Below are 57,671 nucleotides of genomic sequence, written 5' to 3' on the forward strand. Positions count from 1 at the left end.
GGACAGAATGGCTTGATTGTTTGGCATGCTCTCAGGATACCCGTTTAGCCAGGAAACACCGGTAGGCTTGCTACTATGCGAGCAGCCGACGCACGGGTAGAGGGAATTCCCACCACAGTCCCTCGCACTCCACCCGCACACGCCCTGGGAACCGTCACCCGCGGTACCACCGGGGTCAATCGGCTCCGCAAATGCGACCGCTGGATGTGCCACCACCCCGCCATCCGCAGTGCGCTCCGTAACGCCGTCTGCAACACCGTCCCCTCCGTATCTGCCGACACCTGTGCCAACACTTGTACCGATGCATGCACCGATGCAGCAACAGGCGCCCCGCTCGCTATCGATCTGGGATACGGCGCCGCCCCCTGGACCACTGTTGAGATGGCTACGCGTCTCCGCACACATGTCTGCCCCACCCTTGAGGTCGTCGGGCTAGAAATTGATCCCTCCCGCCTCTTCCCTCCCCAAAACGGTGTGCGGTTTGAACTCGGTGGCTTCGAGCTGAGCCACTACCACCCCTCCCTCGTCCGTGCCTTCAATGTTCTCCGGCAATACAGTGAAGCAGAAGTAGGGAATGCCTGGCGCATTATGCAATCGCGTCTTGCCCCCGGCGGACTCATCGTCGAAGGCACCTGCAATGAGGTGGGACAGCGCGCCGCCTGGATCCTGCTGGATAACGAGCGCCCCCGCAGCCTCACCCTCGCTTGGTCCCCTACCGCCGTCACCACCCCGTCCGATGTTGCCGAACGACTCCCCAAAGCACTCATTCACCGCAACGTTCCCGGCGAAAAAATCTATGACCTTCTGCAGGCCGCCGACGCAGCCTGGGACGCCACCGCCGGATATGCCACCTTCGGCCCCATCGACCGCTGGCGACGCGCTAAAAACCTCCTGCGGGAAAACGGCTGGCCCGTCGATAGGCAGCGCCGTAAACTGCAAGACTGCATTCTTACCGTGCCGTGGGAAGCCGTCGCCCCCGCAGACAATGTTCTCGGCTATTAAACCCGCAATTGGCAATGGAAAGGGCACGGACACATCTCTCAACAGAGCCCCGTGGAGCTTCAGCGAAGAATGCGGTGCACCTACAGTAACGCTTGTGATGGCACATACAGTGGCGAATGAACCAGCACACCTGGAACAATAAAAGCATGACTGAACCTGGAACCCCGCAAGGACAGCTCCCCAGCCGCCATCGCGCTGCCATCCCCCTCATCCTTATTGCTCTTTTCACCATTGTGCTGATTTGTCTCGGCATTGAGCTCTACACTCGCCACAGCATCGGCTCCCAGGTTGCCGACTCCATCTCCGCCGACATCAACAAAAACTGCACCGACAACCCCAACGATGAGGAAAGCTGCCGCAATATCGGTGTGCCCGTTCACACTGCCTTCGGTTCCAAACCCATCCTTTTCGGTCTCTCCTCCAAGACCCTGCCGCAGATCAATGTCACTATCGGCCCCATGCCACCTGCTGATATGCGTGCTGGCACACTTGTAGAATTCGACGCCAAGGGCATCAACTACGCCGACAAAAATAACCTGCACTTTGACAGCGCCCACGCCACGCTGACCATTCCCCCCGCAACACTCAAAAACGTCATCAACAATGAGTTGAAAAAGCAGGGAGGACTACTCGCTGATTCCGCTACCGTCACCGCCGTCAACTATCAGCCCACATCCAGCAGCGTTGATCTCATCTTCAATGACGGCTTCGCGAAATTCAGCATCATCCCCACCGTCCGCGACGGCAACTTCTCGTTTGAGCTCAAAGACGTCGCCATCGCCGGCTTCCACAACAACACTCTCGTAGATGCCCTCCGCGCTATCCTCCCCGAATTGTCTGGAGAATACGTTAAGCTCCTCCCCGCTAATTTCACCGCCGAATCAGTCACTATTAAAGACAACTCCATTGTGGTGGAGCTGAACGGTAAAGACTTCACCAGCCAGGACCTTATCCACGCCAGTGCAGTAGACCGCAAATAGCTCACGGGCTAAAGGCCGGGTCACAGCGCTGGCATACCAGCCAGAACGGCCTCCACCTCTGTTTCCGTACAGCCTAACTGCGTGGCCCCTGCCGCCATCGCTGCAAGTGCACACTCCGCTGAATCCACCCCACCCATTGCTTTAATACCGAGTTTTCCGCCGACGGTCTCCGCCATAATCTGCACTGCGGGCACAAGCTGCGCACTCTTCGGCGACGCTCCACCAGCCATGTGTAGCCCGGTGGACGCCACCACCATATCCACGCCTACAGTCGCAGCGATCCGGCAACAGCGCGCCAGACGCTCTGCCCCATCCGGCAAGGTCAGCAAATATCTCGTATCCACCACAAACTGTAGTATGACCGGGGACGGCACAGCCTCCCGCACCGTCACCATATCCGCCATAAGAGCATTCCAATCCCCCGCCACAATCGTTCCCAGATGGGACACCGCACAAATCTCGCTGGCCCCCTGATCCACCGCTAGGCGAGCCGCAAACGCCTTCGCAAGGCTGCAGTCCGTCCCCCACGGATAATTCACTAGCGCCCCCACCGGTACTTGTGCCTGCGGCTGCGGCACACAACTAGATGGCACATAGCAGGCGTTCAGCCCCCACTCGTCTGCCCGTGCAACCACATCCCGCACTTCATCTGCAGTGCGTTCTGGCGAGGTCACCATCAGATCAATAAAAGCCGCTAGTTCAACACGGTTGACGGGTAAATCAACACCATGATTAACAGATGCTGTGTCATCAAGAAATGTCATAGCTCCAGGCTACCCGCTAAAATATGGCACATGATTGTGAACGACCAGAAGCCCGCCATGTCCGGCAATGAACACCGCTACGTTCTTACCCTGGACTGCCCCGACCGCGTCGGCATCGTCGCCGAAATCTCCAAGTTTCTCGCGGACGTAGGCGGCTGGATTCTGGAAGCTGCCTACCATGCAGACCCTGTCTCCGGCTGGTTCCACACTCGTCAAGCTGTTCTTGCCAGCTCCGTCGACATGAGCTACGACGAACTTAAAAAACGCTGGATAGAAATGGCACAGCAAATCGGCCCCGACGCCCACGCCCAGGTAACTGACACCGCCATCTTGAAACGCGGCGTCATCCTCGTCTCCAAGCAGGGTCACTGCCTCCACGACCTCATGGGCCGTATTCACCACGGCGACTACCCCATGGACGTGGCCTGCATCGTCTCCAACCACCCCGACATGGAACCCGTCGCCGACTACTACGGCATCCCCTACCACTACGTCCCCTTCGGACCCGGAGAACAGGGAAAAAGGGAAGCCTTCGACGTCATTGCCAACATTGTTGATGCGGAAGAACCCGACGTTATTGTGCTTGCACGATTCATGCAGATTCTTCCCCCCGACCTCTGCGAACGCTGGGAAGGACGCTGCATCAACATCCACCACAGTTTCCTCCCCTCCTTCATGGGAGCCCGCCCCTACGGCCAAGCCTATAAACGCGGTGTGAAACTAGTGGGTGCCACCTGCCATTTCGTTACCAGTGACCTGGACAATGGCCCCATCATTGAACAAGACGTGCAGCGTGTCAGCCATGCCGACACAGAAAAAGACATGGTGCGCAAAGGCCGCGATATTGAGCAGCTTGTGCTCGCCCGTGGCTTGCGCTGGTTCCTAGAAGACCGTGTACAGGTGCACAACCATCGCACGGTTATCTTCGGCTCATAAAGCATAAAGGCCGGCTCATAAGCTGTAAAACCACGTCTTAGCTGCTGCGCCGCCTAATACACTGGACTAGCTAATGCACTGAGCTAGTTTGTTCTAGCGAGTCCAGTTATTGCCGTAACCGTCCTGTGAAAAGTTCACCAGGTTATCCATTTCTTTCCGCTTTGACCCCCAATAGACGCCCACAATGACCCAGGCGATAATCACCAGGGTAATCATGCGGTAGCCCAAGGAAAGAGCATTCATCAGTAGCACGATGAGGGATGCCACGAGCATAGCTACCCAGCCAGTTTTGGATACTTTTCCAGTGAGTTCAAAAGCATCCGCTCGCATCCGGGAAGCATGCACAATAGAGCGAATCGCAAGAACACCACCGATGAGTGCCAATACAGCCACGACGAGCATTTCAATAGGCACACTCAGAACATAGGTTGTAAAAGACAAACTGATTACACCCCTAAGACGAAGAAAGCGATGGTGTAGATAAGGAGGCCGGCAAGCGAACCTACGATAGTGCCATTCATACGAATGAACTGCAGGTCTTTGCCCACTAGTACTTCGATTTTATCGGAGGCTTCCGCCGCATCCCAACGCTCCACGGTATCAGAGATAATGGCAGTAATTTCTGGGGCGTAGTTGGAGGCTAAATGCTTAGAGGCAGCCACTACTCGCTCAGTGATAACCGCTTGCACTTTCTCGCTTGTTGCCATCGCGCGTCCCATAGACACAACAGCTTGGCGTGCTTTACGCCGCAGCAGACTATTCGGGTCAGCACTTGTGCGGAGCAGCATTTCCTTCGTACTGATCCACGTTTTTTCTGCGATACCCGATGTAGCTTCCTTCGCAAGGATATTCCTCTTGATCTCCTCAACTTTTTCTATGGTCTTCTCATCGGTACGGAGATCATCTGCTAGCTCCTGGAGCCACCGCTTCGCCGCTAGACGTGCCTCATGCTCCGGATCGTGAGCAACTTTAACTGTCCATTCCATCAATTCACGGTGAATACGGGAACCCAAAAGATTCTGCAGAACTTGCGGCGCCCACACGGGGCTATCCTTGTCTACAATGCGCTCAATAGTAGGACCGGCCTTCACCGCCCACTGCGAGACCTTATCCGCCAAGAATTGGATAGCGGGCTCTTCCTTCCCGGAATCTAAAAGTTTTTGGAGATATTCGCCAAGCTCCGGGGCAAGAACACGATCATCTAACTGTCGATGCAGCGTGCGGTCGAATAGCTCCAGCATTTCCTGATCATCAATAACATCCAGGACACCTTTGACGGCTGTGCCAAGCTCCCCGGATACTTTGTCGGCATTCTCCGGCTTCTGCAGCCATTCGCCGAGGCGTTGGGGAACATGCGCCGATTCAATCTTCTCCCCCACTAATTCCGGGTTGAGGAAATTATCGGCGACAAACGTCGCCATACTGCTCCCCATCTTGTCTTTCTGCTCACTGATGATGGCAGTGTGCGGAATGGGGATCTTTAGGGGGTGGCGGAAAAGCGCTGTCACTGCGAACCAGTCTGCTAGACCACCAACCATGCCGGCTTCCGCAGCAGCGCGTAAGAATCCCAACCACACCCAGTCGTAATGACGTTGCAGAATATGGCAAACGATGAAAATAACAGCTGCCACCACCAGCATTGAGGTGGCAATTGTGCGCGTCTTTTTCAGCTCTGCCCGTTTAATACGCGCCTGTTCAGGCTCAATATCGGGAAGCGGCAGTGGGGTTTTCTTTACTGGAGAAGTCACACTTCGATTCTGCATCAAAAATAAAATTTTGGTAGCGCATATCTGTTAGCGCGTAGCTAGCTAGCCGTATGTGCGACTAATTTTTTCTACTTGACCTGCAAAAATAGCATTCAAACTAGCTGTCTGCTGCGCTGTTGGAAGAGCCTTTCGCGATCGCAAAATAGCGATAACACCCACTCCATGAACATTCCCATAAAGATAGGTGGAGGACACGGTACTGTCCTGCACAGTACCGTGTGCGCTGTTGTGACTGAGCGCAATACGTTCTTGATATGCGCGTGCCCCCGGTGTCTTATCGGGAACACTATAGGGTTTAACGCTGACACCCAGGGTAAGGCCGCTGCCCTGTCGTATATAGTGCTGGCACAGGTCGATATATCTATCAATATGCGTCAGCGAACCGGCAGGACGGACAAGCAGTAGGGCAACAACCACTTCAGCAGCCGGGTATTCCAGATACTCACCCGCTTGATTATCGGCAGAAGCAACGGAAAACCACTGTTTTGACGGTTCCCTGCACTCCGCGCGGGAAGGCTGTTGGGTGCCTTCCGTGGCACGGCTCAACTCATTCCCGCGAATAGGCGAGGAGGAAAAACCCTGCGGTAATTCCTTCTCCGCGACGAGAAAATCCTGCACTGGGACACTCTCAAAACGAGATTCGGAAGTACTACAGCCACTCACTCCCACTGCTCCCGCCATGCTGAGCGACAGGGAGAGAGCTAACGGTAGTAGCAGCGTGCCAGCAGATTTTCTCCTCATTAGCTGTTATTAGCCCTATGCTTGGTTTCCTTGTTCTGCAGCTTGACGCGCAGCTTCAGCAGCAGCATCCATAGCCTTCTGCCACTCTTCCGCCTCCGGTGTTCCCGGACGTGGAGGAACGGGAGCGTAGGAGACGACAAGATCCCACGGGTTCGTGCCCCACGATGCGGCAGCGACTGTGGCAATAGAGCCCTGTTCGGCAGGATCAGTACTGCTGTCTGCGGCAACGATAGTGGGTCCAGACACAGGCTTATCGACAGTATCCCAGAATTGTGCATCTTCAGGATGCGGGAATGTTTCAATAACGATCTGGTCCCCATCATCCTCATCAGTGTGGAAAATACCGAAGAGGACATAGTGATCAGGATGCTCCTGGCCAGCTGGTTTCTGGTCTAAATCGCTTGCTTTCTCAACAATGGCATACTGGCCACGTGTAGGGTTTTCAGAAGCGATACGACGAAGGAACGCTTCCACATCCTCCCACGGATTATCCTCAGTTTCTTCCGGGTCGCTGAGGTGGAAGGTGTGGGTACGCATGTATATATCCTCCCCTTCCGCATCTTTATCTCCCTGCATTGGCTGCGTCACATCAGGATGCCCGGACCAGCGGTCTTTGCTGGGGTCGTCGACAACTTCTTTGGAGACCCGCTCCGCAACCATAAGCGTGCCAGCGGCAGGAGTAAGGAGACCTATCTCGCGCAGGCCGGAGGCGGGGGTAAGAGTACGTGGAATGGAGTTACGTCCCATAATGTCGCTGAGGCGTTCGGGATCGTCGACGGTCCAGAGGCTACCACCGATCGCGCTAAAAATGCTCACCATATGGGCAGCAACCATACCGAGGACGACGGGCATGGGCTCATTCGGATTGAAGGGGAGTTCCGGCATTTCGCCGCGCTCCATCTTTTCCCGCATCGTTTTTACAGCTTCAGAGAGCTTGTCGTAAGTTTCCTGGTCAATTTCCCCACTGTTGTAGGCAGCTTCGATTTCCGCATAATTCTGGTCAAGGATTTCTAGAGCGGCATTAATATCTTCTTGACTAGGCGCTTCTGGCGTAGTTTGAGCACCATCTTGCCAGTTCATAGGGATATCAGTGGGGTTAGTCATGAAAAACCTTCTTTATGAGACGGTAATGCCCTTCCAGCCTACCGAGCTTACGCCGGCATGGCTGTTAACTGGGCAACCTAAAGGAAAAACTTATACCACATAGAAAACTGGGGCGTACCCCGGAGGGTACGCCCCAGTCACCGAACTGTAGCGGGGCCGGCCGCAACAGTTATAGGGAGGTAGTGTTTTTAGTCGTCCTTACCACGGAACATGCGGCGCAGACGCTCCCGGTTGATGGCAGCTACTGCGGTGATGGGGATGCCTGCCGGGCAGACCTCAGCGCACTCACCGTAGTAGGAGCAAGAACCGAAGTCCTGCTCGAGAACATCAACCATATCCTTGGCGCGGCGACCACGCTCGAGAGAGCTTAGTGGCTGCAGAGCCAGGTGCATGAGCTTAGCACCGGTGAACAGGTGGGCTGCACCGTTCGGGCAGGCTGCGACGCAGGCACCGCAACCGATGCATGCAGCGTAGTCGAGGGAACGCTCAGCCTGGGCGTGGTTGCTGTTAACAGCGTCAGCGTCGGGGGCAGTACCGGCGTTGATGGAGACCCAGCCACCTGCTTCAAGCACGCGGTCAAGCTTGCCGCGGTCGATGATGAGGTCCTTAACCACCGGGTACACCGCGGAGCGCATGGGCTCCAGGGTGATGGTGTCCCCATCCTTGAAGGAGGAGAGGTGCTGGTGGCAGGACGGGGTGTTCTTCTTCGGGCCGTGGGGACGTCCGTTGACGTTCATACCGCAGCAACCGCAGATGCCTTCACGGCAGTCGGACTCAAAAGCGATAGGCTCTTCGCCGGCTTCGATAAGGCGATCGTTAAGGCGGTCGAGCAGCTCAAGGAGGGTCATTGCCTCGTAAGCGTCATCGACGTCGTATTCACTGAACGCGCCCGGGGCGTCGGGGCCAGCCTGACGCCATACCTTCAGATGCAACTTCATTCTTTGTAGTTCCTTGTCATCAGCGGGACCTTGTCGAAGGTCAAAGGTTCAGCGTGGCGGATGAAGGAGCGTTCGCCGCCCTTCTCGCTACCAGTGGATTCCCAAGCGGAAACGAAGCACCACTTGTCGTCAACACGGTCGGCTTCGCCTTCTGGAGTCTGGTGGTCATCACGAACGTGTGCACCGCAGGACTCGTCGCGGTCCGCAGCATCAATTGCCATCAGTTCTGCAAGTTCGAGGTAGTCGGCAACACGGCCGGCACGCTCCAGCACCTGGTTAAGGTCGCCTTCCTGGCCGGTGATGTTGAGGTCAGACCAGAATTCCTTGCGGAGGGCACGAATGCTGTCGAGGGCGTTCATAAGGTCCGGTACGGTACGGAACACGCCAACGCCCTTGTACATGATTTCGCCGAGCTTGCGGTGGAAGTACTCGGGGCCGTGGTTGCCGTTGATCGACATGAAGGCGTCGATACGGTCCTGGGTCCGGGTGAGGGCTTCCTGTACGGCCGGGTCGCTCTGCTCCAAGGTAGGAGTGTTGAGCAGCTTGGCCAGGTAGTTCGGGACGGTGTAGGGGAGGGTGAACCAGCCGTCAACGCATGCGGACAGCAGGGAGTTAGCACCCAGGCGGTTAGCGCCGTGGTAGCCCCAGCCACACTCGCCGCCGACGAACAGGCCCGGAATGGAGGTCATCATGTTGTAGTCGCTCCACAGACCACCCATGGTGAAGTGGACGGTGGGGGCGATACGCATGGGAACCTCGTAGGGATCCTCGTTGGTGGCGTCCTTGTACATGTGGAAAAGGTTGCCGTAACGCTCGGCGATGGTGTCCTTGCCGAAACGCTGGATGGCGTCGCGGAAGTCCAGGTACACGGCGTTATGGAGAGGTCCAACACCGCGTCCAGCGTTGATTTCGCGGGAGAGGGCACGGGAGGCCACGTCACGCGGAACCAGGTTGCCGAAGGCGGGGTACTTACGCTCGAGGAAGTAGTCGCGTTCCTCTTCGGGGATCTCGTTACCGGGGCGGTCGTCGCCTTCCTTCTTCGGCACCCAAATGCGGCCATCGTTACGGAGAGACTCCGACATGAGGATGGTCTTGGACTGCCAGTAGGAGTTCTTCGGCAGGCCTGTTGGGTGGAACTGCACGAAGGACGGGGAGGCGAAGTAGGCGCCACGCTGGTGGGCACGCCAGGAAGCCGAGGCGTTGGAGTTCTTTGCCAGGGTGGAGTCGAAGTAGACGTTGCCGTAACCACCAGTGGCAAGAATGACGGCGTGTGCGGTGTGAGCGGTGATTTCGCCGGTCACCAGGTTACGCACAACCACGCCCTGGCAGCGGTTGTCCTTCACAATGAAGTCAAGAACTTCTGCGCGGGTGGTCAGTTTAACAGTGCCGCAGTGGATCTGGCGCTGCAGTGCCTGTGCGCCAGCCAGCTGAAGCTGCTGTCCTGTTTGGCCACGGGTGTAGTACGTACGGGATACCTGCACGCCACCGAAAGAACGAGTGGCGAGGGTGCCGCCGTATTCGCGGGCGAAGGGGGCACCGATGGCATCCATGTGGTCAATAACGCGGACGCCTTCTTGACCCAGTCGGTAGGCATCGGCCTCGCGGCAGCGGTAGTCGCCACCTTTTACCGTGTCTTTAACGAAGCGGTAGAGGGAGTCATTATCAACCTTGCGGCCACGGGGGGAGTTAACGCCACCCTGGGCAGCAATGGAGTGAGCACGGCGGGGTGCGTCGTGGTAGGTGAAGGCCTGCACGTCGTAGCCGAGTTCACCGAGGGCAGCGGCGGCGCCGGAACCGGCGAGGCCAGTGCCAACAACGATGATCTTGAATTTACGACGGTTGAGGGGGCTGACGAGATTGAAGTGAGCCATCGCTTCATCCCATGCGACTGGTGTGGGGCAATCCGGCACATGGCCATCAAGCACATCACCAATGGTGACGCCAGGGACGATGGAGGCGGGTGCCACAAAGTCCTGTGCAGCCGAGGCAGAATCGGTAGTAGTCACTGCCTGCGTCTCCTTATCTTCTTTAGCTTGGAAAGCTTCGAGGGTAGAGGTGTGTTACCAGAAGCTTATGAGGGTGAACTAGGCGATCATGCTCAGGGCAGCCGCAGCCATGGCGGCGTGAGCAGTTCCGTCATATCCCTGGTTGGGGATAGCGACATCAACGTGATCGATGGCGCCACTGGCAACGCAGATAACGATGACCAGGTTGCCGAGAACAATGAGGCCAGCGATGATGCCGCCGATGATCGAGAAGGCAGCGCGCAGGCGACGGCCTGTGGCACCGAAATCGTTAGCGGTAGTAGCAACACCGTGCTCAATGTGAATGAGCAGAAGCAGCATGGTGATGACGTAGAAGGTAGCAACACCAGGACGATCGAACGAGGAGATCATGTTGTTGTATGCATCGCCATGTTCGAAGTCAGCGCCGGTGTCACCAGCAGTTAAGTCGAGGATGTGGTAGACGATGAAGCATGCCAGGATCAGACCAGAAATGATCATGAAGCGAGCAGATACACCACGAGCAGTGCTGACCTTACGGGGGCCGCTACCGTGTGCCTGGCGTCCGCGAACGGCAAGCAGAATGCCGGAGGCGAAGTGCAGGATGATACAAATGAGCAGCACAATGCGGAATACCCACAGCACGCCTTCGTAGCCGAAAAGGCCACCGAGTAGGGTGCGGAGCCAGTGTGCGTAGTCATTCATTGCCTGGGCTTGCTGACCGATCTGGTCAGGTGAGTAGCCCTTGGCGAGGTCGTGCTGCGTGATCGTGTAAGTACTCTTGAACATCTTCAAGTTACCGATCATGTGGACGAGCAAGAAGAGTGAGAAAATCCAGCCAGTGATGGCCATGATGAACTTGGCGACCCAGCTTGGGTAACCAGGCTTCTTGCGGAGGTGAGCGCGATTAGTGGTGCCGGTCTTCGCCGTATTGCGCTCTGCGACGGCGGTACTGTTTCCGGCCATGGAACCTCCCTATTGTTCGGGTTTACCTGACTTAACTCTAACGCTTTTTAGTAGCTTCTAAGATTCGTAAAAAATGCCCTTTTTGCAGGTTAGGACACCCTTAGTTGTGTTTTTAAAAACACAACACGGGTGCGTCGTTCGAGAGGTCACCGAGCTTATTTAAATAAGAGTTTTCTTTTGTAAAGAAGAAGGAAAGATAAAAACGTGGGAATAATGTTCCCTAAAAATACGTTCACCAGCTTATTTAGTGATTATGTAGAGTTACTCCAGTACTAAAGTGTGTTCAAAATAATGGTCTAGTAATGGTTTTTGCGACACAAACCGGGTAGATGTCTTACTTCATCGACCGGTAATTTGTGTCACAAAAAACGAGTAATGAGGTTATCTATAAATGTGATTTAAGTCACTTACAGACAAATAAGTGGCAGACTTATCACAGCACAATATCCGTCATTATCTACTTTGGCTTCTTCACCACACACTTCTGGCCAGCCTTCAGCGAGACAGACTGTCCCCATACTTCCAAAGGCATCTCCACCGCCGAATCACATTCCAACTCCACTTCATCCGGACGCACTTCCACCCGCAACCGCGACCCCCGCAATTGCACGCGATAGCGCATGCACTCCCACTTCTCCGGCAAAACAGGATCAATGGTCCAGCGGCCGTCATAATCCCGCAAACCACCAAAACCAAACACCAGCGCAGACCACACACCACCACACGAAGCAATATGCAACCCATCGGACGAATTCCCATGCAAATTGCACAGGTCAACATACACCGCATGCCGGAACAACTCTTGCGCATGCGCGTCATACCCCAACTCAGCAGCCACAATGCACTGCACCACCGACGACAGCGAAGAATCCCCCGTCGTCAGCGGATCGTAGTAATCAAAGTCCGCCCGGCGCGCCTTCTCACTGAATTCAGACCCACGCAGGAAAAGCGCCAACACAACATCAGCCTGCTTAATAACCTGGTAGCGGTAAATCGTCAGTGGGTGATAATGCAGCAGAAGTGGACGCTTCGGCTGCTCCTGGCCCTTATTCCACACCTCCCTTTCTAGGAAGTGTGCATCCTGCGGGTGAATACCATGTTCATCGTCGAAGGGAATGTACATAGCGTCTGCCGCTTTACGCCATTCCTCTGGCTCCTCGGGGCGCAGATGCAGACGCCGCACCATTTCCTCAAAGTAGTTCTCCTCCACATCATGCAAGCGCTCTATCCATTCAGCGGCCACTCGCATGTTGTAGCGGGCCATGACGTTAGTGAAAAGGTTATCGTTGACGACGGTGGTGTACTCGTCGGGGCCGGTCACTCCATGAATATGGAATTTTCCGTCATCCCCAAAAAAGCCCAAATCCTCCCATAGGCGGGCGGTCTCCACCAGAATGTCGATGGCCTCGTGGAAGAGGAAATCCGCATCGCCGGTAGCACGCGCATACTGCACGGTGGCATACGTAATATCCGCATCAATATGGTACTGGGCTGTGCCCGCTGCATAGTATGCGCTAGCTTCCTCCCCGTTAATAGTGCGCCACGGGTAGAGGGCACCACGCTGGTCCAGTTCAGCCGCCCGTGCTCGTGCTTTCGGCAGCATTCGGTAGCGGAACCGCAACGCATTTCGCGCCACCTGCGGCATGGTGTACGTCAGGAATGGCATAACGTAGATTTCCGTGTCCCAGAAGTAATGCCCACAGTAGCCGGATCCCGTCACACCTTTTGCCGCAATACCTAAATCTTCTGCGCGGGCCGTGGACTGGATAAGCTGAAACATGTTCCACCGCACCGCTTGTTGTAGCTCCGGCTGGTCGGGGATCTCCACGTCGGCACGATCCCAGAAATCTGCCAGCCACTCCCGCTGCGATTCCACATAATCCATGGGCCCATGTTTATGGGCACGCTGTAATGTTTCCTCCACACGATCCATCAATTCACTGACAGAAGCACGGTAGGAATCGTGATACGAGAAATACTTGGTAAGAACAATTTCCTCCCCCGGCCGCGCATCGACGTGATACTGCACTTTCGCCATATCCGGTGCTGCCGAGGACGATACATAGAAGTCGTTAGAGGTTGAGAAATCATGGTCGGCACCCACCACAAGTGCCATGCCGGAATTCTTTATCCGATAGCCGAGGGCAATTTTCTCCCCCTCATTCACCTGCATAACGGGCACAAACACACGTGACTGGAAATGGTCTGCCCGGCGCGGATCAGACCCCGTATTCACCGTTGCTTGCGTAACATCTTCGGGGCTAGCGGGGCGGCTTGCAGAGGTGGCCGACCCGAACTCATCCTGCCCATCCTGCCGATTCATAATCTGGGAAGAGAGCATGACGGGGGCGGAATCCTCCGGCAGCACAATGCGGACTTCTTCAATTCCCAGGTGACGATCCGTCAGAGAAACTAGACGAGTGAAGTCCATAAGGACGCGTTTTCCGGCGGGTGTCCGCCACTCTATAGAGCGGCGGAGAACACCGTCCCGAAAATCGAGGGAGCGCTCATAGTAAGAAAGGTCTGCGCGGGAAATGCGGAAGGGTTCATCATCAACATAAATACGGATAGTTTTCGCATCGGGGGCATTCACAATGGACTGTCCAACGCGCGCCAGACCATAGGCGTCCTCCGCGTGCTGAATATTCCATGTTTCGTGGAGGCCATTCACGTATGTGCCATTGAGAGTGTAGTCACGCCCCTCTTCTGGGTTACCCCGCACCCCCAAGTAGCCATTACCCACGGTAAAAACTGATTCTGCAACACCAAGATCGGAGGTGGGTGGGGCGGTTTCGATCCACCGCCATGGATCAATGGGGTGGGTGGAGCGGTCGATGGTGGGTTCGGCGAAGTAACTGCGCAGGTTGGGGTGATCGGGTGTCATGCTAGGGTGTCTCCTAAATCGTCGACAACAATGTCTGCACCGGCGGATATCAGTTCAGTTTCCCCCGTGCCGCGGTTCACACCAACAACCAGGCCAAAGCCCCCCGCCCGGCCTGCTGCTACCCCGGCGGCGGCGTCTTCAAACACGGCACAGTCTGCGGCCGGAAGTCCCAATAGTTCCGCCGCATACAGGTAGGTGTCTGGGGCGGGCTTGCCACGGAGATGCTTTTCCTCGGCAGTATTACCGTCCACAATGACGTCAAAACGCTCCAAGAGGTGGGCAGCACGCAGTACCGGGCGCGTATTCCGCGAGGAGGACACCACCGCGTAGGGGATACCTAAATGTTGCGCGGCATCAATAACAGCCGCACTCCCCGGGTAAGCCTGAATACCGTCCCGCTCTAGAGTTTCCATAAACTCAGCGTTTTTTTTCAGACCCAATTGCTCCACGATGTCCGGATTATCCGCCTCGGGAAGATTACACGACCGCAGGACGTCACGCACTCCATCAAGACGATGCCGCCCATCCACGTAGGTGAAGTAGTCCTCCATTGTATAGGGGGCCAGTGGAGTGTGAAGTTCTGCCGCACGTTTTTCAATGTAGGGGGCAAAAAGGTTGAACCAGGCGCGTTTATGAATATCGAGAGTGGGGGTAATAACGCCGTCCAAGTCCAGCAGAAGGCCGCGACAGTCCTGCCAGCGCTGTATCTCAGGCGAATCCTGCGACGCCGCACGAGAGGCAGAGACGGAGACAGAAGCGGGGGCAGATGGGGAGGAGGAAGAGTTGGGAGAGGATGCTGTGTGGGGGTGATCGTCAGAAGTCCACGTCATAGTTCTAGCATAGTGTCGAAAGCATTGCTTTTGCCGTTGATCTGCCTTTTATAGAATCAGACGGTAGGTTAGGAGATATGACGGAGACTGAGCATAATCCAACGCCTCCCTTCGTCCAGAAGGATATGCGGCGGGCTATTCCCCCCCGCTGGTTGGCTGCACTTATCATTACTGCAGTGCTGCTTGCGCTTTCCGTCTACCCCGGGAAATGGCTGAGCATGCAGCCAGTTTTCGCCCAAATCTTCGCCCCCCGCGGTATCTGGATCGTCATCTCATTCCTTGCCCTCATCGCCAGCACCATCGTGTTCGCTATACGCTGGCACCGCAATCTTCCCCGCCGCGTATCCGCCCTCTTCATGGCGATTACCATGGTGGCTACCTTCGCCCACGTCAGCATTGGGTGGGGTGACGGACTCCGCGTAGACCCCCTTAAAACTGTCGCAACCCCCAACAAGGGATACTTCGGAACAGACATCACCGTCATGTCCCTCAACAGCTACAACAGTGGAGCGTCGCCCGTCACCATCGCAAAACTAGCGAACTCTGTGGGGGCAGACATTGTCATGCTTTCCGAAACCACAAAAGGCACCGCCAAACTTGTGGCACAGCTGATGGAAAAAGCGGGCAGCCCCATGCAAATGTTCCAGTCCGTTCCACGTACTCTGCGGGGCAGCAGTAGGGACTATCAAACTATCCTGCTGGTATCCGTCTACTTTGGAACCTATGAAGTAAACGAGAGTATTACCCCGGATACATCACTTGGGGCAGTGACGGTAGTGCCGCAGAATCGTGACGCTAATTTCGCATACCTGCCAACGATTGTTGCCGGCCATGTTTACCAGCCGAATCTTCTCCACACTGGACAGTGGCGCCACGAATTGAAACAAATGGTGGACATGTGCCACGGCCCACAGGCAGAAAACCTCATTATGGCGGGGGATATGAATGCAACACCGTGGCACGGTGGCCTAGCGGACATGGGTGCCTGCGTGGATGCACTGGCAGAAAAGAAGAGCGGCTCCGTGGGAACCTGGCCCACCTACCTACCGCGCCCACTGGGTGTGCCCATCGACCATATTTTCGTGTCGAAATCTCACTGGCACACAGCTGGCTCCACCGTGGCGGACGTCTCCGGAACAGACCATCGCGCGGTACTCACCCGCCTCACCTATTCAGAAATGTAGCGAATGTAGCGCCGCTGCTATGCGGCTGGCGCTGCGGGTTAAACCGGTGCCACTAGAGGTTAATCATTGTCCCCAGCACACCCTCGGTAGCCTCTTTCAAAGCCTCCGCCAAGGTGGGGTGAACGTGTACAGTGCGGGCGATCTCCTCCGTGGTCAGTTCCCACTTGTGTGCTAGTACTAGCTCCGGCAGTAGCTCAGAAACATGCGGCCCCACCATGTGCGCACCCAAGAGTTCCCCATAGTGCCCGTCGGCCACAATCTTCACGAAGCCCTGCGCTTCCCCCAAGCCTTGCGCTTTGCCATTCGCGCTGAAGGGGAATGTAGACACCCGCACGTCTAACTCCGGGTTCTCGGCGGCGGCAGCCCGTGCCTGCTCCTCCGTAAGGCCAAAACTGGCCACTTGAGGGTTACAGAAGGTGGCACGCGGCATCATGCGGTAGTCACCCAGCGACACAGTCTCCACCCCTGCGATAGTTTCCGCTGCTACCACGCCTTGTGCTTCCGCGACATGGGCAAGCTGTAGTTTCGCCGTAACATCACCGATGGCGAAAATATGTGAGACGGAGGTTCGCATGACGTCATCAACCGCAATAGCGCCGCGTTGCGTTAGCTCCACGCCCGTATTCTCTAAACCATACCCCTCTACGTTAGGGCGGAACCCTGTGGAGATAAGGCAGCGTTCTGCGTAGATAGTTTCCGGTTCCACATCTGCCGCTGTGACGGGGGCGATGGTGACGGCTACGCCACTATCAGGATCGCTGCCGGTGCGTTCCACCGCGGTAGTTTTATAACCGGTACGCAGCGTTATCCCCAGTTTTCGATACTGTTTGGCGATTTCTGTGGACACGTCTTTGTCCTCATTGGGGAGGACACGATCCTGGTATTCCACAATGGTGACCTGCACCCCATAGTTCGCCAGAACGTAGGCGAATTCCATGCCGATAGCGCCCGCGCCCACAATGACAATGCTGTGCGGTAGCTGGGGGTTGAGAATCTGTTCTTCGTAGGAGACAACTGGCCCACCCATCTCTACGTTGGGTAGCTGTGCCACGTGGGATCCGGTGGCAATAATGCAGGTATCAAAACTGATGGTGACGGTTCCCTCCGCGGTTGTTACCTCCATGGTGTGCGCGTCGCAGAACGTGCCGTGCCCGTTTACCTCCGTGATCTTGTTTTTCCGCATGAGGTAGTGCACGCCCTTCACAATGTTGGCGGACACTTTTCGGCTGCGGGCATGGGCTACCCCAAAATCCATGCTGATGTTATCGGCCACTATCCCGAATTCGGTGGCGTGGTGCAGCATGATGTTGGCGACTTCCGCATTTTTGAGAAGCGCTTTGGAGGGAATACACCCCACGTTGAGGCACACGCCTCCCCAGTATTTTTCCTCCACGATGGTGACGCGTAGACCCAGTTGGGCGGCGCGGATAGCGGCCACGTAGCCGCCGGGTCCAGCCCCCAGGACCAGCAGATCCGTATACTGTGGGGACGATGATGTTGTGGAAGCGGTAGTACGCGTATGCTGAGCCATATTTTTGATAGTAATGAGAACACGCAGGCTATGCGAGTATTCGCACACTTTAGTCTGAGCAGAATACACAAGGAAACAAGACGAAAACCAGTCGTCATGGATGAGTTGTCCTACTCCTGGAAAGAAAAATCGTTACTCTAGATAGGGGACGCTAACATAAATCTAGTTCAGGCCCACCGCCAGATACTGGTTCGCTTTCAGCTAGCCGGGGTCAGCAGCAAATAGCCACGACACTATTAGCCACTACACCATGTGAGGTACAAGAAAGAATGGCGAAAAACACGTCACCATCACGCCACTCGAGCGGTTCCTCACGCCGTCGGTCTAATACGTCCTCGAAGAAACAATCTGCACGCGACCATTCGTCCCGGGGTATGAGTGCAGCGGGGGTTATTGGCGCCACTCTCGTCTCTGTTCTGGTACTCGTTGTTGTTGCCTTTGGCAGCTATATATTGGGGAGTCGAGCAGGCCACGCGGAGGGGTATCACCGTGGCTACTCGGAGGGGTCCAACACTGTGGCACAGAGCGCAGATAATGCTCTACAAGAACTCAGTTCCTTAAGTTCAGCATCATCATCCGTTTCTTCTTCCCTAGCGGCCATGGTGCCGCTGGTGAACCCCTGCTCGGAAAAATACGGGCAGCGTGAATCCGCCCAAACCACCTGGGGTAGTTACGGGTGGGGCTGCAAATTCACCAGCGATAAAGGCTACAAGTTTTCTGTCCTTATTGGGGAAGCTCGCCATGATGCGGTCGGTAAACCGCGTGTGGAGAAACGACACAATGGGAAAACACAAGGCTGCATAGCCACCGGTTCCCCGGAATCTCACCCGTCTTTTGGCCTCACCGTGTGGGTAGAGAACGCGAAGGGGCTGGATTCATGCGCAATGGCGCAAGACAAATGGGATGACGTCTCCAGGAGTAGCTAATGAGTGAAGCACACACCACCCCACCGCAAGCAAGCAGCGAAACAACACCAGCTACGCCTCCTACAGCTGCGCAGCAGACACAGAAAAAACGTCCCCCAAAAAAGCGGTCACCGAAAAAGCGGTCACTGTCTGCCCGCGGCTGGATTCCGGACTATCACGGCGCGTGGGCTATGGTTTTTGTGCCTATCACGTTGGGGATTGTGCTGGGTGGGTGGACTCCCGCCCAGGTCCCCCTGTATCTCTTGTGGGTTATTGGGTATTTTTGTTTCTTTGCCCTTACCAAGTGGTTTGTGGCGCGGCGGAACTCCCTCTACGCCATGCCGGTAAAAGTGTACACATGCATATCGGTGGTCCTCGGTATTCTCACCATCTGGTGGGCGCCGAAACTTCTCCTGTGGGCACCGTGGTTTGCCATCTTGGTCATTGCGACTGTTGTGCTTATTAAAGTGCGTAAAGAACGCACAATGGCAGCTCGCGGTATTACTGTGGCAGCAGGGGTTCTTATGGGGGCCGTCTCCTACGATCTTGGAACGGATTTCCAGCGCGCCGGATTCCCTCTTCTCCCCGTCCCCGTTAACACAACAATGGCGGCGCTACCGGGGCATAACTGGTCTAGTTCCGTTACCGGATGGAACTGGATGTGGTTGGTGTGCCTAGTGCTTTTCCTGTACTTCTTCGGCACAGTACCGGTGGTTAAAACTGTTATTCGGGAACGCCGCAGTACTCCCCACCTAGTATTTTCTATTGCTTTCCACGCGGTGGTGGCAGTACTAGCGCTGGTGAGTGCGATCCTCAGCTGGACTGGATGGATTCTCTTCGCACTATTCGTGGTGTTATTAGCGCGTTCCGCCTATTTCCCGCTGTCCATGCGATACCAAGGGAAGAAGTGGCGTGCGAAAACTATTGGCATTACCGAACTAGTTTTCACGGTTCTCGTTATCGCCGCACTCTTTCTCCCCTAGGAATTCTCCCCTAGGGAGCGCTGACCGTCGCGAGACTTTCCTAGCCTTTACTAGTTTCCCTTAGACTTCCTTAAGAGGCTTCCCTAAGGAGCTTTCTGGGGACCGCAGTCAAAGGCTTTAGGATAGTCCCGGAAAACATTTTTCTGCGTAATTTCGTCTTTCGCTAGTAATTTTTTACAAAAATATTTATTTCATAACAATACGATGTTTACGCAGGTAACGGTTTCATTACAGATTTGCTAAGGGGGATATTCCCCACTAATAACCCCTTTGAGAACTTCCCTCATGTAGCACAGTCAATCTATAGTTAGCGTACAGAAAACGATGATTGCTGGAAGTCTCCTTCCTGTGATGGTTTCCAGTCCGAGAACGAAACGAGAACATACCGTGAAATCATGGTTCCGCTCCACTGCTCTTGCAGTGATCTCTGCCGTTACCCTCACCGGCGCCCCCGCTATTGCTAACGCTGCACCTTCTAATGACTTCTCCTCTGTTCAGCAGACTCTGAAAGATAAGAAGCAAGAGCTGAAGGACAAGCTGCAAGCTTCCAAGAAAGACAAGAAAGACCCCAAGGATGCTCTTAAGGGTCTCAAGGACAAGGATCACAAGGACGCCATTAAGGGCAAGAAAGCTGCCCTCGACGATAAGCTGCAGTCCCTCAAGGACAAGAAGCCCGCTAAGCTAGCCCTTGCTGACGAGAAGCAGGCCCCCAAGGATGCTCTCAAGGATAAGCAGCAGGAGCTTAAGGATAGCCTGGATCATGTCGCTAAGACTATTGACGGTGCCAAGGTCTCCAAGGACGGCAAGGCCGTTACCCTTAAGAACGGCTTTTTCAAGATCAACAAGGACGGCAACAAGCTGGAAATTGTTGACTCTGAAGGCAAGGCCGTTATCGCTATCCCGCTGAAGGTTATTTCTGGCAAGTCCGTCTACAGCCTGAATGCTTCCCTCAGCAACTCCGACAAGACTATTGACCTTAAGAAAGGCAAGCTTCTCGGCAAAGCTAACCCCAAGCAGCTCGCTGGCCTCGACAAGATCAAGAAGAACACTGCTGCCTGGATTCGCCTAAATGGAGATTACGCCAGCTACGCCGTAGAGCACGATACCGCTCACCTGATCCTAGGTGCTGCGACTGGCTATCTTGCTGGAGCGATCGTTGGCAGTTTAGCTGCAATCGTAGTCTCTCTACCTGGGAAAATAATGATGCTTATCCCCGTTGCAGGTCCTGTACTAGCGTTCTCGTATGCTATGGTCGCGGATGCCTCGCTAATTGCCGTATACACCTTCACCATGGGCACCACTGCTGCTCTGATCTCTTCCAAGCACGCCAAGGATCCTGTAGCTCGCAAGAAGGCTCAGCGTCTGGTCAATGGCAGCAAGGCTTACCTCACTTTTGGTGACGTTGCCCGAGCCTAAACGCTCGATAATTGTTGTAGGTAGCTGAACGCTATTTATCACATTCATACATAAAAATGGACTTTAGCTCACATGCTAAAGTCCATTTTTTACTGTGCAGAGGTATCTCATTTATAGTTAGCCTGTTTCAGGAAAATAGTTGCTACAAAGATAGCTGCGCCTACGACGAAACGAGGATACATCATGAAATCATGGCTCCGTTCTGCTGCCCTCGCAGTAGCCTCTGCTGTCGCTATTACTGGCGTCCCCGCCATCGCTAACGCTGCACCCACCGCACCCACTGCGTCTACCACACACGCCGCCGATACATCTTCCATTCAAGAAAAACAGCATGCTCTCAAAGACACACTTGTGCACGCTGCCAAAACATTCGAAGGTGCTACAACCTCCCCCGACGGCAACACCCTCACCCTTAAACACGGTCTTTTCACAATCAATAAAAAAGACAGCACGCTAGAAATCATTGATTCAGCCGGGAAAACCATCACTACCCTGCCACTAAAGGGCATCTTCAATAAATCTGTCTACAGTCTGCACGCTTCCCTCAGCGACTCTCACAAAACAGTCACCCTCACTCGGGGAGAGTTCCTCAGCAAGGCCACCCCAGTGCAACTACACGGCGTGGAAAAGTTCAAGAAGAACACGTCTGCCTGGATTAAGCTCTACGGTGATTACGCCAGCTACGCACTCCAGCATGATCCCCTCGCCTTCGTGGGCGGCACAGTGCTAGGGATTGTTGGCGGCAATATCATTAGCTCTATTGCATTCTCCGCTACCGATGCGACCCTCAAATTCGTTAATGGCGTCCTTAGCCAGATTGCGGTCGTTGGAGCTCCCGCCGCTATTGTTATCGACATCATTACGTGGAATGTTTTTTACAATCCCACCATTATCGCCCTTTACATCACACTCATCGCCAATACCCCGGCGCTACTGTCCGCAAAACTTGCCAAAGATCCAGTAGCCCGCCACAAAGCCCAGCGCCTTCTCGACGGCACGAAAGCCTACCTTACTTTTGGAGACGTTACCCGCGTCTAAAACAGATAATGCGTCTAAACAGGTAAAAGGCTAAAAAGAAAGACTATGAAGGAGGGTCCGTACACTGCAGTGTACGGACCCTCCTTCATACTTTATGAACTTTTAACGCTGCATTATTGCTGCGCTTTGAGCTCTGTACTTTTTAGTACATGCCACCCATGTCATCGGCAGCGGGGGCAGCCGGTGCCGGGGGTTCCGGCTTGTCAGCAACAACAGCCTCAGTGGTAAGGAAGAGTGCTGCAATGGAGGCAGCGTTCTGCAGGGCAGAGCGGGTGACCTTCACCGGGTCATTAATGCCAGCATTGAGCAGATCCTGGTACTCACCAGTGGCGGCATTCAGGCCGTGGCCATTGGGGAGGGAGCGGACCTTATCGGCAACAACACCGGGCTCCATGCCAGCGTTGAAAGCAATCTGCTTCAGCGGGGCGGAAAGGGCAGACTCAACGATCTTGGCGCCAGTCAGTTCGTCGCCTTCCAGATCCAGATCCTCGATAGCAGCCTCGCACTGTACCAGTGCAACACCGCCGCCAGCGACAATACCTTCTTCCACAGCAGCCTTAGCGTTGCGGACAGCGTCCTCAATGCGGTGCTTACGTTCCTTCAGCTCAACCTCAGTAGCGGCACCAGCCTTAATAACGGCAACGCCACCAGCGAGCTTGGCGAGACGCTCCTGCAGCTTCTCACGGTCGTAGTCAGAGTCAGTGGAGGCAATCTCGGACTTAATCTGGTTGACGCGACCCTCAATGGTCTCGGCGGAACCAGCACCGTCAACGATGGTGGTTTCTTCCTTGGTAACAACAACCTTGCGGGCGCGGCCCAGCATGGTGATGTCGGCGGTTTCGAGGGAAAGGCCGACCTCTTCGGAGATAACCTGGCCGCCGGTGAGGATAGCGATATCCTGCATCATGGCCTTGCGGCGGTCACCGAAGCCGGGGGCCTTAACGGCGACAGACTTGAAAGTACCGCGGATCTTGTTCACAACGAGGGTGGAGAGGGCTTCGCCTTCAACATCTTCAGCGATGATGAGGAGGGGCTTGCCGGACTGCATGACCTTTTCGAGCAGCGGCAGCAGATCCTTAATAGCGGAGATCTTGCCCTGGTTAATAAGAATGTAGGGGTCCTCGAGGACAGCTTCCTGACGTTCCAGGTCGGTGGCGAAGTAGCCGGAGATGTAGCCCTTATCGAAGCGCATACCTTCGGTGAGTTCCAGGTCGAGGCCGAACGTGTTGGCCTCTTCCACGGTGATGACGCCTTCCTTGCCAACCTTATCCATGGCCTCGGCAATAAGGCTGCCGATTTCGGGGTCACCGGCGGAGATACCGGCGGTGGCGGCAATTTCGTCCTTTGTTTCAACTTCCTTGGCGGAGCTGAGGAGGGACTTGGTAACAACCTCTACGGACTTTTCAATGCCGCGGCGTAGTCCCATCGGGTTAGAGCCGGCGGCCACGTTGCGGAGACCCTCGTGGACGAGTGCCTGGGCGAGGACGGTAGCGGTGGTGGTGCCGTCGCCAGCGACATCGTCAGTCTTCTTGGCAACTTCCTTGACCAGCTCGGCGCCGATCTTTTCGTAGGGCTCTTCAAGTTCAATTTCTTTAGCGATGGAGACGCCATCGTTAGTGATGGTGGGGGCTCCCCACTTCTTTTCTAGGACGACGTTGCGACCCTTGGGGCCGAGCGTCACCTTGACGGTATCAGCGAGGGTGTTAAGACCCCGCTCCAGACCGCGGCGGGCCTCTTCGTCAAATGCAATCATCTTGGACATGTGTTGATGTCTTCCTCTGTTGATGGGGTGACTGGTGGCCGACACTGCCAAGCTGGCGCAGTTCCCGCGACGGACGACCAGTGTGTCTTGTACGGTTAGTACCCGGTCTTACCCGCCAGCTTTGGCACTCCCAATGATTGAGTGCTAAGTCTTTTTTAGCACTCGATAGGGGCGAGTGCAAGAAATATTTGGCCAGCTTAGAATGAATATATGGATTCTTCAACGATTCGTGTTTCCCGCACCATACCCGCCTCTCCCACAGTCATCTGGAAGGTTATTAGCGACATTGACAGCATGGGATCCCGCAGCCCCCAATGCAAGAAAATGATCGCCCTCCCCCTCGGCTCCAATCCACTTCACCCCGGCGGAACCACACTCAATATCAACCGACGCGGAAAATACACTTTCTGGGCAACCACCGCCCGATTCCTCACCGTAAAACCAGAAAAAGAACTATCCTTCTTCATTCCCGCCAACCATTACATGTGGGTCTACCGCCTAGAACCAGCCGGTGACGGCCGCACGACCGTCACTTTGGAACGCCTTCTCGCAGATACCCAGCCCACTCTTTTTAGTTCCCTAGTAACACGATTTTTCCTTGGCGGGGACGATGCTTTTGCCCAGGAAATGGCTGCTGGAATGCAGGAAACGCTAGCAAACGTGGAAAAGCAAGCGGTTGCGTAGACGGTTACTTAGGCGACCGCGTACGGAACCGTCTACAAGACACCTATACATTCCCGTATGCGCCTTACCCCTTTTACAAAATGTCATATAGTTCCATATAGTGAAAAAGTTTTTCCATTTTTATTGACAGTGAGGAAGAAGCTTCCTACCCTTTCACCTATGCAGATAAAGCACGTAGTAGCTCTAAGCCGCAGTGGGGTCATCTCGGACTAGCCCCCTTACTGCGGCGGAGAGAAGCGCTGGTCCAGTGCAGACCATTCCTCACCACGAAAAGCTCTCTCATGACTACGCCTCGCTTTACCCTCACCCACACTCCTCACACCTCCCGTACTTCCTGCACTTCCGATACTAAAGCTGTCATACTTAACACTTTCAACAGCCAACCCACCGGAAATGGGCGCTTCCTCTTTATTGCCGCCATTACCATCAATGGCACCGTCCACTGCACCACCACCGAAGCCACCGGCCCCATCCAAGCACTCTGCTACATGCTTGATAGCCTCGGTATTCGCCTGGACATCATCACTTTCCGGCAGCACGACAACCCGCACAATCCGCAACTTCCCTACACCACTCTTCTGGAAGTTGAAAACGGCTACTTTACGCGCTGGGCGAGCGGACACGGTACTACCAGAGAAGAAGCCAACCTCACTGCCCTCATTACTGCCGCCAACCAATATCTCAAGCTGAAACCGTCACCCGTGGCGGGGTAGTGTAGAAAACATCACTGCACAGATCACTATCGATCACTACCCGGTACTTTATGTACCTAATAAACCCCATATAAGACATGTAAGAGGAGTCCACCATCCATGACTGAGTCCTCCCCCCTCACCGGAGCAGACCAACTCCGCGACCACATCGCCCACCAAAGCGACCGCATTAAAGCTGACCTCACTAAAGCTGTCAGCTTCCCCTCCATCTTCGGCACTAAGCCAGAATCATGCGAAGCGAGTGCCGCCTGGGTTCAGCAGGCCTTCACCGAAGTGGGCATTAATGATGTCCATGTGGAGGATGCTGTTGACGGTTCCCTCCCTCTCTTTGGTTTCACCGCCCCCGCTGACGGCTGCCCCACCGTCCTACTGTACTGCCACCACGACGTGCAGCCTGCCGACGACCAGCCTGGCTGGGACACTAACCCGTGGGAACTTACGGAAAAGAATGGCCGCTGGTATGGGCGTGGCTCCGCCGACGATAAAGGAAACCTCGTTGCGCATTTGGCGGCCTTACGGGCACTGCGCGAGTGGGCACCCCAGTCCAGACACCCCGAACACCCCTTCGGTGGTATTGGTATACGCCTTGTTGTAGAGGGTTCTGAGGAAGCCGGCGGCGAAGGCCTGGAGACTCTTGTGGAGAAGCGCCCAGACCTTTTTGCCGCGGACGCTATCCTTATTGCCGATACCGGCAATGTTGCTGTTGGCGTACCCACTATTAATATTTCCCTGCGTGGCGTTGTGAGCCTTAAGGTGACGGTGAAAACTCTCCGCTCCCCCATTCACTCTGGCCAATATGGTGGCCCCGCCCCCGATGCTCTCTATGCCCTGGTCCACATGCTGGCCGGCCTCCGCGATGCACAGGGTGGTCTTACGATTGACGGGCTGGACGCCAGCCAAACATGGGACGGTGTGCAGTACACTCCGGAAGAGTTCGCCGCCGATGCGGGAGTTCTGGACGGCGTGGAACTGTGTTCTGCCGGCACCCCTTCCGAGTTAGCGTGGGCACGCCCCACCCTCACTATTACTGGCATTGACGCTGCTAGTACCGCCCATTCTATTAACGCGGTTCCAGCGGAGGCTGCCGCTATGCTTAATCTGCGTGTGCCGCCGAAGATGGATGTGCACGAGGCGGAGCAAAAGCTGATCGCGCATCTGCAGAATCATCGTCCGTGGAATGCACAGGTGGAGTGCGAGCCTATGGGTACCGGCGAGCCTTACTTGGCGGATATTTCGGGAAGTGCCCACCAGGGTATGCAGCAGGCATTGGCTTTTGCCTATGGGAAGTCCGTCGACGAAGTGGCGTTAAGCGCTGATGGTGGTTCTATCCCTCTGTGTGCTGCTTTGAAGGCGACGCATCCGGATACTCAGCTGGTGCTTTTTGGTGTGGAGGAACCCATTTGCGGTATCCATGGCCCTAACGAGTCTGTTGACCCCACCGAAATAACCGCCATCGCCACCGCCGAGGCTATCTTTTTAGCGAATTTCGCTAAAAAGCAATAAACACAGCTTGGCAAACTTCGGTACGAAGCAATAGGCACAGTGCCAAGAAGTAATGAACGCAGTGGTACGAAGTAATAAACACAGCGGTAGATAAAACGTGTGGCAGCCTGTTTGTGCAGGCTGCCACACGTTTTGTGTGTTTATGGGTTTGCCGTTGCGGGCGGCACAGTATGACTAGTGCGAAATAGACAGTGCTAGATAGCTAGATAGCTAGTGCGGTTTAGTCGTTGGCGAGGACAACGACGACGTCCTCGGGGTGGTTGTTGAGCCAGTCGGGGCGTGCTGCGGTGGTGAAGTGGAGTTGCTTGGCAATGTCCTCTGCGGCGGCTTTAGCTTGGGGAGTGTCCTTGTAGAAAACAGTGGAGGCACTGAGGGCACCGCAGGAGCCTTGCGGGCAGTTGGCGGCGGCGGTTTGATTGGTCCAGCCGGCGTCTTTTAGCTGGCCGCTGGTGGTGCCGGCGTAGCCTTCGCGGGTGGTGTTGTTGAGGACGATGACGCGCACGGCTCCCTTATCTACTTGGGTTTTTTCGGGGGTGTCTGCTTTCTTGGTGGGCTGTTTGGCCTGGTTGGGCTGATCTTTGTGGGTGGAGGTTTCACTCACGGTGCTGGAGCTGGAGGTGTCGGGGGTGGTGCGGACGTGAACTTCGTGTCGTCCGTTGTCTACCAGCATGAAGATACCAACGATAGCGCAGACGAGTGCTGCGGCAATGAGGACCATGGCGAGAGCCCGGTAGGGGAAGCCGGCGGAGTCACGCTCAATGCTGTCTTGAGCATTGTCCTGGGTGCTGTTCTGAGCCTCGTTCTCTAGGCTATTCTCTTGCATCTTGTCGTTAGTGTCGTCTTGGGTGCTCTTGTTCATATCAGCCACGTTGTTAGTCTAGCGGTTATTGGAAGGGGGTCGTATTACGGGTTTTATTTTTTCTTTGTGAAGTTGCGATGCGCCCGTGAGCGGGAGTCGGCAATGCGGCGGAGGCGCCGTACTAGTGCGGGGTCTTCGGCCAGGGCTTCGGGTTTATCAAGAAGTGTGTTGAGCTTCTGATAGTAGTTGATGGGGGTCATGTTGAACTGCACGCGAATGGCGTCTTCTTTGCTGGCGGCGTAGCGCCACCATTGCCGCTCAAATTTCAGGATGTCGTGTTCTGTTTCTGTCAGCACCGGGTGTTACTCCTGCGTGTGTGGGGTGAGGGTGGTGACGATGATGTCCTTCACGGCTTGCGTGTCATTGGGGACGTTCACAACGTGCCGGGGGAGGTCTTCAATACCGTGGAAGCGGGCGGGGGTGTCGGGGAGCCGCCCGGTGGCTTCCTTGATGGTTTCTGCGAATTTAACGGGCAGCGCGGTTTCTAGGCAGATGATGGGGGTGGTGACGGTGCCGTCGGCTTTCATGTCGCGGGCCACTTTCACACCGTCGGCAGTGTGCGGGTCAATCATGGTGCCACAGTCCTGCCAGGAGGTGCGAATGGTGGTGAGACGGTCCTGGTGGGTAGAGCGGCCGGAGAGGAATCCGTACTCACTTTCTACTGTGGCGAAAGTGGGATCGTTGGACAGGTCAATGTAGCCCTGGCTGGCGAGCTGCTTTCCGAAGAGGTCATTAATGCGGGCGGCGTCGCGGCCGAGAAGATCAGCGATGAAGCGCTCGAAGTTGGAGGCTTTGGAAATATCCATGGAGGGGCTGGAGGTGGCCAGGGTTTGCTCAGCGGAGCGCACCCGGTAGACGCCGGTGGTGAAGAATTCGTTGAGGACGTCATTTTCGTTAGTGACAACGATAAGCCGGTCGATGGGCAACCCCATGCAGCGGGCGATGTGCCCGGCGCAAATGTCACCGAAGTTGCCGGTGGGGACGGCGAAACTGACGTTGGTGGTGTTGCGTTGGCTGGGGTCGACGGATTCGGTGAGGCGGATCCAGCAGCAGATGTAGTAGACGACCTGCGCCATGAGGCGAGCCCAGTTGATGGAGTTGACGGCGCCGATGTTCCAGGTGCGTTTGAACTGGAGGTCGCGGCTGACGTCTTTAACGATGTCTTGACAGTCGTCGAAGACGCCGTCAACGGCCATGTTGACGATGTTGGGGTCGTCGATGGAGAACATTTGGGCTTGTTGGAAGGCGGTCATGCGGCCTCGTGGGGTGAGCATGAAGACGCTGATGCCGTCGCGGCCACGCATGGCGTATTCGGCGGAGGAGCCGGTGTCGCCGGAGGTGGCTCCCAAAATGTTAAGAACCTGGTGGCGGCGTTTGAGTTCGTATTCGAAGAGTTCGCCGAGGAGCTGCATGGCCATGTCTTTGAAGGCGGCGGTGGGGCCGTGGGAGAGGCCACCAAGGTAGATGCCGTCTTCGAGGGGGGTGACGGTGACGATGTCGGCTTCGGAGAATTTGGGGGTGGTGTAGGCGCGGGCGCAGATATCTTTGAGGTCGTCGGCGGGTATGTCGTCGATGAAGAGGGTGAGCACGTCAGCGGCGAGGGCTGCATAGCCCTGCTCGTTAAGGAGGTCGCGCCAGCGGTTGAGCTCAGCGTCCCCAATGGTGGGGTACTGCTCGGGCAGGTAGAGTCCACCATCTGGGGCGAGTCCTTCGAGGAGGATATCGCAGAAACTGCTGGTGGTGTGTTCTTGGTCTCGAGTAGATAGGTAACGCACGCTTCTATCCTAGCTGACCTGGGGATAGGGCACGAACGTTAGAGAAATGAAGATGGTGAGGCCACCCTCACATGCAGGTAGACTTATGGCATGACTGTGCGCCCTATTGTTATTGCCGGTGACCCCGTGCTGCATAATCCCACTGAGCTGGTTGATCTTAGCGCGGGGGTGACGCCCGAACTCCGCACGCTTATTGCCGACATGGTGGATACACTGGCGGCGAGCGGCGGGGTGGGGTTATCCGCGAACCAGATTGGGGTGGGGAAACGACTCTTCGTTATTGACTGCCCCGACACGGACTTGCCGGAGGGGGCACCCATGCCCCCGGAGATGATTGCCACGCGGGCTGGTAAACCGGGGTGGAGTAGCGATGGCGTCAACCAGGTGGCGTGCGTCATTAACCCGGTGCTGACGGTGGATAATCCCCCGAACGGGCGACAGATTCTTATGCGTGAAGGCGAGGGCTGCTTGTCCGTTCCCGGGGTACAGTTTGCGCTAGACCGCTACGATTGGGCGCAGGTAACGGGCTTCAATGAGCAGGGCAAACCCATTACTCTATCCGGCTATGGTTTCTTCGCTAAATGCTTGCAGCATGAGGTGGGACATTTAGATGGCCACCTGTATACCGAGTTCGTGCCCGTTTTTGCGCGTCCCAAGGTGAAGCGTGTGTTTAAGAACCGCAAGTGGGACCAGCCGGGGCGGACGTGGATGCCGGGTGTGGACCCTGATCCTTTCGCGTCCTAACAGCCGGGTTAGCGCGCGGCTTGCACAGCGATTCGCACAGCGATTCACACAGTACAGCCCGCGCCGTCGTATATTGCGCGGGTAGACTGCAACCATGCGTTTGGCTACCTGGAATGTGAACTCAATTCGTGCCCGTGTAGATCGTGTTACTGACTGGCTACTTGCCAATGATGTGGACGCTCTTTGTATTCAAGAGACGAAGTGTAAAGATGAGCAGTTCCCCTTCGACCGTTTTGAGGAGATTGACTACGAGGTAGCCCATGTGGGCTATAACCAGTGGAATGGCGTCGCTATTATTTCCCGCATTGGGGTGGAGGATATCCAGGAGCATTTCCCTGGCCAGCCTGGCTTCGCTAAAGACCCCACCGCTGAACAAGTGCGGGAGGCCCGCGCTGTTTCCGCAGTAGTTGGTTCGTTGGAGCCCACCGGACCCATAACATTGTGGAGTTTATATGTTCCCAATGGTAGGGAGCTGACGGACCGCCACTACACCTACAAGCTGGAGTGGATGCGGAAACTGCGGGAGGCTTCCGCGAAATGGCTAGCAGACAACCCCGACGCAAATATCATGATGGCGGGCGACTGGAATGTTGCGCCGCTGGATACTGACGTGTGGGATCCAGAGTTTTTTGTGGGGAAAACCCATCTTTCCCCGCCTGAGCGGGAGGCGTTTGCCGCTATTGGCGACACTGGTTTCCGGGAAGTGACCCGCGAGTTCCTCCCCGCTCCGCACACGTATACGTATTGGGATTACACGCGTCTCAGTTTCCCGAAGGATTACGGAATGCGGATTGATTTTGCGTACCTTAGCCCGGCGCTGGCGGATCGCGTTACGGGGGTTTCTATTGATCGCGAGGAGCGTAAAGGTGAGGGCGCCAGCGACCATGTTCCGGTGCTTATTGAGGTTGCGGACTAGCTCTTTTGTGGAACGATTGAGATAGTTTTATTCATTTCCGAAAATGACTATTTAGCTGCGAAGATGAACAATAGGAGAAGGGATGTTTACACCTTTAAATTTCGCTTTTTACCTCCTAGTATGAAGGTATGACACGTCTTACCGCGCTATCTCTTGGTCTTACATCCGCCCTCCTCGTGCCACTTGCCGCAATGCCCACCGCGTTTGCAGCTGAACAACCCCGTTGCACCACCTACACCACCGAACAAGAAGCTGGCGTCACCTGCACTAACCACACCGCAAACACCTACAATGGCAAGCTTGTTGTGGAGTGCACCGCCAGCAATCCCAAAGACGTTAAGGTCATTCGCCGTAACGTTACCGTTCCCGCTGCAGAAGAAGACGTTCTCTCCTCTGTAACATGCCCCTCCGGTACAAAGCCCCTCCCCCAATTCTTCACCGATCGCAACAAGTAATCCGCCACTAACTGCAGCCGGTTTGCTACTGTCACAGCAAGCGGAGGAGATCTTTATCGTTTCCCCCGCTACACTTGGTGTATCTAACTGGACAAAAGGGTAGGAATGGAAAACCGCGAACTTAGAGACTACATTGACCGTCTCCGCGCCGAAGGTTACACCGTCCGTGACGACCACGGAGAAGACCCCGACCTCATTGACATCAACGGCAAGGCGGTCGATACCTGGAGGGAGAATTATCCCTACCACCACCGTATGCACCGCAATAGCTACGAGGTGGAGAAGTATCTTCTGCAAATTGAACTACTGAAGTTTCAAAACTGGTCAGTGGATAATAAGAAACGCCACCTCATTATTTTCGAAGGCCGTGATGCTGCCGGTAAGGGCGGCACCATCAAGCGTTTCAACGAGTACATTAACGTTCGCCACGCCCGCGTCGTCGCCCTCACCAAACCCACGGAGAGGGAAAAGAACCAATGGTACTTCCAGCGCTACATTGAGCACCTGCCGTCTGCCGGCGAAATCGTCATGTTTGACCGCTCCTGGTACAACCGCGCCAATGTGGAGCGCGTCATGGGCTTCTGCACGCAGGACGAGTACGAACTCTTCATGCACCAAGTACCCACATTTGAAAAGATGCTCATTGAAGACGGCATCTCCCTCACCAAATTCTGGTTCTCGGTGAGCCAGCAGGAACAACGCACCCGCTTCGCGATCCGCCAACTGGACCCGGTACGCCGCTGGAAACTCTCCCCCATGGATCTCGAGTCCCTGGATAAGTGGGAAAAGTACACGAACGCTAAAGAGGAAATGTTCCGTCGTACGGATACCGACTGGGCACCGTGGACCGTCATTAAATCCAATGACAAGAAACGCGCCCGCATTAACGCACTGCGCTACTTCCTCAACAAGTTCGACTATGAGGATAAAGACACCCAAGTAGTGTTCAACCCGGACGCCAAAGTAGTGAAACGCGGCAAAGACACGCTTCCCGAGAATCAACATTCCAAGAAGACACAAGAACTAGCCCACCGCGAGTGAGGTTGACATAAGTATTCAGCCCGGTGCCGCTCCTCTAGTCCATAACAGGGGAAGGTACCGGGCTGAGCTATAGCCTGTGCCGCGCATAAGGACACCACATAAGGGCACGCACAGGGGTACCGCATAGGGACGCGCATAGGGGGAATAGAGGAAAGCGTAAGCCTAGCGCGAACTCCCCACCTGCATACACATCACATCACTACCCCATGGACTACGCTCGGTACTGTACACATGAGCAATATGCTGTACGCATAACTAACACTTGCGGGTGCTCCACAATCCCGGGGCTGAGAATGCGCAGACGCGCGCATACCGCCATGACCTGATCGGATAATGCCGAAGAGGGAGCCATAATGAACAATTCTGCCCACAGTTTTCTTGCCACCATCACCACGGGGCCCATCTACCACAGCGAAAAGCACTACATTGACGTCCCCTACGACGCCGCAGTATCCGCCCCCGGGGCTGCACTCCTGGAGGGCTCACCCAGCACCTGCACACTCCATGTTCCAGTACGCCGCATCAACCTCACCAATGGGGAACACTGCGACGTGTACGACACGTCCGGTATCTACACCGAAAACCAGTACGCCCCCGCAGAGGACGGCACCTACCCCCAGCAGCCCGATCTGGAGGCCGGCCTAGAGCGCCTCCACACCACGTGGCCGCAATTCGCCGCCATCCCCGCCGACCCCACCAGCAACACCCCCGAGGGTCAGAAGCGTGTCCGCACGCAGCTAGCGTGGGCCCGCAACGGCATCATCACCCCCCAGATGGCGTTCATTGCCGCCCGCGAAAACATGCCCGCAGAGATGGTGCGGGAAGAGGTTGCCGCCGGCCGCGCCGTCATCTGCTGCAACCACAACCACCCGGAGGCAGAACCCTGCATTATCGGCAAAAAGTTCGCCACCAAAATTAACGCCAACATTGGTAACAGCGCCGTCAGCTCCTCCATTGCGGAGGAAGTAGAGAAAATGGTGTGGGCCACCCGCTGGGGTGCAGACACCATCATGGACCTGTCCACCGGCAAGAACATTCACGAAACCCGCGAGTGGATTCTCCGCAACTGCCCCACCCCGCTGGGTACCGTCCCCATGTATCAGGCGCTGGAAAAAGTGAAGGGTGACCCCGCCAAACTCACCTGGGAAATCTACAAGGACACTGTTATTGAGCAGTGCGAACAGGGCGTGGACTACATGACCATCCACGCCGGCGTACTACTGCAGTATGTGCCGCTTACCGCGAACCGGGTGACGGGCATTGTCTCCCGCGGCGGCTCCATCATGGCGGCCTGGTGCCTGGCCTACCACAAGCAGTCCTTCCTCTACGAGAATTTTGCGGAACTGTGCGACATTCTGGCCAGCTACGATGTGACATTCTCGCTAGGTGACGGCTTGCGTCCCGGCTCTATCGCCGACGCCAACGACAAGGCACAACTAGCCGAGCTGCACACCTTGGGTGAGTTGACGAAGATCGCCTGGGCACACGGTGCGCAGGTGATGATTGAGGGCCCCGGCCACGTACCCATGGACAAGATTGTAGAAAACGTCACCCTGGAGGAGGACTGGTGCCACGAAGCCCCCTTCTACACACTAGGGCCACTGGCCACTGACATTGCCCCCGCCTACGACCACATTACGTCCGCTATTGGAGCGGCGATTATTGCCCAGGCCGGCACCGCCATGCTCTGCTACGTCACCCCGAAAGAGCACTTGGGGCTGCCCAACCGTGACGACGTCAAAGTAGGGTGCATAACCTACAAGATTGCCGCCCACGCAGCCGACCTGGCAAAGGGACTACCGAATGCGCAGGCCCGCGATGATGCCATGTCTAGAGCACGGTTCGATTTCCGCTGGCGTGACCAGTTCGCCCTGTCCCTCGACCCGGATACGGCCCAGGACTTCCACGATGAAACCCTGCCGGCGGAGCCTGCCAAGCATGCCCACTTCTGCTCCATGTGTGGCCCGAAATTCTGCTCTATGCGCATCTCTAAAGACGTGCAGGATTATGCCCGCGAACATGGCCTAGATAGCGAAGAGGCTATTGCCGCTGGCATGCGGGAGAAGGCCGCCCAGTTTGAGGCTGTTGGTGGCGAGGTGTACGTGCCTGTCTCCGAGTTCAGAACAAGCCTGGGTAAAGAGGATAAATAGGACAAAAGAGTATACATATGAAAAGCCGGGACAGTACGTACTGTCCCGGCTTTTCCGTACTTTGTTACGGCTGTGCTTTAGTGAGATGGATTGTCCAGCGCGGCTACAGCTGGTTTCTGGTGAATCTGGAATTTTCGCAACATGGGATCTGTGACGAATAGTCCAATGATGAAGAGGGCAGCTGCAATACCGAAGAAGTATCCTCCTGCGCCGAGATAATTCCACTCAAAGTGCACCATTTGGAGGGTTCCACCACCATTAATGAATGCGCTGAGGTTTTGGAATGGCAGGTACGGGCCAAAGTTCACCTTGGGGGTAATGGCGATAAGAATGGATTCGATAGCCGTCATCCACACCACAAGTAAAGCGACAGCACCAGCAGTGTTGCGGATAATCATGCCGATGCCCATGGAGAGTATGGTCAGGAGGAAGAAACCAACGGGGATACGCCAGTAGAAGCCCGCCCAGTCTGCGGAGAAAATATCCAGTGTTCCTGAATTCAGCGCGATGAGCTTGGATACTAGCGTGCTCACAAAAGTAACGACGAGGCCAACCAGTGCCATGTAGAGCCCAGCCACCACAAGTTTTGCTAGAAAGACGAGGGGGCGGCGCGGCACTCCGCGGAACGTGGGTTCAATACTGAGAGTGTTGTACTCGTTAGTAACAATAGTGATACTGAAGAGAAGAACAACGACAATACCAGCACTCGTCACCCCCATGAGTACGCCCTCGGGGGGATAGTAGAAGCCATCACCCATATAGTGGGCTTGCGGCAGGTTCTTGTAGTACCAGGCCATAAAGGCGGAATTAGCAATTCCCAACACAGCAATAATGATGGTGTAGATAAGTGTTGAGCGAACGGACCACATTTTGATCCATTCGGCGCGCATGGCGTTGTAGAAAGTTTTCATGCTACTTGGCCTCCTGCCCGTTACCGTTGGTAGTCAAGGAAGTGCCACCACTGCGGTATTGCTCCCAATCCTGCGTCATTTGTAGGTAGACGTCCTCCACACTGGCACCAATAACCACTAGCTCATAGAGCGGAATATTATTTTTTGCGGCGAGATCTGCAACAACGGACGTATTATCCGCATCCACGATGACGGCGGTGCCCAGCGATGAATCGCTACTGGTGTCAGTGGGGTCAACGGCGGCGGATAAGCCAGCCTCAGCAAGAATCCGCACCAATTGCGGGGCGAACTTTGTGCGGGCTCGGACGCGGGTAGGTGCCTGTTTCTCAAATTCAGCAATGGACGTATTGGCAAGCAACTTGCCCTGCCCCAAAACGACAAGGCGGTCTGCAGTCTGCGAGATTTCTGCCAGTAGGTGCGAGGAGACCAGAATTCCTCTCCCCTCTGCAGCTAGGTTCTTCGCGAAGCGGCGGAACCAGGCGATACCCTCCGGGTCCAGGCCATTGACAGGCTCGTCGAAAAGCAGATAGCGGGGGTTACCCAGCATCGCTTCTGCCATTCCCAGGCGCTGCCGCATACCGAGGGAATAGGATTTGGTGGGCTGACTAGCAACCTCTGTTAAGCCAACAAGGGCTAAGCATTCCTCTACGCGATTCATGGGAATGTCATTGGAGGCCGCCATGTATCGCAAGTGATTACGGCCGGATCGACGGGGGTGCATGCAGTTGGTGTTCAGGAGAGCACCCACCGTGCAGAGGGGATTGTTCAGATCGCGGTAGCGCATACCGTCGATAAGAGCGAAACCGGCATTGGGGGTTTCTAGTTCCACGATCATGCGCATAGTTGTTGATTTGCCTGCGCCGTTAGGTCCCAGGAAGCCGGTGATGTGTCCCGGTTCAACAGTGAATGTGAGGTTATCAACAGCGGTGCGTTTGCCGAACCGCTTGGCGAGCCCAGAAATCTCTATCATGCGGTCCAGTTTTCTCCGCTAACCTGTGTGTATCCTGTGAAGGCGCTAGCAGTGTCCTATGTATGTCACGCGTATGCCGCGGGTGATTAGCCGCGGGAGATCACTCTTCACTATCAGAAAGATCAAAATGTCCCGCGGGGGAGGATGCTTTACCCCAGAAACGCTTCGACATACGCCCCGCCAAATATGCGGCACGCCCCGCACTAACAGCGTGACGCATAGCACGCGCCATCATCACCGGATCATTTGCCCGCGTAATAGCAGACGCCATTAATACTGCATCACACCCCATTTCCATGGCTAGAGCAGCATCGGAGGCAGTCCCAATACCGGCATCGCACACCACCGGAATATGCGCCTGGGAAATAATCATCTCCAAATTGTGTGGGTTGCGGATACCCAACCCGGTTCCAATAGGGGCCGCTAATGGCATAACCGCAGAACAGCCAACCTCTTCCAAATAGCGGGCAATAATGGGGTCATCGGTGGTGTACGGCAAGACAGTGAAGCCATCATCAATAAGCTGCTCAGCGGCGTCTAATAGCTCCACCACGTCCGGCAGTAGCGTGCGATCATCCGCAATAACTTCCAGCTTGATCCAATCCGTGCCGAGAGCCTCCCGCGCCAATTGGGCTGTTAAAACAGCTTCACGCGCAGTGCGACAGCCCGCCGTATTGGGAAGCGGATCAATAGTGAGATCCTGCAGAAGCTCTAGCGTGCTGGCCGCACCCGTGCCATGCCCTAAACGCGGGTCAACACGGCGAATAGACACTGTAGTGAGTTCCGTGCCGGACGCATCCAGAGCGTCCTTCAACACCTGCTGATTAGCGGCTCCACCAGTGCCCATAATGAGCCGGGACCGAAACGTCCGACCCGCAATAGTGAGGAGATCCTCCCCCACCTGACGATGATCCTCTGCAGCCAGACGCTGGCTCAGTTCCTCCGCTTGGTTGGCATCACGCATGTGCTAGCCTCCCTGTACAGCAGTAAGAATATCCACCTCAGCGCCCGGCGCGAGAGTAGTGGTGGACCATGTGGAGGCTGGAACAACCGCAGCATTGACAGCCACAGCAGTCCCTGCGCTAGTGAGATGACGCTCCGCCATAAGGTCTGCAACAGTAGCATTATCGGCGATAGTGACGGTGTCCCCATTCACGGTAATAGTCATGCGTTTCTCCCTTCTCCCTACGTTCTCTATTCCTACTTTTACTCTAACGACCTATCCCGTCACCCTGCTACAGGATGAAGTTAGGAATACGATGCGGATCGCACGCTTTCGCCTCGGGCAATTCCTGCCCTATGAGGGCAGCCACCGCCGCCACCGCAGACAGTGGAGTGTGCAAAATACCATTGCGCCCATGCCCGGTAGCGACCACCAGTCGGCCATCGAGAGCCTCCGGCACGCGCCCCAAATAGGGCAGATTATCTATACTGCCGGGGCGTAAACCGGCAATACACTCATACAGTTCATAGTCGGTGACGCCGGGGAAGAGAATCTCCGTATCCTCCAGCAGCTGCAGCACACCACCGACCGTCACCTGGCGATCCTCGCCATGCTCATACTCCGTGGCACCAATAAGGAGGCCCCACGGGCGTGGCACAAGATAGATGGGCCGCCCATGCACGCGACCGCGAATGGTGCGCTTCGGCGGCTCCGGAACCCCCGGCCGCGAGTGCAGCCGCAGCACCTCGCCTTTGATAGGGCGAATAGGCAGATTAATACCGACTGTGGCAGCCAAGGCTTGGGACCCATTCCCGGCTGCCAACACAACCTGGTCGTAGCGGCCAATTGTGCCATTAACAAGGTCGTTTAAGTCATCAATCTGGCGTTCGCAGAGAGTGACACCATAGGTGCCCTCGCACTGTTCCCGCAATGCTGCCAATAATTCCCGGTTATCAACAGAACGCTCGCCCTCAGTGAGCAGGGCAGCCCGCGCCGCCCGGCTTAACGAGGGTTCCAGGGCCCGCAGTTCCCGGCGGGTAATCTTCCGCATCCGCGCATCCACCGGATTATCAGAACCCGGAGCCAGGAAGGGGGCCACCCCATCAATAGTGCCGCCCCGCGCCCACAGATCCTCACGGGTGGTGACGTACTGATAGATCTTCTCCAGGTCCGCCACGTCCCCCGCATCCACACCCACATTGAGTGTCCCCACCGTGGAGGTGAACACGTGGGGGTGATTGGCGTTCAGTTTGCCCCCAAAACCCGGCCAGTGACGCAGCGAGGCGGCACCCAGACGTAGTTGCTCGTCCTCCCCCGGCCATGCTTCGGTAATGCCCCCCAACATGCCGCCGGCACACCAGCCAGCGGAATTAGCCCACGATAAAGACGGATCATAGACAGTAACCGTGAAACCCGCCGAGGCGGCTTTCAGTGCAGTGGCAAGACCAATGACGGAGCCACCCACAATAGCCACGTTAGTTCCTAGTGGTGCGCCGCTACTGTCAGTTGCGGTTATCCGCGAACGAAGATCAGACACAAAAACACCCTTCTTTATCCCCTTCTTTATCTCTGTGTCTACCCTACTCGGTGAAATGTGGCACGCTAGAGATTGTGAATACCATGGCGCCTAACTCTGCTTCCAACACTCCATCCCACAGTGCATCTCACAGTGCATACAGTGCTGCAACCGCGGCACTTACCCCGCGGGAACGACTCCAGACCGCCCACCTGTACCTTTGCATGGACGCCCGGCGCCACCTGGATAACGGCCGTCCTCGCTTTACCGCCTTACGCGAATTAGCGGAGCAGGCCTGCGAGGGCGGCTGCGACATTATCCAACTGCGCGATAAAAACTCTCCCGGCGAACGTGAGCTAGGCACAATGACTGTCCTAGAACAGTTGGAGGCTCTCCGCATACTGGGTGAGGTTGTGCACTCCTATGGGGCACTCTTGGCCGTCAACGACCGCATGGATGTGGCAGTGGCAGCCGGGGCGGACGTGGCACACGTGGGGCAGGACGATATTCCCACCGCTGTGGCCCGCCAGATTCTTGGCGATGACGTAGTACTGGGGCTCAGCTGCCACTCCCCCGCCGATGTTGACGGCGCCCTCACCAACCCCGCCATAGACTATTTTTGTACGGGACCTATCTGGGCTACCCCCACGAAGCCCGGCCGCCCCGCCGTCGGCCTCGACCTGGTGCAGTATGCGGCCCAGCAGCACCCTAAAAAACCCTGGTTCGCTATTGGCGGCGTGAACACAAAAACAGCACCAGATGTGGTGGCCGCGGGGGCCCAACGCATTGTTGTTGTGCGGGCTATTACTGACGCCTCCGACCCCGCAGATGCCGCCCGCATATTACGGTCCTCCACGGAACGCTAAACTACCCCCGGACAACCAGACAATTCCGCCAAAAACTGGCAGAATAAGCATTGTCGTTACTGCCATCTTGAGGAGGCTACGTCTCGATGCGTCTTACTCCGCGTCCCCGCCTTCTCCCTGAGCGACCGCTCACCGAGCTACGCAACGCGGTACAAAACCGATCCATCGACAAAGCCCTCAACACTAACTTCGACTACGACGAAACCTCCGACGCGCCCCTCCCCGAACACAGTCTCACCATACGGGAACGCTTCTCTTTCCTCCGCGGATTCCTCTCCACCACCCCCGGTAAGTTTTCTATCGTTACCACCCTGCTGCTTATCTGCTGCATTGTTTTAGGAGGCGCCGCCGCCGCCCTCACCTTCGACCGGCAGCAGGAACTAGACACCATGCTGAACGAGTCCGAACCGCTCGCGCACGCCTCCCAGCAACTCTATAGTTCCCTGTCTCTGGCGAATACTGCCGCCACCACCCAGTTCATGACCTCTGCGGAAAGTGAAGAAGTAGCGCGGCAGTACGAGCGAGCCATTATTGACGCCTCCGTTAACGCCATAGATTCCCGCTCCAGCACGTCCGCGCACGGTAAAGAAGACCGCGACCTCATTGTGCGTATTAACGCCAGTATCCCCGTCTACACTGCGCGCATTGGGCAAGCACTCGCCGAGCAGAGTATGAATAATCCGCTGACCACCATCCACCAGTCAGATGCCCAATCCATTATGGATGAGCATCTTCTGCCCGAAGCCGAGCAACTCTACAAGAACCGCTACGCTTCCATCAACGTTGCACAAAAAGCCTGGGCACGTCCCCTTTACGCGGCAGGAATATGCCTTATTTTCCTGATAGCGGCACTTGTGGCAGCACAGCTATGGCTCACGCACGTCACCCGCCGCCGCTTCAATGGTGGTCTCCTGGCCGCCACCGTCCTCGCGATCCTCTCCCTCCTGTGGGTGCTCGTCTCCTCCGGCATTTCCCTAGCCACCGCAGACAGTAGCGCCAGCAGCAACCACTCCATCTCCGAAGTGCTTACCGACGCCCGCATTATTACCCAACAAATGCGGTCTGGCGAGATGATGGAACTCTCCCAATCCAACGCCGGCTCCCCCATCAACCCGCAGCCCTTCCACGACAATATGGACACTGTTGCCAGCGCCCTCGACACATTTGAAGAACGCTCCGGCTCCTCCGAGGCCACCGACCTCACTAACCAAACCCGCACCGCCCTCCACAAATGGGAGATCACTCACCAGAAGATGGTGACGGCACTGCACCACGGCGACCGCAAAAAAGCCACCACCATAGCAACGAGCATGACGCAAGAAAACGGAGGCGGGCAATTCAATACCGTTGACACCCTGCTACAACGGTGCATTAGTAGCGCCCGCAACCAGGTACGAGACAGTGCAGACCTAGCCCACAGCACAATCTTCGCCACCGGAGTAGGGCTTGTTATTCTGCTCGTCCTAGAAGCTGGGTGCATCGTGGCCGGATTCCTCCCCCGCTACCGGGAGTACGAATAATGAACGCACGCCACAGCAAACACCCTGATAGAGACTCCGCGTCGATGGACTCTGCCCCCGTGGACTCCGCGCCTATGGACTCCGCGCCCGTAGACTCTGCGCCTACTGCCGATCGTCCTAGCGAACCCGTCACCGCCATGACAGCCGCAACCGCCGCCACAGCAGCAACCGCAGCCGCTCCCTATAATCCCTTCGACGATGACGATGGCGACGACTTCTCCATCTCCGAACTCCTCGCCATGGGCGACCCCCGGAACTCCACAGCGGCAGACGAACCCCACCCCGACAGTATTGTCAGCACTGTTGGCGTGCGGAAAGTGACCGTCACCGGTAACCCCAATGACGGCGAAAACCCCCACCGCATAGACACCGAGTTTGAAGTCCAGCAACGCCCCGGAAGGCGCGTTGCCGACGGCCTCGTCACTATCCCCTTCATCACCCCCTATGATCCGCTCGACGCGCTCCTCAGTGAGGAAAAAGTGGCGAAAGTGGCCGCCCAAAAAGGTGTTCCGCTTCCCCGCCTGAAACCCGGCGACTGGGTGAGTGACCAGTACGAAATCCAGGGTGTTATCGCCTACGGCGGCATGGGGTGGATCTACATTGGCCGCGACCACAATGTTTCCGACCGCTGGGTCGTGTTCAAAGGCCTCCTTGACACTAACCGGGAAGAATCCCTGGAAGTTGCCCACGCCGAAAAAGAAATCCTGGCGCAAGTCACCCACCCCGGCATCGTCAATATCTACAACTTCGTTATTGACCACAACCCCGCCCACCACAGCGCCACCCAGCCCAATGACGCCGACTACATCGTCATGGAATACGTTGGTGGCCCCTCCCTGCGCACCGTCCGCAACTCCAAACCCGGGCATGTCCTGGACGTCACCCTGGCCATTGGCTACATTCTGGAAGTTCTCCCCGCCCTCGACCACCTACACTCCCTGGGGCTTACCTACAACGACCTGAAACCCGACAACATTATGCTCACCGAAGACCAGGTGAAACTCATCGACATGGGGGCGGTAACCCCCATCGGCAAATTCGGCTACATCTACGGCACCCCCGGGTTCCAGGCCCCCGAAATCTCCACCAGCGGCCCCTCCGTCGCCTCCGATATTTACACGGTGGGCCGCACCCTCGCCGCTCTCATTATGCGGCTACCGCACAAGCACGGCATCTACGAGCCGGGAATTCCCTCCCCCGCCGATGAGCCCCTCATGTACAAGCATGACAACCTCTACCGGCTGCTACGCCGTGCTACCGACCCTAACCCCAAGCGCCGCTTCACTTCCGCCACTGACATGTCAGTGCAGTTGATGGGTGTGCTCCGTGAGATCCTGTCAGAGCGAGAAGGACGCGAATATCCCTTCCTCTCCACCCAATTCTCGCCGCAGCGCAACACATTCGGCATCACTAAAGAAGTGGCCCGCACCGACTTCCTCCGCGACGGGCGCGTCCACGATTTCCTCCTCAACCCCGAATCCCTCGCCGAGGCCGTACCGCTGCCGCTACCAGACCCAGATGACCCCGGCATACAGCTTGTTACCGCCACCAGCTACTCCACCCCCCAGGAACGTATCGACAAACTCATGGTGGCGTTGCAAGATCCAGAATCCCCCGCCCGGCACTCCACGGAAGTCCCCCTGGCTATTGTGCGCGCCTACATTGACGCCGGTGAGCCCTCTGTTGCGAAAAACATTCTCACCCAAATGCACCCGCATATTCTGGACTGGCGCTACGAGTGGTACCACGGCATTACCAGCCTACTGAAACACCACTACCGGCCCGCCTACAAGCATTTCGACAAAGTGCTCGATAGTCTCCCCGGCGAAATCGGCCCCAAACTTGCCCTGGCCTCCACCTCCGAACTTATTGTGCAAGAAGAACCAGACATGTCTCTGGCGGAAAAAGAAGAATGGCAGGCGATTGCCCGCAGCTACTACCGCACCTGCTGGCGCAGTGACCACACCACCGTCTCCGCCGGATTTGGGCTTGCCCGCCAACTCAACCACCTGGGTGAAGTGGACCAGGCCGTCAACACGCTAGGAGAATTACTCTCCAATAACCGGCACTATCCCACGGCAGTACTAACAGCAGTACTAATGATGGTTCGGCGGCCACCCTCCGAACTGACAGAAGACACTCTTATCCAGGCAGCAGATATGCTGCTGACCTTACCGGAGACAGAGCCACGCATTCGCCAGGTTCGCATTGTGGTGTTGGAGGCTGCCCTGCGGTGGCTACGCTACAACAAACTCTCCTACGCGGAACACCACAAGAAGATCTTTAACCTGAACTTTTCCAGCAATGGTGTACGCGGCGGGTTAGAGCGCAGCTTACGTATTCTCGCTCGCAACGCCCCAACCCGCCTGCACCGCTACCGGCTAGTGGATATGGCCAATACGCTACGGCCATTCACACTGTTTTAACCGGCAGTGTTGTAACCGGCACTGTAAAGAGCTACTTCGCGAACTGGAGAGCGTGCCGGGAGATCGCTAGCTCCTCATTCGTCGGCACCACCATCACCGTCACCTTAGACGTTGGGGTGGAGATAATAGTGGGTGTGCTCATGCGGTGGTTATTGGCTTTTTCGTCAACCTCAATGCCCAGTTCCTCCAAGCCTTCCAGGCACGAGAACCGCATTTCGGGGGATTTTTCACCAATGCCGGCGGTGAACACAATAACGTCTAAGCCACCCAATTCCGCCATGTAGGCGCCCAGGTAGCGCTTCACACGGTGGACGTACACGTCCCAGCAGCGCTGGCCGACGGGATCGTGGGCGGCCATCAGATCGTCCAAGTCGCGCATGTCGGAGGAGCCAATCATAGCTTTCACACCGGATTCGCGGTTAAACATGGTGTCCATCTCGTCCACGGTGTAGTCGCCCTGGCGCATCAAGTGGAAGACCACGGAAGCATCAATGTCGCCGCAGCGCGTCCCCATCACAAGGCCCTCCAGTGGGGTGAGGCCCATAGACGTATCGATGGGTTTACCGCCGCGAATAGCGGAGGCGGAGGCACCATTACCAAGGTGGAAAATAATCTGACGGAGGGTCGCCGGATCACGGTCCAAAAGGCGCGGAACCTGCTGGGATACATACTGGTGGCTGGTGCCGTGGGCACCGTAGCGGCGCACCGCATACTTTTCGGCGATATCCTGCGGAATGGGGTAGATGCGGGAAGCGTCGGGCAGGTCTGCGAAAAAGGCAGTATCAAAAACAGCGACGTGGGGAATATCGGGGAGGAGGTCGCGGGCTACCTTCATACCCAGCACGTGCGCCGGGTTGTGAAGGGGCGCCAGCGGGGAGAGGCTGGCGATCTGCTCAATGACGGTGTCGTCAATTTTAACGGGCTCGCGGAAGAGGTTACCGCCCTGCACCACGCGGTGTCCTACTGCCACAACGTCCTGTTCGTCGAGGTTGAGGCCTACTTCGTTGAAGAGGTCAATGACGAGTTGCAGGCCGACCGCGTGGTCGGGAATTTCTGCCTGGTGTTCAATTTTTTCCCCATCGTGTTTGATGGAGTACTTGCCCTGCTGCAGACCGATCTGGTCGACCATACCGGAGGCAACAACGGCGTCTTTCCCCTCCAACGCCGGATTAATGAGCTGGTACTTAATGGAGGAAGAACCAGAGTTAATAACAAATACAGTGCTCACGTATGGCTCCTAGATATTTTGGGCTTGGACGGCAGTAACGGCAACAGTATTCACAATATCGTCGACAAGTGCGCCGCGGGACAAATCATTAATGGGTTTCTTAAGGCCCTGCAGAATGGGGCCGACGGCAACGGCGCCGGCGGTACGCTGCACTGCCTTGTAGGTGTTGTTGCCGGTGTTGAGGTCGGGGAAGACGAGCACGGTGGCGCGGCCAGCAACGGGAGAATCGGGGACTTTAGCGGCAGCCACAGTAGCGTCCACGGCAGCATCGAACTGGATGGGGCCATCTATGGGGTAAGCCATGCCGTTTTCCTTTGCCAGGGTAACAGCGTCGCGAACTTTATCGACGGCGGCACCGGAACCGGAAGTACCAGTGGAGTAAGAGAGGAGAGCAACGCGCGGCTCCACCCCGAACTGGCTGGCGGTCTCCGCGGAGGAGACGGCAATGTCAGCAAGCTGGGTGGGGTTGGGGTCAATATTGACGGCGCAGTCCCCGAAAGCCAGCACGTGATCTTGGAGGCACATGAGGAAGATGGAGGAGACGGTAGAGACACCCGGCTTCGTCTTAATGATTTCAAAACTGGGGCGGATGGTGTGAGCGGTGGTGTGTGCCGCGCCGGAAACCATGCCGTCAGCTTTACCAAGGTGCACCATCATGGTGGCGAAGTAGCTGATGTCCTGTAGTTTCTGACGGGCATCGTCCATGCTGATGCCCTTGTGCTTGCGCAGTTCGTAGTAGGTTTCCACGAACTCGTCGAGGCCCTCATAATGCGTTGGGTCCAGGAGGGTAGCGGCGGAGAGGTCCAGGCCAAGCTGCTGGGCGCGGGTGCGGATAGTGTCCGGATCGCCCAGGATAGTGAGGTCTGCGAAGCCCTCGCGAAGAATGATATGGGCTGCTTTCAGAATGCGATCATCGTCGCCTTCTGGGAGCACAATGTGTTTCTTGTTGGCCTTGGCTCGTTCTAGCAGCTGGTACTGGAACATGTGGGGGGTGACGGCAGTGGGGGCCGGAAGTTCCAGAAGAGCGTCTGTAGAGAAGTCCGCGGCGGTAAAGACGGGAAGCTCGAGAGCATCGGCAAGAGCAGCGTTAGTAGAGGCAGCGTTAGCAGAAGCAGTGTCATCGGCAGAGGCAGCGTCAATAATGAGGGCTGCTGGGGCGTGATGGTTGTCGCGGAGGTACTGGACGGTAGCGCGGCAGACGGATTGGAAAGTGGCGGCGTCCTGGCCGTTAAAGCTCTCCACAAGAAGCAGGTGTGCACCCAGGTTCATGGCGATGGTGGCGTTAAGGTCGCATTCGCCTGCCATGTTTGCGGAGTAGTCACTGCCAAGAATGAGGACAATATCGCAGGTGTCTTGGACGGCGGCGAAGCGGGCAATGATAGTGCTGAGGGCGGCGTTGCGGTCTGTGACCGCGGTGAGGTAGTCAACGCCCGTACAGTCGTCGTAGCTGAGACTGGTGTTACTCTCGTCCACAAGCATGTGCAGGAAAACGTCTGTGCTGGTGGAGGCGAGGGGGTTGAGGGGGCGGAAGATACCAACGGTGTATCCGGCGTCTTTCAGACTGTGGAGGAGGTTCTTTGTGATGGTGTAGGTGTCGGTATGGGTGGCCGATGCCATGATGTAGAAGGGTGTGTGTTTCCGCTTCATAAAAGTCATCGATTCCTTATGTTTCGTCACGTGCGCGGAAGCGCCAGGGTTGTGGCGGCTGCGCTCATGGCAATTGTGTCCATAAATTAGTGTGAGCTCGGATAGTACAGAACTCCAGGCTGCGCCCTTACGCCCCATTGTAGTGACCAAAATTACATCCAGACGAATTTTCTTAGGGTGTACTGCGTCTCAATATCTCGCTAGAAAACTCTTAATATTTTCCAGGAGAGCTGCGACAATGAGGGTATGGCTACGCACAACTCGGAAACATCCCCCACAAAAACCTCCCCCGCGGAACACTCTCCCACAAAAACATCCTCGGCTACCACCCAGTGGAATTTCCTCACCGATATGGATGGAGTCCTTATTCAAGAGGACAAGCCCATTGACGGTGCCAAAGATTTCCTACAAGAACTCAAAGACAGCGGCACCCACTATATGGTGCTTACCAATAACTCTATTTTTACGCCCCGCGATTTAGCGGCCCGCCTGCGCCTATCCGGCATTGATATTCCCGCCGACCATATTTGGACATCGGCGCTGGCCACCGCCGCATTCCTAGACGAGCAAAACCCACACGGAACCGCCTACGTGGTGGGAGAAACTGGCCTCACAACCGCTATCCACGAGGCCGGCTATATTCTCACCGATACCGACCCAGACTATGTGGTGCTGGGGGAAACTCGTACCTATAGTTTTGAAGCTATCACGAAGGCCATCAACCTCATTTTGAAAGGCGCCAAGTTTATCTGCACAAACCCGGATAACACGGGCCCTTGCCCGGAGGGTGTCCTGCCTGCAACAGGGTCGGTGGCGTCCCTCATTATGACGTCAACAGGGAAAGAACCCTACTACATTGGGAAGCCAAACCCGATGATGATGCGTTCCGCGCTCCGCGCTATGCATGCGCACTCGGAGGAAACCATTATGATTGGCGACCGCATGGACACGGATGTGAAGTCTGGTCTGGAGGCCGGCATGCACACGTTCCTGGTGCTCTCCGGTATTTCCACGGTGAAAATAGCACGCCAATGGCCGTACCGCCCCAGCCGCATTATTGACTCAGTGGGTTCCCTTGTGGGACATATTGACGATCCCCTAAGCGTGCCAAACTCTAAACAAGTTACGAAGAAGAGCTAGACCCGGCAGAACGAGACTGCGACGAAAGAGACTGGGAAGAATTCAGCTGGGAAAGGCAGGAATTGTCCCACACGTGAATGAAATTCTGCGGTAGTTCCTCAATAAGGCCAGTATTTTCAGTGACCACAATAGTGTTGCGGCGCTTCGCCACATTCTCCAACACCATTGTGCGCACCAGCGAGGCGGAGTCGCTGTCTGAGTCAACGGTGTGGAAGTAACTTTGTACGGTGTAGGGCAGGGCTCTATCCTCCCGCGCGCCCGTAATTTTTCCACCTAGCACAACTGTGCAGTGTGCGGTCCAGTAGAAACCCGGTTCGGTAGTTTCTTGCGCGCACCCGTCCGCGTCAAGAAAATCGGTGGCGTGGCGGCGGCGCCACACCCAGGGACGGTGTTTCGCAATTTTCCCGAGGATACTATCGGCCCTGCTGCGATCGCTTTGCCACCAGTGTTTATCCTGGCCAGAGTAGATGGATTCGCCATCAATAATGAGGTCGGCTTCGGTTGTTTTGAGGGCGGGCCAGACGCGCCCAAATCCGGGAATGAGTTCCAGTTGGGACACTTCATCTTCGGAGAGCCAGGCGAGTTCTTTGGATTCTTCGTCAGCTTGGAAGTCTACGGGCGCGTTGAGGTCCGCCACAACGGTAGTGTAGGTCCATAGACCGCTCGTTGTGTCCACGCGTTCAAAGTAGTGGTCGCCGCTGCGGGAGATGCGGTCCCCCAGGGGATCGAAGTCGCGGGTGAGGCGTTTCACAAACCGCATTCCGGCGGTGGGGGCGGACCAGCGGGCACGGGCGGGGTTGAGGGCGATGTGGGTTTCTTCGTGGACTTCGCGGAGGGCTCCTTCTATGGGGCTTTCGTGGGAGTCTATTGCTCCCCCGGGGAGTCCCCAGGTGCCGCCGGCATTGGTCCATTCGGCTCGATGTTGCATAAGGATGAGGGGAGTACCGTCTGCGGCGGGGGCGCGGAGGAGAAGTCCTGCTGCACCGAATACGCCCCAGCAGTGTTCGTCTTGGGGCCCAATACACATTCCATCGCCATCATGATCCACGGTGCCCATTTTACTGGTGAAGAGGTGTGTGGGCACTTTTTTAGAGGGGTGACCGTGGGAAGTGTGGCCTAAATTACCAGCGACCCCCACCGGAGCGCGTGCGTGGGGGTCGCTGATATCTTGTGACGAACGAGGAGGAGTATCTGCCCTTACTCCATCTCGCAATAATTATCTTAGGGTAGGCTAACCTTGTGGTGCAAGTTTTTCGGTACACTTTTTACAAAATAGTTTTCTTGCCCCGTTCTGTAGAATAGAAGCCACACTAAATGACACTCTGACCTCGACTGTAGAAGAAGTAATTATGACCCGACCCCTCCGCGTCGCCATCATCGGCTCTGGCCCAGCAGGTATCTACGCCTCGGACTGCCTTATGAAATCCGCCGCCGCCCAAGACCCCGGCGTCAGCATCGATATCCTCGAACGCATGCCCGCCCCCTTCGGCCTCATCCGCTACGGCGTAGCACCCGACCACCCCCGCATTAAAGGCATCATCGCCAACCTGCACAAAGTACTCAACAAACAACAAGTACGCTTCTTCGGCAACGTCGAATTCGGAACCGACGTCACCCTCGACAACCTCCTCCAGTACTACGACGCCGTCATCTTCGCCACCGGCGCAAAAGCCGACCGCGCCCTCAACATTCCCGGCATTGACCTAGACGGATCCTACGGCGCCGCCGAATTCGTCGCCTGGTACGACGGCCAACCCGAATTCCCCCGCCAGTGGCCCCTCGACTCCGAAAAAGTAGCCGTTATCGGCGTCGGCAACGTCTCCCTGGACGTCTCCCGCATCCTCGCGAAAACCGCCGACGAACTCCACGTCACCGAAATCCCCGACAACGTCTACGAGTGCCTTAAAGCCTCCAAGGTAAAAGAAGTTCACGTTTTCGGCCGCCGCGGCCCCGCCCAAGCCAAATACACCCCCGTTGAACTGCGCGAACTGGACCACTCACCAAACGTCCAAGTTCTTGTTAACCCCGAAGATATTGACTACGACAAGGCCTCCGAAGAAGCCCGGCGCGCCGCTAAAGCCACCGACATGGTGTGCACCACGCTGGAAAACTACGCCATGCGCGACGAGGACCCCAACCCGGATATCTGCAAAATCTATATCCACCTCTTTGAATCCCCCGTCGAAATCCTGGGCAAAGACGGCAAAGTGGCCGGTATCCGCACCGAACGTACCCAGCTCAACGGCAAGGGCGGTGTTACCGGTACCGGAAAGGCCACCGACTGGGAGGTCGGCCAGGTCTACCGCGCCGTCGGTTACCTCTCCTCCGAACTGCCCGGTATTCCCTTCAACCACACCCTCGGCACCATTGAAAACGTGGCCGGACGTGTCGTTGACCAGGCCGGCGACCATATTGCCCCGCTGTACACCACCGGTTGGGTAAAGCGTGGCCCCGTCGGACTTATTGGCAACACTAAATCTGACGCCAACGAAACCATCCAGAACCTCCTGGAGGACTGGGCGGCAGGCAAACTCAACCAGCCAGCACACCCGTCACCAGAAGAAGCCCGTACTTGGCTGGATAACCTGCCGAAGAAAATTACTGACTGGACCGGCTGGTACCGCCTAGACGTTCACGAGAAGAAACGCGGCGCGCAGGAAGGACGCGAGCGGAAGAAGATCGTGGAATGGGACGACATGGTGAACGCCTCCCACGACACAAGCGTGGACGAAGAAGCCGAAGCGGACCGAAAAGCACGCGGAGGCTGCTAAAACATAAATAGAAGACCTCACCTGATCACCGGTAAAGGAGCATAAAAATGACCACTGCTGTTGTTGTTCTTATTGATGGTTTTGAGGAGATTGAAGCCCTTGCCACGGTAGACATTCTGCGCCGCGGCGGAGTGGACGTGACCACCGCTTCCCTCACCGAATCCCGGACGGTGACGGGTAGCCATGCCATTCCCGTCCAGGCAGACGCCATGTTCGCCAATGTGGATGCGCAGGGTGCGGATGTGCTTGTTGTTCCGGGCGGCACCACTGCTTTCAACGACCACGAGGGGTTGAAGAAAGAAATTGTGGCCCGCGCTAAGAGCGACAAGTATGTGGCCGCTATCTGCGCCGCCCCCATGGTGTTGGGTGGGCTTGGCCTCCTGAAGGGCAAGAATGCCACCTGCTACCCCGGTTTTGAAAAGTACTGCGACGGCGCCACCATGCTGGATGTTCCAGCGGTTGTGGATGGGAAGATCATCACCGGGCATGGGCCTGGTTGGGCGCTAGAATTTGCTCTCACTATTCTGGCCGAGGTTGTTTCCGCACAGACTGCTGAGGATGTACGCGCCGGGCTGCTACTGGACTAGCGGTTACTGAGCTAGCCTGAGCTGGCTTACCACACTAAAGGACTGCTAGAGAGCTCTAGAAGATGCTGCGTCGTCCTTGGAGGGCGCGGCCTAGTGTGAGCTCGTCCGCAAATTCAATATCGCCACCCATGGAGAGGCCAGTGGCCAGGCGGCTCACCGTAAGATTGGGGAAATCCTTGAGAATACGGGCCAGGTAGCTGGCGGTCGCTTCGCCGACGGTATTGGGGTTGGTGGCTAGGATGACCTCACTGATGTGAATATCAGTGGGGTCTCCTTTATAGTCCTCCACGGGTTGGGCGATGCGGGTGAGCAGATTCCGGATGTTGAGTTGGTCTGGGCCAATACCTTTCAGTGGGTCCAGTGCCCCACCGAGCACGTGGTAGCGGCCGTGAAATTCGCGGGTGCGTTCAATGGCTTGTACGTCTTTGGATTCCTCCACCACGCAGATGACGTCGAGGTCTCGTTTGGGGTCGGAGCAGATGCTGCATGTGTCGGTTTCGGAGACGTTTCCGCAAATGTGGCAGTAGGTGACGCCGTCGCGGAGTGCGGCAACAGCGTTTGCGAGGCGGTCAATTGTATCGGGTTCCTGGTTGAGGAGGTGGAAGGCGATACGCTGAGCACCTTTGGGGCCTACTCCGGGGAGGCGTCCGAGCTCGTCAATGAGGTTTTGGACGGGTCCTTCATACACTTAGTTATCATCATCCTCTATGAGTGTGGCGCCCAACGTTTCTTGCAGATGTTCGATAGCAATATCGGCGGCACTGCGGTGGTCAAGATTCTTTTGTGTGGGGTCGGCAGCATCAGCCAACATCTGGTTAATACTATCTGCTTCACTGGACTGCTCCGAAGAACCAGTAGCAGACTCGCTGTCGGCAGGCGCACTGTCAGCAGGGCCACTGTTGGCAGGGCCACCATCGCTCGAGGTCGCATCACCAGTGGGGTCGGCAGGTGTTGCACTAGCAGGTGACGTTCCACCATGTGAAACGCCGCCAGTCGGCGACGCCTTAGCATGCGCCCTCGCAGACTGTAGCCGTTCAGCATAAGACTGTGCAGAAGTGGATTGTGCAGTATGGGACTGTGCAGAAGCAGACTGTGCAGCTGGGTCATGCGTGGTAGAGGTGCCTGCACTGCGGGCGGCATCTTGTGCAGTGAGGCACCGAACATGCACCTGTACACCCAGCGTGTGGGCAATAGCGTCCGTCAACAATGCAATATGCCGGGGTTCGTTAATGCGGGAGACGAGGGGGCCGGACGTGTGGCTAATGGATAGTTGGGCAGTATCCGGCTGGTAGTCCACCACACGGGCGGTAGCGAGCATAACGTCCAGTGTGCGGGACTGTGCACGAACTGCATTACGGATAGCCACCCACTGGTTGGAGAAAGTTTCCGCGGTCAGATCGCTTGCAGCAGAACTGTTTTCCGAAGATTCAACCGTCTGTGTAGACGGAGTGGACTGTGCAGTCGAGGCAGACTGTGCAGACTGCCCAGCTGAGGCAGCCTGTGCGGCCGGAACAGCTTGTGCAGACGCAGCGGCCTGAACGGGCTGAGATTCTTGCGACGCTTCCTTTTTAGCCTTCTTCTCCGCCATAACAGCACGAATACGGGCTGTTCCCTCCGTAGCGTTACGGGCGGCCTCCTCACGGGAAATGTGTGGGGCGGAAGAAACGGGAGGTTCCATTGCCGCATTCTGATGAGCAGGCGTATTCAGAGAAATATTGGACCCTACACCGCGTTCCAGCTGCTCCACGCGCTGCAATAGTGCTTCGTAGGAATCGTCGGTGGCGGGTAGCAGCATGCGTGCCGACATAATTTCTAGCAGTAAGCGCGGTGATGTTGCTCCCCGCATATCTTTCAGCCCCGTGCTCAAAACATCAGCGAAGCGTGTGGCGGTGGCAGGGCCCAATTCCTTGGCCTGAGCTATCATGCGCTCCATCTGGTCGTCGGGGGCGTCCACCAGGCCCGTATCTGCCGCATCTTTTACCGACTGCAGCATAATGAGGTCGCGGAAACGGTCGAGGAGGTCGCTGGTGAACCGGCGTGGATCATGTCCGGCGGCAATAACCCGCTCAATAGTGCCGAACATGCCGGAGCGATCCGCCGCAGCCAGGGCGTTAACCGCATCATCGATAAGAGCAACGTCAGTGGCACCCAGGAGAGCGAGGGCACTCTGGTAGGTGATGCCGTCCTCGCCAGAACCCGCCATAAGCTGGTCCAGTACGGAAAGAGCGTCACGAGGGGAACCACCACCGGCGCGAATAACCAGCGGGTAGACTGCCGGGTCCACCTTGACACCCTCCTGCTCACAAATGCGTTCCAGCAGTCCACGCATAGCGTTAGGGGCGAGGAGACGGAACGGGTAGTGGTGGGTACGGGACTTAATGGTGGGGAGAACTTTCTCCGGCTCCGTCGTTGCAAAAATGAAAATGAGATGCTCGGGTGGCTCCTCCACAATCTTCAACAGGGCGTTGAAGCCGGCGGAGGTGACCATGTGGGCCTCGTCAATAATGAAAACCCGGTAGCGGGATTCGGCGGGCGCATAGAAGGCACGGTCGCGCAGTTCACGGGCATCGTCCACACCACCGTGGGAGGCCGCGTCCAGTTCGGTGACGTCGAGGTTACCGGGGCCACCGGGGGCGAGCGCCAAGCACGACGCGCACTTGCCGCAGGGGGTGCTGGTGGGGCCCTCGGCACAGTTCAGGGAACGGGCGAGGATACGCGCGGAGGACGTTTTGCCGGTACCGCGCGGACCGGAGAATAAATAGGCATGGTTAATGTGGCCGCTGTCTAATGCTTGCATCAGCGGCTCGGTTACATGCTCCTGCCCAACTACTTCAGCGAAAGTAGCGGGACGGTACTTATGGTAAAGCGCCACGCTTTAGAGCCTACCCGGACAGTGCGACAAACACAGCTCAGCAAGCCTGCCACCCCAAACGTGGGTTATGTGCAGACAGTCTCCTCCTTATGGGCATGCGCAGAATTCGCCGCACTTGGCGGTATTCACCACTTTTTTAAAAATTTTTTTATTACTTGTAAAAACATCGTAACTGCAGGTAAAAGAGCATTTTTTGATCAATAAAAGAGCATTTCTGACACAAGTAGCTCCCCCACGGGGGAACCTTATCCCCCATACTTGTCCGTGCTTCCCGCACTGCGCTTTACCGCGTTCTCCACTCTCCACGGGAAGCTACCGTAAGAGCCCACCTTAGGAGTAAAAGCATGGTTTATTCAGAATTCGGTGGCGACCACTACAACGCCCAACCCTCTACGCCCTTTACACCCTCTATCCCTCCGAAGCGCATCACCACCACAGAACTTCCTATCGTCGATCCGGACCCGGGCGAACGCCCATTTCTTCTGTCCGATGACGCAACTACCCCCACTCCTCCGCAGTCTTTTGAAAGCGCCTTCCCACCTGCCTATAAGGAGCCGACGACACCATCACCGTCCTTTAGTGATCCCTACCTAGGTTTCCGCGATCCTGCCTACTCTCCCACTCCTCCCGTCTATTCCCCCGACAACACTGCCCTATCCGGCCAGACTGCCACCCACGTTAACAACGCTCCTACACCATCTACACCCTCTCCATCCACACTGTCCGCTATCGACACTGTGCAGAATGTTCCCACCGCGAAGGCCGTCCCGCAGAGTGGCTGGCGGAAGTTTATTTATAAAGCCAGCCGCGGCACCATCAACCCCGGACTATCCACTGAAGAAAAAGAAGTAGAGGCGTTAAAGGAACGCGTCCGCCAAAACGTTCGTGGCGACTACCGCATTGCGTGTTTGTCACTCAAAGGCGGGGTGGGGAAAACCACCACCACTGTTGGACTGGGATCCACTTTCGCGTCCCTACGCGGGGACCGCATTATCGCCATTGACGCCAACCCGGACTTAGGTACCCTCGCACAACGCGTACCCCAGCAGACGAATTCCACTGTGCGGGACCTCCTCGAAGACCCCTCCATTCACCGCTACTCGGACGTACGAGCCCACACGTCACAGGCTCTCTCCCGTCTGGAAGTATTGGCCTCAGAATCCGATCCGGCCATTAGTGAAGCCTTCTCCGAAAAGGACTACCGCCGCACTATCGACATTCTGCAGTCCTTCTACAACATCATTCTTACAGACTGCGGTACTGGCCTTATGCACGATGCCATGCACGGCGTCCTCGACCTAGCAGATTCGCTTGTGCTGGTCTCCTCCCCCGCTATTGATGGTGCCCGAAGTGCCTGGTCCACCCTCAACTGGCTGGACGCGCACGGCTACCAACACCTTGTGAAACGCACTGTGGTAGCCATCTGTTCCAGCCGCGCCGGCTCCGCCAGTATCGACATGGACCAACTCCAGGCCACCTTTAACCAGCGCTGCGCCGCCGTCCACCTTATCCCCTTCGATGAGCACCTTGCGGAAGGCTCCGAAGTGGATATGGACAAAATGGGCAAGGCTACCCGCCGCGCTTTTATTGAACTTGCCGCTTCCGTGGCGGACGGGTTTTCGCAGACTCTCGTCCCAACCAGTGTGAAACGGCCAGAGAAGCATCATGTAGAGTAACCGCCACTAACCATGCACCCTTCCAGGTGGAAACCGCATGATGTGAGGAAAGCCCCGGTCTGTTTTGGAGAGCATGACCGGGGCTTTCTGTATGTATTTCTCTATACCATCACCACGTGTAATGACTACATGTCATTGGTGAAATGGTGGCGGATTACGCAGCTAGTGCCTTCTCAAGAGCAGCTTTCAGCACGCATGTAGCAACACCATCCATGGCGACGGTAATCTCCTCCAACGGGGGAAGAGACGGGGCCAGGCGAATGTTGGTCTCCTTCGGATCCTCACCCTTGGGGTAGGCGGAACCAGCATTGGTGAGCTTAATACCAGCCTCGGCGGCGAGAGCAACCACGCGCTTCGCGGTACCCGGAACAACATCAAGAGAGATGAAGTAGCCGCCCTTCGGCTCAGTCCAGGTAGCCACGTCGTACTCGCCCAGGCGCTCAGCCAGGATCTTCTCCACGGCCGCAAACTTGGGGGCAAGAATGTCCTTGTGCTTCAGCATGTGGGCTTTGACACCATCTGCATTGCCGAAGAAACGAACATGCGCCAGCTGGCTAATCTTGTTCGGGCCGATAGTGGCAATACCCAGGTACTTCTTGTACCAGTCCAGGTTGGTGGAGGAAGTGTTAAGGAAGCTAACACCAGCACCGGCGAAAGTGATCTTAGAAGAAGACGTCAGCTGGAAAACACGATCCGGGTGGCCCGCATCGGCAGCCATCTTGACGATGGGCAGAATCTCGGGGAATTCATCGGTGAGCGTGTGAATACCGTAAGCGTTATCCCACATGATGGTGAAATCAGAGGCGGCAGTAGGCATAGAAACAAGCTTCTCGGCAACCTCCTGGGAGGTAACAGTACCGTCCGGATTGGCGAATACTGGCACCAGCCACATGCCCTTAATAGAGGGATCATTGGCGACGAGGTCAGCGATAGCGTCAGCGTCGGGGCCGTCCTCGTTCATGGGAACCTGGATCATCTCAAAACCCAGTGTTTCCGTGATGGAGAAGTGGCGGTCATAGCCGGGGACGGGGCAGAGCCACTTTAAGGTGTTTTCTTTTACCCATGGTTGGGGGCTGGAGGGGAGGCCGTGCAGCATGGCGAATGTGAGCACGTAGTGCATAATCTCCAGGCTGGCATTATTTTCGGCAATGATCTCCTCGACAGGTACCCCAAGAATGTCGGCCCAGATAGTACGAATGGATTTCAGGCCAGCCAAGTTCCCATAGTTGCGGGCATCGGTACCGTCTACATCCGTGGTTGAGCCTTCACCGAGCAGCGAAAGGAGACCATTGGAGAGGTCGAGTTGCTGGGCGGAAGGCTTACCGCGAGTGAGATCCAGTGAAAGATTTTTACCCTTGAAGTCTTCGTAGCGGGTGTTGATCTCGTGGGAGAGAGCTTCCAGCTCTTCGCGGCTCATCGTCGACAGTGACATGAGAAGCCTTTCTAAAATTGGCATAAAAAAAGCGGGCGCCGCGCACCCGCCAGAGCCCGCTGACCCTTGCTGCCTTCCGGCCCTGGGGGGATTCACAGGATGGACGCCGCGCGGTGCCCACACAACAGTTTAGCGGTTCTTATCATTCAGGGAAACTCTACGTATCCTCCCCACCACTACTGTCCTCCATTAGCTGAGGGGATTCCGCAGGAGCCAGTCCCGCACCTGTGCGGCAGTACGACCCTTCGCCAATTCCGACTGCAATGTCATACCGGCACCACCCGCCCGTTTTGCCAGGCGTTTTCCTTGCTTGTCCCGCATCAGTGGTACATGCCGGTAGGTGACGGGTGGCAACCCTAATAAGTGCGCCAGATAGGCTTGCCGCGGGGCTGACGAGAGAAGATCCTCACCCCGCACCACCTGGTCTACCCCCTGGGCGGCATCATCAACGACCACCGCCAAGTTGTAGGCCCACATGCCGTCACCGCGACGCAACACAACATCATCCACTACACCGGTATAGGGTTGCGGATGTCCCGGCCGTGCCCCCTCCACCGCGCACTCTTCCGGAACTGTCCACTCCGTTACCTGCG

50 protein-coding genes, 1 other RNA gene and 1 riboswitch (1 of these 52 running past the window's edge) are annotated in these 57,671 nt (G+C 56.4%); of the genes, 23 read left to right on the top strand and 28 right to left on the bottom strand.

Features of this window, described 5'->3' with window-relative positions:
• Positions 1-75 precede the first annotated feature (75 nt).
• Positions 76-1,002, top strand: a complete 927-nt coding sequence (locus QZV76_RS03755) for a class I SAM-dependent methyltransferase (protein ID WP_290598457.1) — start codon at positions 76-78, stop codon at positions 1,000-1,002.
• 146 nt (positions 1,003-1,148) lie between these two features.
• A complete protein-coding gene (locus QZV76_RS03760) occupies positions 1,149-1,982 on the top strand; it encodes a hypothetical protein (RefSeq protein ID WP_290598458.1) in 834 nt (277 codons plus the stop codon).
• Between the two features lie 20 nt (positions 1,983-2,002).
• Here the strand turns inward: QZV76_RS03760 and QZV76_RS03765 are convergent, their stop codons facing one another.
• Positions 2,003-2,746, bottom strand: a complete 744-nt coding sequence (locus tag QZV76_RS03765) for a 2-deoxyribose-5-phosphate aldolase (protein WP_290598459.1) — start codon at positions 2,744-2,746, stop codon at positions 2,003-2,005.
• Between the two features lie 30 nt (positions 2,747-2,776).
• Between QZV76_RS03765 and purU the strand changes: the two genes are divergently transcribed.
• A complete protein-coding gene (purU, locus tag QZV76_RS03770; RefSeq protein ID WP_290598460.1) occupies positions 2,777-3,682 on the top strand; it encodes a formyltetrahydrofolate deformylase in 906 nt (301 codons plus the stop codon).
• Between the two features lie 93 nt (positions 3,683-3,775).
• On the opposite strand, the gene QZV76_RS03775 is transcribed toward purU, so the two are convergent.
• From QZV76_RS03775 to QZV76_RS03815, 9 genes are all read right to left on the bottom strand, one after another.
• On the bottom strand, positions 3,776-4,096 hold the full coding sequence (locus tag QZV76_RS03775) for a DUF2516 family protein (RefSeq protein ID WP_290598461.1): 321 nt from the start codon (positions 4,094-4,096) through the stop codon (positions 3,776-3,778).
• A gap of 32 nt (positions 4,097-4,128) precedes the next feature.
• Positions 4,129-5,430 (bottom strand): DUF445 family protein, encoded by a 1,302-nt coding sequence (locus QZV76_RS03780; RefSeq protein WP_290598462.1) that lies wholly within the window; start codon positions 5,428-5,430, stop codon positions 4,129-4,131.
• Between the two features lie 60 nt (positions 5,431-5,490).
• Positions 5,491-6,189 carry a hypothetical protein gene (locus QZV76_RS03785; protein ID WP_290598463.1) on the bottom strand — a complete coding sequence of 233 codons (699 nt, stop codon included), beginning with the start codon at positions 6,187-6,189 and terminating at the stop codon, positions 5,491-5,493.
• Positions 6,190-6,204: 15 nt separating this feature from the next.
• Positions 6,205-7,293, bottom strand: coding sequence for a hypothetical protein (locus QZV76_RS03790; RefSeq protein WP_290598464.1), 1,089 nt, complete (start codon positions 7,291-7,293; stop codon positions 6,205-6,207).
• A 188-nt stretch (positions 7,294-7,481) separates the two neighbouring features.
• The gene (locus QZV76_RS03795; protein ID WP_290598465.1) at positions 7,482-8,231 is read right to left on the bottom strand and encodes a succinate dehydrogenase/fumarate reductase iron-sulfur subunit; all 750 of its coding nucleotides are present in this window, start codon (positions 8,229-8,231) and stop codon (positions 7,482-7,484) included.
• Entirely contained in the window at positions 8,228-10,237 is a 2,010-nt protein-coding gene (locus QZV76_RS03800; protein WP_290598466.1) for a fumarate reductase/succinate dehydrogenase flavoprotein subunit, read from the bottom strand. Before QZV76_RS03800 ends, QZV76_RS03795 begins: the two co-directional genes overlap by 4 nt.
• 78 nt (positions 10,238-10,315) lie before the next feature.
• Positions 10,316-11,200 carry a succinate dehydrogenase cytochrome b subunit gene (locus tag QZV76_RS03805; protein ID WP_290598467.1) on the bottom strand — a complete coding sequence of 295 codons (885 nt, stop codon included), beginning with the start codon at positions 11,198-11,200 and terminating at the stop codon, positions 10,316-10,318.
• Between the two features lie 457 nt (positions 11,201-11,657).
• On the bottom strand, positions 11,658-14,084 hold the full coding sequence (locus QZV76_RS03810) for a glycosyl hydrolase family 65 protein (protein WP_290598468.1): 2,427 nt from the start codon (positions 14,082-14,084) through the stop codon (positions 11,658-11,660).
• Positions 14,081-14,914 (bottom strand): HAD-IA family hydrolase, encoded by an 834-nt coding sequence (locus tag QZV76_RS03815; RefSeq protein ID WP_290598469.1) that lies wholly within the window; start codon positions 14,912-14,914, stop codon positions 14,081-14,083. Before QZV76_RS03815 ends, QZV76_RS03810 begins: the two co-directional genes overlap by 4 nt.
• Before the next feature lie 77 nt (positions 14,915-14,991).
• On the opposite strand from QZV76_RS03815, the gene QZV76_RS03820 reads away from it, so the two are divergent.
• Entirely contained in the window at positions 14,992-16,098 is a 1,107-nt protein-coding gene (locus tag QZV76_RS03820; protein ID WP_290598470.1) for an endonuclease/exonuclease/phosphatase family protein, read from the top strand.
• Between the two features lie 52 nt (positions 16,099-16,150).
• On the opposite strand, the gene lpdA is transcribed toward QZV76_RS03820, so the two are convergent.
• Positions 16,151-17,629: a dihydrolipoyl dehydrogenase gene (lpdA, locus tag QZV76_RS03825; RefSeq protein ID WP_290598471.1), complete on the bottom strand. Its 1,479-nt coding sequence runs from the start codon at positions 17,627-17,629 to the stop codon at positions 16,151-16,153.
• A gap of 269 nt (positions 17,630-17,898) precedes the next feature.
• Here lpdA and QZV76_RS03830 point away from each other — a divergent pair, with 269 nt between their 5' ends.
• The 4 genes from QZV76_RS03830 (at position 17,899) to QZV76_RS03845 (ending at position 21,971) form a co-directional block, all read left to right on the top strand.
• Positions 17,899-18,555 (top strand): hypothetical protein, encoded by a 657-nt coding sequence (locus QZV76_RS03830; RefSeq protein ID WP_290598473.1) that lies wholly within the window; start codon positions 17,899-17,901, stop codon positions 18,553-18,555.
• Positions 18,555-19,517 (top strand): YwiC-like family protein, encoded by a 963-nt coding sequence (locus QZV76_RS03835; RefSeq protein ID WP_290598474.1) that lies wholly within the window; start codon positions 18,555-18,557, stop codon positions 19,515-19,517. Before QZV76_RS03830 ends, QZV76_RS03835 begins: the two co-directional genes overlap by 1 nt.
• A 387-nt stretch (positions 19,518-19,904) precedes the next feature.
• Positions 19,905-20,933 (top strand): hypothetical protein, encoded by a 1,029-nt coding sequence (locus tag QZV76_RS03840; protein WP_290598475.1) that lies wholly within the window; start codon positions 19,905-19,907, stop codon positions 20,931-20,933.
• 183 nt (positions 20,934-21,116) lie between these two features.
• Positions 21,117-21,971: a hypothetical protein gene (locus QZV76_RS03845; protein WP_290598476.1), complete on the top strand. Its 855-nt coding sequence runs from the start codon at positions 21,117-21,119 to the stop codon at positions 21,969-21,971.
• A 142-nt stretch (positions 21,972-22,113) separates the two neighbouring features.
• Here QZV76_RS03845 and groL read toward each other — a convergent pair whose 3' ends face one another.
• Positions 22,114-23,733: a chaperonin GroEL gene (groL, locus tag QZV76_RS03850; RefSeq protein ID WP_290598478.1), complete on the bottom strand. Its 1,620-nt coding sequence runs from the start codon at positions 23,731-23,733 to the stop codon at positions 22,114-22,116.
• A 210-nt stretch (positions 23,734-23,943) separates the two neighbouring features.
• Between groL and QZV76_RS03855 the strand changes: the two genes are divergently transcribed.
• The 3 genes from QZV76_RS03855 to QZV76_RS03865 all read left to right on the top strand — a co-directional run bounded on the left by QZV76_RS03855 (position 23,944) and on the right by QZV76_RS03865 (position 26,633).
• Positions 23,944-24,417, top strand: a complete 474-nt coding sequence (locus QZV76_RS03855; RefSeq protein ID WP_290598479.1) for an SRPBCC family protein — start codon at positions 23,944-23,946, stop codon at positions 24,415-24,417.
• A gap of 281 nt (positions 24,418-24,698) precedes the next feature.
• Positions 24,699-25,130 (top strand): hypothetical protein, encoded by a 432-nt coding sequence (locus QZV76_RS03860; protein ID WP_290598480.1) that lies wholly within the window; start codon positions 24,699-24,701, stop codon positions 25,128-25,130.
• Between the two features lie 99 nt (positions 25,131-25,229).
• On the top strand, positions 25,230-26,633 hold the full coding sequence (locus QZV76_RS03865; RefSeq protein WP_290598481.1) for a M20/M25/M40 family metallo-hydrolase: 1,404 nt from the start codon (positions 25,230-25,232) through the stop codon (positions 26,631-26,633).
• Positions 26,634-26,853: 220 nt separating this feature from the next.
• Here the strand turns inward: QZV76_RS03865 and QZV76_RS03870 are convergent, their stop codons facing one another.
• The 3 genes from QZV76_RS03870 to thrC are packed head-to-tail and all read right to left on the bottom strand — an operon-like array spanning position 26,854 to position 29,267.
• Complete coding sequence (locus QZV76_RS03870) at positions 26,854-27,492, bottom strand: LytR C-terminal domain-containing protein (RefSeq protein WP_290598547.1); 639 nt, start codon at positions 27,490-27,492, stop codon at positions 26,854-26,856.
• A gap of 53 nt (positions 27,493-27,545) precedes the next feature.
• Positions 27,546-27,788 (bottom strand): DUF3263 domain-containing protein, encoded by a 243-nt coding sequence (locus QZV76_RS03875; protein ID WP_290598482.1) that lies wholly within the window; start codon positions 27,786-27,788, stop codon positions 27,546-27,548.
• A 6-nt stretch (positions 27,789-27,794) separates the two neighbouring features.
• A complete protein-coding gene (gene thrC / locus QZV76_RS03880) occupies positions 27,795-29,267 on the bottom strand; it encodes a threonine synthase (RefSeq protein WP_290598483.1) in 1,473 nt (490 codons plus the stop codon).
• 90 nt (positions 29,268-29,357) lie between these two features.
• On the opposite strand from thrC, the gene QZV76_RS03885 reads away from it, so the two are divergent.
• The 5 genes from QZV76_RS03885 (at position 29,358) to thiC (ending at position 34,573) form a co-directional block, all read left to right on the top strand.
• Entirely contained in the window at positions 29,358-30,011 is a 654-nt protein-coding gene (locus QZV76_RS03885; RefSeq protein WP_290598484.1) for a peptide deformylase, read from the top strand.
• Positions 30,012-30,105: 94 nt separating this feature from the next.
• Positions 30,106-30,927: an exodeoxyribonuclease III gene (locus QZV76_RS03890; RefSeq protein WP_290598485.1), complete on the top strand. Its 822-nt coding sequence runs from the start codon at positions 30,106-30,108 to the stop codon at positions 30,925-30,927.
• 128 nt (positions 30,928-31,055) lie between these two features.
• Entirely contained in the window at positions 31,056-31,382 is a 327-nt protein-coding gene (locus QZV76_RS03895) for a hypothetical protein (RefSeq protein ID WP_290598487.1), read from the top strand.
• Positions 31,383-31,487: 105 nt separating this feature from the next.
• Complete coding sequence (ppk2, locus tag QZV76_RS03900; protein WP_290598488.1) at positions 31,488-32,423, top strand: polyphosphate kinase 2; 936 nt, start codon at positions 31,488-31,490, stop codon at positions 32,421-32,423.
• 254 nt (positions 32,424-32,677) lie between these two features.
• Positions 32,678-32,788, top strand: a riboswitch (TPP riboswitch).
• Positions 32,777-34,573, top strand: coding sequence for a phosphomethylpyrimidine synthase ThiC (gene thiC, locus QZV76_RS03905; protein ID WP_290598489.1), 1,797 nt, complete (start codon positions 32,777-32,779; stop codon positions 34,571-34,573). It overlaps the preceding riboswitch by 12 nt.
• Before the next feature lie 77 nt (positions 34,574-34,650).
• Here thiC and QZV76_RS03910 read toward each other — a convergent pair whose 3' ends face one another.
• From QZV76_RS03910 to QZV76_RS03930, 5 genes are all read right to left on the bottom strand, one after another.
• Positions 34,651-35,484: a hypothetical protein gene (locus QZV76_RS03910; protein ID WP_290598490.1), complete on the bottom strand. Its 834-nt coding sequence runs from the start codon at positions 35,482-35,484 to the stop codon at positions 34,651-34,653.
• Between the two features lies 1 nt (position 35,485).
• A complete protein-coding gene (locus tag QZV76_RS03915; RefSeq protein ID WP_290598491.1) occupies positions 35,486-36,454 on the bottom strand; it encodes an ATP-binding cassette domain-containing protein in 969 nt (322 codons plus the stop codon).
• Between the two features lie 100 nt (positions 36,455-36,554).
• On the bottom strand, positions 36,555-37,418 hold the full coding sequence (locus tag QZV76_RS03920) for a thiazole synthase (protein WP_290598492.1): 864 nt from the start codon (positions 37,416-37,418) through the stop codon (positions 36,555-36,557).
• Positions 37,419-37,421: 3 nt separating this feature from the next.
• Positions 37,422-37,622, bottom strand: a complete 201-nt coding sequence (gene thiS / locus QZV76_RS03925) for a sulfur carrier protein ThiS (RefSeq protein ID WP_290598493.1) — start codon at positions 37,620-37,622, stop codon at positions 37,422-37,424.
• 67 nt (positions 37,623-37,689) lie between these two features.
• A complete protein-coding gene (locus tag QZV76_RS03930) occupies positions 37,690-38,934 on the bottom strand; it encodes an FAD-dependent oxidoreductase (RefSeq protein ID WP_290598494.1) in 1,245 nt (414 codons plus the stop codon).
• Positions 38,935-39,017: 83 nt separating this feature from the next.
• Between QZV76_RS03930 and thiE the strand changes: the two genes are divergently transcribed.
• The 3 genes from thiE (at position 39,018) to QZV76_RS03945 (ending at position 43,725) form a co-directional block, all read left to right on the top strand.
• Complete coding sequence (thiE, locus tag QZV76_RS03935; RefSeq protein ID WP_290598495.1) at positions 39,018-39,779, top strand: thiamine phosphate synthase; 762 nt, start codon at positions 39,018-39,020, stop codon at positions 39,777-39,779.
• A gap of 86 nt (positions 39,780-39,865) precedes the next feature.
• Positions 39,866-41,299 carry a hypothetical protein gene (locus tag QZV76_RS03940; protein WP_290598497.1) on the top strand — a complete coding sequence of 478 codons (1,434 nt, stop codon included), beginning with the start codon at positions 39,866-39,868 and terminating at the stop codon, positions 41,297-41,299.
• Positions 41,299-43,725, top strand: a complete 2,427-nt coding sequence (locus tag QZV76_RS03945) for a serine/threonine protein kinase (RefSeq protein ID WP_290598499.1) — start codon at positions 41,299-41,301, stop codon at positions 43,723-43,725. Before QZV76_RS03940 ends, QZV76_RS03945 begins: the two co-directional genes overlap by 1 nt.
• 31 nt (positions 43,726-43,756) lie before the next feature.
• Here QZV76_RS03945 and QZV76_RS03950 read toward each other — a convergent pair whose 3' ends face one another.
• Together QZV76_RS03950 and pta are read right to left on the bottom strand one after the other, a co-directional pair.
• On the bottom strand, positions 43,757-44,953 hold the full coding sequence (locus QZV76_RS03950) for an acetate kinase (protein WP_290598500.1): 1,197 nt from the start codon (positions 44,951-44,953) through the stop codon (positions 43,757-43,759).
• 9 nt (positions 44,954-44,962) lie between these two features.
• Positions 44,963-46,600 carry a phosphate acetyltransferase gene (gene pta / locus QZV76_RS03955; protein WP_290598502.1) on the bottom strand — a complete coding sequence of 546 codons (1,638 nt, stop codon included), beginning with the start codon at positions 46,598-46,600 and terminating at the stop codon, positions 44,963-44,965.
• A 351-nt stretch (positions 46,601-46,951) separates the two neighbouring features.
• On the opposite strand from pta, the gene QZV76_RS03960 reads away from it, so the two are divergent.
• Positions 46,952-47,740 carry an HAD-IIA family hydrolase gene (locus QZV76_RS03960; RefSeq protein ID WP_290598548.1) on the top strand — a complete coding sequence of 263 codons (789 nt, stop codon included), beginning with the start codon at positions 46,952-46,954 and terminating at the stop codon, positions 47,738-47,740.
• Here the strand turns inward: QZV76_RS03960 and QZV76_RS03965 are convergent.
• The gene (locus QZV76_RS03965; RefSeq protein ID WP_290598503.1) at positions 47,724-48,788 is read right to left on the bottom strand and encodes an NUDIX hydrolase; all 1,065 of its coding nucleotides are present in this window, start codon (positions 48,786-48,788) and stop codon (positions 47,724-47,726) included. The two genes, QZV76_RS03960 and QZV76_RS03965, sit on opposite strands and share 17 nt — an antisense overlap.
• A 301-nt stretch (positions 48,789-49,089) precedes the next feature.
• Here QZV76_RS03965 and QZV76_RS03970 point away from each other — a divergent pair, with 301 nt between their 5' ends.
• Together QZV76_RS03970 and QZV76_RS03975 are read left to right on the top strand one after the other, a co-directional pair.
• Positions 49,090-50,511: an FAD-dependent oxidoreductase gene (locus tag QZV76_RS03970; protein WP_290598504.1), complete on the top strand. Its 1,422-nt coding sequence runs from the start codon at positions 49,090-49,092 to the stop codon at positions 50,509-50,511.
• Positions 50,512-50,558: 47 nt separating this feature from the next.
• Positions 50,559-51,098: a DJ-1 family glyoxalase III gene (locus QZV76_RS03975; RefSeq protein ID WP_290598505.1), complete on the top strand. Its 540-nt coding sequence runs from the start codon at positions 50,559-50,561 to the stop codon at positions 51,096-51,098.
• A gap of 55 nt (positions 51,099-51,153) precedes the next feature.
• Here QZV76_RS03975 and recR read toward each other — a convergent pair whose 3' ends face one another.
• Positions 51,154-51,786, bottom strand: coding sequence for a recombination mediator RecR (recR, locus tag QZV76_RS03980; RefSeq protein ID WP_290598506.1), 633 nt, complete (start codon positions 51,784-51,786; stop codon positions 51,154-51,156).
• Complete coding sequence (locus QZV76_RS03985; protein WP_290598507.1) at positions 51,787-53,970, bottom strand: DNA polymerase III subunit gamma and tau; 2,184 nt, start codon at positions 53,968-53,970, stop codon at positions 51,787-51,789.
• 344 nt (positions 53,971-54,314) lie between these two features.
• On the opposite strand from QZV76_RS03985, the gene QZV76_RS03990 reads away from it, so the two are divergent.
• Positions 54,315-55,646: an AAA family ATPase gene (locus QZV76_RS03990; protein ID WP_290598508.1), complete on the top strand. Its 1,332-nt coding sequence runs from the start codon at positions 54,315-54,317 to the stop codon at positions 55,644-55,646.
• Between the two features lie 154 nt (positions 55,647-55,800).
• Here QZV76_RS03990 and QZV76_RS03995 read toward each other — a convergent pair whose 3' ends face one another.
• The 3 genes from QZV76_RS03995 to gluQRS form a co-directional block, all read right to left on the bottom strand.
• Positions 55,801-57,078: an aminotransferase gene (locus QZV76_RS03995; protein ID WP_290598509.1), complete on the bottom strand. Its 1,278-nt coding sequence runs from the start codon at positions 57,076-57,078 to the stop codon at positions 55,801-55,803.
• Positions 57,079-57,104: 26 nt separating this feature from the next.
• An RNA gene (gene ffs / locus QZV76_RS04000) (signal recognition particle sRNA small type) lies at positions 57,105-57,201 on the bottom strand.
• A gap of 66 nt (positions 57,202-57,267) precedes the next feature.
• Positions 57,268-57,671: the 3' portion of a tRNA glutamyl-Q(34) synthetase GluQRS gene (gene gluQRS, locus QZV76_RS04005; RefSeq protein ID WP_290598510.1), read on the bottom strand. Its footprint extends 454 nt past the window's final position; the window shows 404 of its 858 coding nt (coding positions 455-858); its start codon lies off the right edge, out of view; its stop codon occupies positions 57,268-57,270.

Origin of the sequence: Lawsonella sp., assembly GCF_011525565.1 — a bacterium.
Taxonomy (GTDB): Bacteria; Actinomycetota; Actinomycetes; order Mycobacteriales; family Mycobacteriaceae; genus Lawsonella; species Lawsonella clevelandensis_A.

Excerpts from the sequence above, each read along its gene's own strand:
- QZV76_RS03755 (WP_290598457.1), top strand. The coding sequence starts at position 76 with ATGCGAGCAGCCGACGCACGGGTAGAGGGAATTCCCACCACAGTCCCT.
- QZV76_RS03760 (WP_290598458.1), top strand. The coding sequence starts at position 1,149 with ATGACTGAACCTGGAACCCCGCAAGGACAGCTCCCCAGCCGCCATCGC.
- QZV76_RS03765 (WP_290598459.1), bottom strand. The coding sequence starts at position 2,746 with ATGACATTTCTTGATGACACAGCATCTGTTAATCATGGTGTTGATTTA.
- purU (WP_290598460.1), top strand. The coding sequence starts at position 2,777 with ATGATTGTGAACGACCAGAAGCCCGCCATGTCCGGCAATGAACACCGC.
- QZV76_RS03785 (WP_290598463.1), bottom strand. The coding sequence starts at position 6,189 with ATGAGGAGAAAATCTGCTGGCACGCTGCTACTACCGTTAGCTCTCTCC.
- QZV76_RS03790 (WP_290598464.1), bottom strand. The coding sequence starts at position 7,293 with ATGACTAACCCCACTGATATCCCTATGAACTGGCAAGATGGTGCTCAA.
- QZV76_RS03795 (WP_290598465.1), bottom strand. The coding sequence starts at position 8,231 with ATGAAGTTGCATCTGAAGGTATGGCGTCAGGCTGGCCCCGACGCCCCG.
- QZV76_RS03805 (WP_290598467.1), bottom strand. The coding sequence starts at position 11,200 with ATGGCCGGAAACAGTACCGCCGTCGCAGAGCGCAATACGGCGAAGACC.
- QZV76_RS03810 (WP_290598468.1), bottom strand. The coding sequence starts at position 14,084 with ATGACACCCGATCACCCCAACCTGCGCAGTTACTTCGCCGAACCCACC.
- QZV76_RS03815 (WP_290598469.1), bottom strand. The coding sequence starts at position 14,914 with ATGACGTGGACTTCTGACGATCACCCCCACACAGCATCCTCTCCCAAC.
- QZV76_RS03820 (WP_290598470.1), top strand. The coding sequence starts at position 14,992 with ATGACGGAGACTGAGCATAATCCAACGCCTCCCTTCGTCCAGAAGGAT.
- lpdA (WP_290598471.1), bottom strand. The coding sequence starts at position 17,629 with ATGGCTCAGCATACGCGTACTACCGCTTCCACAACATCATCGTCCCCA.
- QZV76_RS03830 (WP_290598473.1), top strand. The coding sequence starts at position 17,899 with ATGGCGAAAAACACGTCACCATCACGCCACTCGAGCGGTTCCTCACGC.
- QZV76_RS03835 (WP_290598474.1), top strand. The coding sequence starts at position 18,555 with ATGAGTGAAGCACACACCACCCCACCGCAAGCAAGCAGCGAAACAACA.
- QZV76_RS03845 (WP_290598476.1), top strand. The coding sequence starts at position 21,117 with ATGAAATCATGGCTCCGTTCTGCTGCCCTCGCAGTAGCCTCTGCTGTC.
- groL (WP_290598478.1), bottom strand. The coding sequence starts at position 23,733 with ATGTCCAAGATGATTGCATTTGACGAAGAGGCCCGCCGCGGTCTGGAG.
- QZV76_RS03855 (WP_290598479.1), top strand. The coding sequence starts at position 23,944 with ATGGATTCTTCAACGATTCGTGTTTCCCGCACCATACCCGCCTCTCCC.
- QZV76_RS03860 (WP_290598480.1), top strand. The coding sequence starts at position 24,699 with ATGACTACGCCTCGCTTTACCCTCACCCACACTCCTCACACCTCCCGT.
- QZV76_RS03865 (WP_290598481.1), top strand. The coding sequence starts at position 25,230 with ATGACTGAGTCCTCCCCCCTCACCGGAGCAGACCAACTCCGCGACCAC.
- QZV76_RS03870 (WP_290598547.1), bottom strand. The coding sequence starts at position 27,492 with ATGAACAAGAGCACCCAAGACGACACTAACGACAAGATGCAAGAGAAT.
- QZV76_RS03885 (WP_290598484.1), top strand. The coding sequence starts at position 29,358 with ATGACTGTGCGCCCTATTGTTATTGCCGGTGACCCCGTGCTGCATAAT.
- QZV76_RS03890 (WP_290598485.1), top strand. The coding sequence starts at position 30,106 with ATGCGTTTGGCTACCTGGAATGTGAACTCAATTCGTGCCCGTGTAGAT.
- QZV76_RS03895 (WP_290598487.1), top strand. The coding sequence starts at position 31,056 with ATGACACGTCTTACCGCGCTATCTCTTGGTCTTACATCCGCCCTCCTC.
- ppk2 (WP_290598488.1), top strand. The coding sequence starts at position 31,488 with ATGGAAAACCGCGAACTTAGAGACTACATTGACCGTCTCCGCGCCGAA.
- thiC (WP_290598489.1), top strand. The coding sequence starts at position 32,777 with ATGAACAATTCTGCCCACAGTTTTCTTGCCACCATCACCACGGGGCCC.
- QZV76_RS03910 (WP_290598490.1), bottom strand. The coding sequence starts at position 35,484 with ATGAAAACTTTCTACAACGCCATGCGCGCCGAATGGATCAAAATGTGG.
- QZV76_RS03915 (WP_290598491.1), bottom strand. The coding sequence starts at position 36,454 with ATGATAGAGATTTCTGGGCTCGCCAAGCGGTTCGGCAAACGCACCGCT.
- QZV76_RS03920 (WP_290598492.1), bottom strand. The coding sequence starts at position 37,418 with ATGCGTGATGCCAACCAAGCGGAGGAACTGAGCCAGCGTCTGGCTGCA.
- thiS (WP_290598493.1), bottom strand. The coding sequence starts at position 37,622 with ATGACTATTACCGTGAATGGGGACACCGTCACTATCGCCGATAATGCT.
- thiE (WP_290598495.1), top strand. The coding sequence starts at position 39,018 with ATGGCGCCTAACTCTGCTTCCAACACTCCATCCCACAGTGCATCTCAC.
- QZV76_RS03940 (WP_290598497.1), top strand. The coding sequence starts at position 39,866 with ATGCGTCTTACTCCGCGTCCCCGCCTTCTCCCTGAGCGACCGCTCACC.
- QZV76_RS03945 (WP_290598499.1), top strand. The coding sequence starts at position 41,299 with ATGAACGCACGCCACAGCAAACACCCTGATAGAGACTCCGCGTCGATG.
- pta (WP_290598502.1), bottom strand. The coding sequence starts at position 46,600 with ATGAAGCGGAAACACACACCCTTCTACATCATGGCATCGGCCACCCAT.
- QZV76_RS03960 (WP_290598548.1), top strand. The coding sequence starts at position 46,952 with ATGGATGGAGTCCTTATTCAAGAGGACAAGCCCATTGACGGTGCCAAA.
- QZV76_RS03970 (WP_290598504.1), top strand. The coding sequence starts at position 49,090 with ATGACCCGACCCCTCCGCGTCGCCATCATCGGCTCTGGCCCAGCAGGT.
- QZV76_RS03975 (WP_290598505.1), top strand. The coding sequence starts at position 50,559 with ATGACCACTGCTGTTGTTGTTCTTATTGATGGTTTTGAGGAGATTGAA.
- QZV76_RS03990 (WP_290598508.1), top strand. The coding sequence starts at position 54,315 with ATGGTTTATTCAGAATTCGGTGGCGACCACTACAACGCCCAACCCTCT.
- QZV76_RS03995 (WP_290598509.1), bottom strand. The coding sequence starts at position 57,078 with ATGTCACTGTCGACGATGAGCCGCGAAGAGCTGGAAGCTCTCTCCCAC.